Source organism: Microtetraspora niveoalba, assembly GCF_001570405.1.
Taxonomy (GTDB): domain Bacteria; phylum Actinomycetota; class Actinomycetes; order Streptosporangiales; family Streptosporangiaceae; genus Microtetraspora; species Microtetraspora niveoalba.
The window spans coordinates 1-54534 of record NZ_BBYM01000031.1; the positions used below are offsets into that span (position 1 = coordinate 1).

The following is a 54534-nucleotide window of genomic DNA, read 5'->3' on the forward strand; positions in this document are numbered from 1 at the left end:
TAGGGCCTGTTTCTTGGATCACGTGCGGAGCCAGATCACCAGAGCTGCCACGGTGACGGTGCCGAGGTAGATGTAAGCGCGCTTGTCGTAGCGGGTGGCAACAGCTCGAAAGTTCTTCAGCCGGTTGATCGCCCGCTCGACAACGTTGCGCTTCTTGTAGCGCTCCTTGTCAAACCCGGTAGGCCGTCCACCGGCCGAGCCGCGCCTGCGACGGTTGGCCCGTTGGTCACGAGGCTCAGGAATGGTATGCCGAATCTTGCGTCGCCGCAGGTAGGAGCGGTTCTTGCGCGAGCTGTAGGCCTTGTCCGCGCTGACACTGTCCGGCCGGCTACGAGGACGTCCAGGCCCGATCCTAGGCACCGAGATCTTCTCCATCACGGCCTGGAACTGCGGGCTGTCGCCATGCTGTCCAGGGGTGAGAACCACAGACAGCGGTCGGCAACGCCCGTCGGCGGACAGGTGGATCTTCGTGGTGAAGCCTCCGCGTGAACGCCCTAGACATTCACCTGCTTGACCACCTCCGCCAGGCGGGCGGACAGGCTCTGCAGCACCAGATCGCACCGCTTTGTCCCAGCTCGTCCCCCCTTTAACGGAGAAGCCATAGGCGGAGGCGCGTTCCGTGCTCCGGCCGCGTGCTGGTGCGCTCGAGCCGTCGTGGAGTCGACCGACACCTCCCAGTCGATCCCGCCCTCAGCGTCCTGGGCGGCCTGCACCTGCGCGAGCAGACGTTCCCAGGTGCCGTCGGCAGACCAGCGGCGATGCCGTTTGTACACCGTGAGCCATGGCCCGAAGCGTTCCGGCAGGTCTCGCCACGGCAGCCCGGTCCGGGCCCGGTACAACACCCCGTTGATGACCATGCGGTGCTCACTCCACCGGCCACCGCGTGTTCCCGCGGGTGGGAGCAATGGCTTCAGCCGCTCCCACTCCGCGTTGGTTAAATCTCCTCGGCCTCCCATGCCGACCAGGGTGGGGGCGACACCCTGATCACATCAGGAGATCCGGGAAACAGGACCTAGTGGTGGTTCCACTTGCGGATGCCCGGCTCGCCGGTATCGCGGGTGGAGCGGATATGCCCGTGCGTGTAGGAGCCATAGGGCGGGGAGGTGAGCATCAGCGCCGCCATTCCGGCCAGGCCCGGCAGGAGGCGGGATGCGTTCCGGGAGTCCCCGATCACGACCTGCGCTGTCCCGGGGGCGCCGTTCCAGCGGGCGTGAGCGACGTTCTCGGCGGCGAGTTTGGCCCACTGGGGCTCGTACTCGATGCCGGCCGCGTGCCGGCCGTGGTGGATCGCCTCGACCAGAGTGGTGCCGATCCCGCACATCGGGTCGATCACCAGCTCGCCCGGCCGTGTGTAGGTGGAGATCACCTTCGCGGCGATGGCGGGCAGCATCTTGCCCGGATGCTTCATCGACTCGGGCAGGTAGCGGCCCCGTCGCTGAGTCCGGGAGGGTTGCTGCCCCGTGGCCCACACCGATCCGATCGGTTCCCTCATCACCGCTCCTCTCCTCCTTCGTTCGGGTACGGCTCGGCCGAGACCGGTGGCCGGGCGGGTTTGGTGAAGATCAGCACGTCCGCGTGCGCCCGCAGCACCGTTGGAACGTGCGGCGGGCCAGCCTTCGCCCGCGTGGCAGCGACGGTGGCCGGAAGGAGGGACAAGACGATCCGCTTCCGGCGGACCGGGCCGTGTATAGCGACGATGTGCTGCAGATAGACCAGCCCTGCACGGCGCGCCTCACGTATGAGGCCGGGCACCGGGTCATACGGACGGCCTTCCATCAGGTGCAGGCCAGTGACGACGACCAGGTGGCCGCCGCAGGTGAGCAGCGCGGCGGGCTCGGTCAGGATGCTCTCGTGGAGAGGCACTCCGGCAGCAGTCGCGTTCGGCGGTTCGCAGGTCCGCCGGAGGACGACGAGGGCTGCTTCGCCGCGCCGGTGGGCAAGCGCCGGATAGATGGCCTCGGCTCGGGCGACGCGAACCTCCGCCCTGCGCACCGGGCCTTCGTCGCGGCCGGTGGTTGCCCGTGTCCACGTGACACCCGCCTCGCGGGGGTCGCTGATGACAGCCGTGGCGCGGCGGCCGAGGATCATCGCGTTGGCCACCAGCGTGTGGTCGGCGGGGTGGATGTCGACGACCAGATCACCGGGGCGGGTGCAGGTCGTGATGAGCTGGCGGGCCAGTCGTCCGGTGACCGGCATGCAGCAGCCGCTGCGGCAGACGGCGGGTGATTGGCCCTCCGGTGCGGTGAGCCAGACGCTGAGCGGCAGATGCCGCGGCTGGCAGGAGTGAGCGGAGAAGTCCTGGAAGGAGTGCGGCGAGGTCGTCACGATGGTGTGGCCCGGTCACCCCGGCCACCTGATCCCTGTCACTTACTCAAATACCTGCGGCGAGATGCCGGTTGGGACAGCCTCCACGCGAATGCGCGTGAGGGTCCGTACTATTGCCGCGTCTCGACGCCGCATGACGGCGGGCCCGCTGCGGCTACGAGCGCCCCATACGCGGTGTCCGTGAGCGGCGGGGACGTGGGCCCATGACGGCGTTTCAGGGACCGGTCGGGGTTCGGAAGGGGCGCGACGGTACGGAGGTGTCGGGGGCTGCCCGTACCGTCGCGCCCGGCCTGTCCACGCGCGGAGCGTCACACGCGCCATCAGGCCCACATAGCGGTCCCCGCCCACCCCAGAGAGGGGACCGCTCTCCCGTGCCGCCATCAGGGACCGCATCAAGCGGCACGGAGCTTTTCGATCATTGCTAGTGGAGATGCCAGCTGATGCCGCCCGGCGGGCCGGTGATGTCCCGCCACTCCTCGTCGGAGACCGGCGGGATACCCATCAGCTGGGTCGCCACGTCCATCCCGCCCCGGGTAAGGCGGCCATCGCTGATCAGTCCTTGTGGGTGGCGCTGCTCCCGGCGGGCTATCTCTGCCGTCACCTCCAACGCTCGGGCGACCGTCTCGCGCATCCCGCGCAGTTCCTCGCCGGAGAGCTCTTGCCGGCTACTGAAGTCGGGCATGGGGAACACGCTCACGCTGCACCTCCCGCACAAGGTGACGAAAGCGGCACGAGATGGGTTGACATGGGTTGTCCGCCTATGCGGAACCAGACGGCATTGCCTGCCTCGTCATCGTGATGGACTCCCCAGGCGTCGGCCATGACGTTCACCATCCACAGGCCTCGCCCGCTGCCGTCTTCCGGGCATGCCTCACGGATGACGGGAACGCTGGCGGCCGACCCGTCATCGATGACCTCGCAGTGCGCGACGCCGTCCCCGGCCGCCAGGAAGACCGTGACCAGCCCGCCCGCCTTGCGGCCGGAGTCTGAATGCACGATGGAGTTCGTAACCAGTTCGCTGAGCAGGAGAACGGCGTCTTCCCGGACCTCGTCCGCGACATGTCCGGCCAGCAGGCCATCGGCCCATGCTCTGGCAGCGCCGACGGATACGGCCTTTCCGGCGAAGTCGGCTTGGCCAAGAGCGCATAGGTTCCGATCGCGCGAGACGGCCGCATATGCAGTCCGGCGGCGCTCTCGCGCAGGTCTCAGTTTCTGCGTTTTCATTGATTCACCGCCGCTTTGACCTTTGTGGCGGCATTCTCATCGAGTGCCCACGCCCATTCGCCTCGCCGCCATAGACGCGACCATGAAGGCCTCCAGGTGAACACCCACCCGTGCGGCCGGCGAATCATCTCGACACGCAGGGGCCTGCCGCTCGGTCGCATAACGTCCAGGGCAGGGAATTCACTCGGAAGCAGCACAAGCGAGGTAGCGCCCCCAAGACTCCGCAGGTCCCAGGCCAGTCGCACCAGATGGATGAGCTGCTCCTGCGCGTGCGGCGCCACTCTCAAAGCCACGTGATCACCTCCCTATGACATGTCCCAAACGGTTTCGATCACGGCCTGTGCAAGGACAGGCAGGCGGGGAAGTTTGTCCGCTGATTGTCATTGCTCAGTCGTGGGACGAAGATCTGGGTTTAGATTGCCCTCAGTTCCGGTGGCCGTGTAGACATATTCCGTCGACAATTGGGCGACGGAAACTCCCGCGCGTTGTAGGGATGTGTCATAGCCCTGGAGCAAAGCGTCATGGTTCCGCCAGGAGATACCAAGGAGAACAATGGCGAACGATCTTGACCCGCGGCTGACGCCGGTTCAGCGTTTCGGCCGTGAGCTCGCACGGGCCCGCAAGGAGGCGGGTCTATCTCAGGAGCGGCTCGGCACACGCCTGGGCGTCTCTGGATCGCTCGTGGGACACATCGAGATCGGCAACCGGACCCCCAAACCGGACCTTGCAGCCCGATGCGATGAGGTGTTCGGAACGGGTGACTTCTTCGCCCGGCTCTGCAAGAACATCACCTCCCCGTCGGCGCCCCACTGGTTCCTCAGATGGTCAGAGGAGATCGAGCCCCGGGCACGGGTACTACGGAGCTGGGACCCGCTACTGATCCCCGGACTACTCCAGACCGAGGACTACGCAAGGGCCGTCTTCCGTGGTGGCCTGGCAGCTTCGGAACAGGAGATCGAAGAGCAGGTAGATGCCCGCATGACTCGCCAGATCATCCTCGATCGCGAGAATCCCCCCATCTTGTGGGTCCTGCTGGACGAGTGGAGCCTGCTACGCCCTATCGGCAGCCCGAAAGTCATGTATGAGCAACTCGACCATCTGACCGACGTAGCGGCTCGGCAGAACGTAAAGGTCCAGATCGTTCCGCATGACGCGCCCTGCACCGTCAGGCTGATGTCGGGGTTCGCACTCGCCGAACTGCCGGATGCGCCGACCACGGCGTCCATAGAGTCAGCAGGAGCAGGTGAGGTGTCCGCCGAGCATGAATTGGTGAGCCTCATGTGGGACACCTATGACAGGATTCGTGCCGAAGCCCTTCGTCCCGGTCATTCACTGGAAATGATCAAGGAAGTAAGAGAGCAATGGAAGTCAAAGACGTGACCCATGTGGACCTCTCCACAGCCGCGTGGAAGAAGAGCTCCCGGAGCGGCTCCAGCGGCGGCAACTGTGTCGAGGTCGCCAGCAACCTTCCGGGCGTCATCGCGGTCCGTGACAGCAAGAACCCCGATGGCCCCAAGCTGCTCTTCACTCCTGCCGAGTGGCGAGCCTTCATCGGCGGCGTGAAGGATGGCGAGTTCGACGCCTAGCGGCCGACGACGTTTCTCGTACGGCTCCTCACCTCGCGGCGCTGACTGACGTTGCCAGCATCTGATGTCAGGGCCAGAACGGCTGCGCGCGGGTGGCGGCTGAGACCAGCGGGGCCGCGTCGATCTCGGTGAATGTCAACGGGACGTCGAAGGCTGGCCACTCCACGACGAACTCGAACGGCTCAGGCGGCGGCAGTGGCCATAGCCACAGATGCCAGCTCCGGCACACAAACCCGCGGCCGCCCGGCTCGCTCTTTCCGTGCAAGGACAGGAGAACCGGGCTATCCGGTTGAGATGGAGGCCACTCCGGCGTCTGGCGCATCCCGTCGAAGATGGTCGCCTTGCTTCCATCCGAGAAGCGGACCCCGAAACGCTCGATCTCCTCAGGGAGGGGACGGTCGGGCCCGAGATGGAAGTGGCTGCCCATCAGTAGTTCACGCTGGCTCCACCAGGTCTCATCGTCCACGCCTTCGCTGCGGCGTGCCCCCATCGTGACCTCGAAGTCAACACCTTCGGGAAAGACAGTGGCGCTGGTGAGCACCAGAACCAGAGTCTCACCGCGGAACAGCACCCGCTCGATGGGCACCAGGGCGCCGAGCACGTCTTTCCGAGGGCCGCTCCACGCGGGCGGCACCGTTTCCTCGCCTTCGAATTCCATACGGCGAGGCGGCGGGACATCGAAGAACCCCATGCGCCTCACGCTACGTCACGTCTTCAGCACGAACATCTTCGCCGCTTCGCCCATAAGCCGGCCCAGGGGAGCCCCGACCGCAAGCCGGGACAGAGAAGCGATTACGAGGTGACGAAAGCTTGACCCGAATCGCTCAGTGACTTCGATTGTCGCTGGTCAGCGCGTTTTTGGGACGTCATTGGGAGATGAGGCGGCACACTCCATGACGCTGTCTTTTCCTGTTTCCCCAGCTCAGATCATGTTCCGGACGATGGCGGTCTCTTTGCTGGGTGTTTGCGGTGCTCGGTGTCCGTACCGAAGGTGTCCCGTTCATGTACGGGGCCGGTGGGAGACCGGCGGTGTCCGAACCGATCACCATTCGGGGGCCACCATGACAAGCATCGACACCATCGGCACCGTCACCACCCGCGACGACCACCAGGGCTCCGGTACCGAACCGCACCGTCCCGGAACCACACCCCGTACCACCGCCACCGCCTCCCGCCTCCCGCTGGACGTCGCGGAGAACGCATTCCGGCTGCTGATGGAAGGACCTCAGCCGCTCTCCGTCAACGGCGCCAAGCTGTGCTTCGGCCTTCCCAAGCGGGAGATCCCGCTGGATGAACTGCGGACGATCCTGCTTCACCCGCTCTGCGCGCGGACCATCCGGGACGAGGTCTGGCGGCACCTCATCAGCCAGTCCCGAACGCATCGCGGCGCGTGGACCGTCACCGCTGTCGCGCTCGCACTGCCAATGCTGCGCCGCCTGGTCAGGACCATGGCAGAGCAGGTCACCGTCGAACGGGAGGACCTCGAAGCCGAGGTACTCACCTGCTACCTGGAGGCCCTGGAGCGGGTGAACCTGACCTGGACGCAGCCGCTGCTGCGGCTGTTCCGGCTGACCCGGTTCGCGGTCCTTCGCGCTCATGCCGTCGAGCCGCCCCACCTGCTGGCAGACCCTGACCCGGTCGGGGACAGGAGCCTGTCCTACCCGGCCGGGCACCCGGATCTGCTCCTGATGGATGCGGTCCGTCAGGAGATCATCACGGCGGAGGCGGCCGAGGTGATCGGGATGACTCGGCTGGAGGGCGTCCCGCTGTCGGTCTACTGCCGCCGCCGCGGCCTGCTCTACTGCGCGGTGCTCAAGCGCCGCCAGCGGGCCGAGGCCCGGCTGGCCAAGGCCCTCATCGACGGCGAGCTGTCGGCGGCAAGCCTCTGATCAATTTTCCGTCGGGTCATGTCCCAACAGGGGCGTTGAGCCAAGTCTTTCAACAGGTGCAAGGGCAGTACGGGCGCTTCCTTCCCAGCTTGCCGAGCCGCACTCCGGCCACCGGTCCCTGTCACCCACCGGCATCGGCAAACCCACAGCCCATTCGAAGGAGGACGCCCACCCGGCCACGGCAAGCCGAAGGCGCCCGTACTCCTGCCCCATCGTCTCCACCGCATCACGGGCAATGACTCGGGAGGCACCCAGTGAGATCCAACCCCGGCACCACCCGCCAGGTTCTCACCAACGTCGGTACCGTCGCGGCCGGTGCAGCGCTCGGCTTCATCATCGGAACCGGTATCACGTGGTTGATCAGCGACCCCAGCACCGCCACCGCGTCCACCGCGCTGGCTGCGCCGTCGTCGCTGAATCAGGTGATCGACAATCTGCGCAACGTCATCGTCGGTCTGCTCGTCGCCCTCGCCACGCTGTTCCTGACGATCGGCGGGGTCCGCTACATCCTCGCCGGCGGCGACCCGAGCGAGGTCGAGGCGGCCAAGAAGACCCTGCGCTACGCCGGCCTTGGGTACGGCATCGCGACGCTGGCGCCGCTGCTGGTCAGCATCCTCAAGGGCATCGTCGGAGGCTGACGGTGACCCCCCGTCAACACCCGCGCCGTCACCTCACCGCAAGTGCCGCAAGCGGCCTGGCCGCAGCACTCATTCTCCTTGGCGCCGTGCTCGCCTTCCTGGTCCCTGCGGCATCCGCAACTCCTGCGGCCCCACATCCGGCGCCTTCACCGTCTCCGCAGGTGAGCTGGATCGCCCCGCCCTCCCCGGCCCCGGCTGGGAAGGGAGCGGGGAAGGGTGAGTGCGGCTGGATGGACGTCGGCTGCAAGGTGAACAAGGCTGTCAACGGCTGGTTCACCGACCTGGTGAAGGACGCGATCAACCCGGCCTTCGCCATGGTCGGGCGGACCCTGCTCTCCTCACCGCCGCCGTCGCTGCTGTCCCGGGTGCGGGAGCTGACCGGCCAGGTGATGGTCGTCTCCAACGCCCTGCTCGTGCTGTTCGTCCTCGCGGGCGGCATCATCGTCATGGCCTACGGCAGCACGCAGACCTCCACCACCGTCAAGGAGGTCGCCCCGCGGCTGGTGCTGGCGACGATCCTGTCCAACGGGTCGCTGACCGTCTGCGAGTACGCCGTCCAGCTCGCCAACGGCCTGGCCAGCAGCCTGGTCGGGGAAGGCGTGGACGCGCAGCGGGCCGGGGACCTGCTGGCCGGCAAGGTCGCCGCCATCCTCACCGATCCGGTCAATGCCGCGCTTTATCTGGTGCTGCTCGCCGGAGGCAGCGTGCTGATGGGCCTGATCCTGGCCTTCATCGCCATCATCCGCATCACCCTGCTGCTGTTCCTGATCATCTGCGCTCCGCTCGCGCTGCTGTGTCACGCGCTGCCCCAGACCGAAGGCATCGCCCGGCTGTGGTGGCGCGGCTTCACAGGGGTGCTGCTGATGCAGGTTCTGCAGGCCCTGGTGCTCTTGTTGGCCTTCAAGGTCCACCTCACCGACTCACGCGACCTGTTCACCCCCGCTGCTTCGACGGCCGGGCAGTCGTCTGCTGCCGGGGGCGCGTTGGACGTGCTGATCCTGATCGGCCTGCTGTATGTGCTGATCAAGATCCCAGGCTGGGTGGCGCGGAGCGTCTGGCAGCAGGCCAAACCGCAACTGCTGATGCGGATGGTCAAGGCCGTCGTCGTCTACAAGACCCTCGGCGCGCTCGGCGGCGCGTTCCGCAAAACCCGAACGGCCCCCTCCTCCGGTCAGAAAGTCGCCGCCCATCACCAGGGCGCAGCTTCCCGCATCGCGCGGCCCAGCCCGGCAAGCAAAGCCACCTCTCGCTCCGGCCCCTCTACGTCATCGACGGGTGTCACCACCTCTACCTCGGGAGTCAGTCACGCGATGAACCCGCCCACCCGCCCCAGCCCATCCACCTCCTCCTCAGCGGGGAGTTCCCGCCCTCCGCAGCAGCTCCCGCTACCACTCCAGGTCACCCCCACACCGTCCCCCCGTACGGCGCGCCGCGCTCGCCAGGGGCAGCAGCTCGCGCTGCCGTTCCCGGTGACCCGCGTACCGCGCCCACCCGCACCCGCTCCCACGCCGCCGGTGAAGGCGACATGGATCCGGCCCCGGCCGCGTCCTCGGCAGTGGCGAAGGTGGCCGCCGGGCCCTCGTCGTCCTCCCGCTCGATCAGGATGGCCCGGTTGGCGTCGAGGGAATGCATGTCGGCGATGCGGTGGTCCGCACCGTCTGTCCGGTACTGCCAGCTGCGTCCGGTGTAGCGGTTCGCGCGGGTGTCGAACTCGTGGATGCAGCGCCGGAACCGGTTGCCGTCGCCGGCCGGATAGAGGTAGCGCCCGTCCGGGGAGGAGGCGGGCGCCTCGAAACCGCGGCTGCTCTCCACCGTTGGCGTCTCCCCACTCGCCAGTTCCGGACTCTGGGGCGCTTTGAGCACGGGATGCGAGACCGGAGCCTGCAGCAGCCTGCCGGTGCCGTCGACGTGCAGGAGGAACGGGCCGAACTCATCCCCGATCCACATCGACCCGTCGGGGACCCGGGTCACCGACTCGACGTCGAAGTCGCCGCCGGTGAGCAGCCGCTCCGTGGTGTTCTCGTTGACGATCGAGAAGGGACTCCGGTTTAGTAACTGGCCGATTTTCCAGGAAGCTCGTGCTGCGTCGCGACCAGTTCGGCGTACTTGCCGCTCATGGCCATCAGCTCCTCGTGCGTGCCACGCTCGACGATGCGCCCGCTGTCGACGACGAGGATGAGGTCGGCGTCCCTGACCGTGCTCAGCCGATGGGCGATGACGATCCTGGTCTGGACGAGGTGGCTCAGGTTCGCCTCGATGACCGACTCGGTAGCGCTGTCAAGGTTGCTGGTGGCCTCGTCCAGCAGCAGCACCTTGGGGCGGCCCAGGAGGGCGCGGGCCAGTGCCAGGCGCTGGCGCTGCCCGCCGGACAGGCCACCGCCGTCAGTCAGCATCGTCTCGTACCCCATCGGCATGGCCATGATCTCGTCGTGCAGCGCGGCCACGCGCGCCGCCGCCATCACGCGCTCCAGCGGCGCACCGGGGTCGTTCAGCCCGATGTTCTCCCTGATCGAGCCGTTGAACAGGGACGGGTCCTGGGTGACCACGCCGAACTGGCGGCGCAGCGTACGCAGACTCAGCTCCCCTGCCGGCACCCCGTCGTAGCGGATCTCGCCCAGCACCGGCGCGTGCAACGCCAGCAGCAGTCTGGCCAGCGTGGTCTTGCCCGACCCGGACGCACCCACCAGTGCTACCTTCTGGCCCGGGCGGATGACGACCGACACGTCCCGCACCGTCCACGGGGCGCGGGGGTCGTGTCTGAAGCTCACGCCGCGCACCTCGATCGCGCCGCGCAGGCGCAGCACCTCGATGCCCTCGCTCGGCTCCGGCTCGGAGGCCAGGATGTCCGACAGCCGGTCGAAGTGCGCGCCCGCCTGCTGCAAGCTCTGCAGCCCGGTCATAAGTGAGCCGAGCGGGGTGAGCGCGGCCAGCGCGATGGCGTTGAGCGCGATCAGCGCACCCACCGTGAGCTGCCCGTCGAGCACCCGCCAGGCACCCAACCACAGCAGCCCGAGCGGCGCCGCCACCCGGATCCCCGACAACGCCGACTCCAGCAGCCCTCGGGCCAGCCCCATCCGCACGTCCGCGTCGAGTTGCCGGCTGAAGTGGGCCGACCACTTCTCCACCGCGCGCTGCTCGGCGCCGGACGCCTTCAACGTCTCGATGCCGGAGATCGCCTGGATGAGGCTGGTCTGCGACGCCGACAGCGCTGCCAGCTCCTGCCTGGTGAGCGTGGCGATGCGGTTGGTGGTGCCCAGCATGAGGAGGGTCTGCAGCACGGCCACACCGGTTAGCGCCAGCCCGAAGACGGGGTCCCAGAAGTAGACGACCACGAGGTAGCCGACGGCCAGCGGCCCGTCCAGCAGCGCGGCCACGATCTGGCCGGTGAGGATGGCGCCGAGGGTGGACACGCTGGCCGCACGGGTGACCAGGTCGCCCGTGCCGCGCCGGGTGAAGTACCGATACGGCAGCGTCACGAGATGGCTCACCACGCCCTCGGTGAGCTGCTGGTCGGCGCGGACCCGCACGGCCACCAGCAGCGCGCTGCGGAGGTAGCCGATGACGAACTGGGCCGCGCCGGCCAGCAGCACGGAGCCGCCCAGCAGAGTGAGCACCTCCACGCCGTACGCGGGGACGATCCTGTCCAGCAGGAGCTGGGAGAACATCGGCAGGGCCAGCCCGAGCAGCTGCAGCAGCAGCGAGGCGGCCACGATCTGCGCGAGCATGCCCTTACGCCGCCGAAGCAGCGTGCGTACGAACTCCCTGCGCCAGGCGCTCGCGATCGAGGTCGTGCCGCGCTGGAAGCCCTCGCCCGGCTCGAACACCAGAAGCACGCCGGTGAACCCGGCGCCGAACTCCTCGGCGGTCAGCCTGCGGCGACCGGCAGCCGGGTCCACGACGTCCACGCGGTCCGGCGACCAGCGTTCCACCACCAGGAAGTGGTTGAACTCCCAGTGCGCCACGGCCGGGAGCGGCACGCGGGCAAGGTCCTCGGGGGCCAGGGAGAACGCGCGGGCCTTGAGGCCGTGCTCGCGCGCGCCGTCCAGGAGCGCCCTGGCGCTCAGGCCGTCCCTGCCGATTTGGAGGCGTTCGGTGACCTGGTGCAGCGTCGTGCGCCGGCCATGGTTGCACAGCACCATGGCCAGGCAGGCGGCACCGCACTCGGTGTCGGTGTTCTGCAGGATGACGGGCATGCGGCGAATCATCCGGCCGCTCCCGCGCGCAGCGCCAGCACGGTCAAGACGGTGCCTGCCGCCAGAATCGCCGCCACGACCAGCCACAGCACGAGGAACGACGGGCCGCTGATCACCGGCGACAGGAGTCGGACCGGGCGGGGTGCGGCGTGCTCGCGCAGGGCCTCCTCCCGATAGATCCTCGGTCGCTCCTGCTGTTGCGCCGGCGCCACCCGGGGGCGCCGGACCGGGAGGGTGGCGTCGTTCGGATCGCCGGCCGTGATCTTCGACATGGTCCTCTCTCTGGTGGCCGAATCTGAGAACCGGTCGCTGACGAACGCTAGGGCTGTGCGGTTGGAAGGGACTTGTGAGTGGCTGAGGTCGCCGTCTTGCGGTCCGCACGGCGTGACGGCATCCTCGGTCGGCTTGCCGGCCTGGGGTCCGCGCGAGTCAGGACCCGCTTCCCACCCACATTGCAGCCGCCTGCAAGACGGCCCTCGCACGATCCAGTTCAGTGAGCAGGGAGGCGTTCCACGACGATGCACATCGACGATCCGAGCGAGGCAGCCGAACCGGCTCCATCGGAGCCTCCCGAGGACGTCTTTCTGCTCTGTTCTGTTCACGAACGCGGACGGGCGAACGTCCGCGACACGATGAGGAGTTGAGAATGACCATTCGAATCGATGATCTGGAAAACGGCGCCGAGCTGCCTGACGACGTGCTGGACGCGGTCATCGGCGGTCGCGACATGATTGGTCCGAGCCCGAAGGTCTGCACCTCGATCAACAACGGTCAGCCGGACACCTGCTGGGACCTCAGCTAACGATCGAGCGGAGCGGCGCTCCGCGGAGCGCCGCTCTCCTTCTAGGAGCATCCGGTGATCCTGATACTCAGCAGCAAGGACGACATTGGCGTCAACCTCGTCCTGCCCAAGCTCGTCGAGCGTGGCGTCGAGGTGTACTGGTGGGACCCCGGCGACTATCCCGCCACCGCCCGGATCACCTCCCGCCTGGTCGGCGGTGCCTGGCGGCACACGCTGATCACGGACGACGCCGAGATCGACTCGTCGGCCGTCAGCACCGTCTGGGTGCGCCGCCCGCAGCCGCCGGAGGCGGCGCCCGCCGTGGCCGACCCCGGACACCGTGAGCATGTGGCGAAGCTCGGCCGGATCTTCATCGACGGCTGGAGCGACACCTACGACGCCCGGTGGTTCCCCGCCGACCTGAACACGCTGCGGCGTACCCAGAACAAGCTGGTCAACCTCGCGGCCGGCGCCCGGATGGGCTTCACCGTACCGGCGACGACCATGACCAACGATCCCGAGGAACTGGCCGACGGCTGGACGGCGACGGGCGGCCGGTTGATCGCCAAGGAGGTCGAGTTGGTGCCCTACGAACTCCACGGGGAGGAGCACGGCTTCTACACCACCTCGGTGACCCGGCGGCACCTCACCAGCCGCCACCGCCTGGCGCACGCGCCGGTGATCCTCCAGCCGAAGATCGAAAAGGCGGTCGAGCTGCGCATCACCGTCGTCGGCGACCGGGTGTTCGCCGTCGCGATGGACTCCCAGGCGTCGCGGATGACCCGGGACGATTTCCGCCACTACGAAGGCACCTTCATCAGCTACGCCATCCACGACCTGCCGAAGGACGTGGAACGGCGCTGTGTCGAACTGGTCAGATCGTTGGGCCTGGCCTTCGGCTGCCTCGACATGATCCTCACCCCGGAAGGCGAGTACGTGTACCTGGAGTTGAACCCCAACGGTCAGTGGGGATGGCTGGAGGAGTTCATCGACCTGCCCATCTCCGAGGCGATCGCCGACTGGCTGGCGGCCGGAGAGCGCCCGGCCGGTCAGGAGGTGCCCGCGTGACCGGCTACCCGCAGACGCTCGCCGGGGCGGTCGAACTGCTGCGTGGGCTGCCGCGCCACCGCGACGCCGTGCCCGAGGCGCGCAGGACCGTGGCGGCCTGGCGTGCCGCCGACCCCGGTTGCCGCGCCCAGCTCGTCGTGGACGAACGGCCGGGCACCCCGCAGGTCGACTACGACCTGCTCATCGACCACCCGGACGGCGGCACCGTCGCGCTCACCGCCTCCGCCGAGGACGGCGTGCCGTGGGCGGTCGACCACTCCACGCACTGGGCCGCGAGCAAGGTGTTGCGCGTGGATGGCCGGGACCTGTCCGTACAGACGGCGCTGCTTTCGATGCGGGCCTACGGCGAGCGGGACAGGACCCTGCATGATGATCTGATCGACTACTGCATCCTTTCCTTGGAGACCCAGGAGGACGAGGAGCCGTCGGAGGACGAGCTGCAGCGGGCCTCCGACGACTTCCGGCGGCGGCGCGGGCTGCACAGCCGCGCCGACACGATGCGCTGGCTGGACCAGGTGGGTCTCACCCCGCAGGCGTACCAGAACCACCTGTTCACCCTGGCCAGGATGAACAGGTTCACAAGACGCATACAGGCCGAATCGGCCATGGCCTACTTCACCGACCACGCCGCGGACTTCGCCCGGGTGTCGGCCGTGTGGGCCATCGGGCCGGAAGCCGTCCTCGGTGAGCTGGCCGGCCAGAATGACGCCGTCGCGGCGCTGGGCGCGGCGGTGACCTGTCCTGGCGGAGACCTCACCGTCCATGTGGCCGACCGGGTGGCTGCCGAGCTGCCCGAGCCGTTGCGTGACGCCGCCGAGGGGGTGGCGGTCGGTCCGGTGCCCTACCGTGATGCCTTTCTCTTCGGTGTGGTACGTCGGCGCCGCCCCGCTCAGCCCGACAATGCCACGCTCGCCGCCGCGGGACGGGCCGCCTTCTCCGCCTTCATGGCGGAGCGGCGGGCCAAGGCGAAGATCGAGTGGTTCTGGCTCTGATCTCGGCTGCCTCGTTGACGGCGCCCCGGTTCGCTCCCGCTTCCTGGAGCGCACCAGGCCGAACTGCGCCGGGTTTCGTGGAGGCCGGCCTCCACGAAACCCGGCGCAGTTCAGGTCCGGTGGTGTGAAAGCGGACGGGTCGACCCCGTCCCCTTTTCGACAGCGCTCAGCGGCTACACGAGATGGTGACCGTGGCCAGGTAGAAGCCCAGTCCGTCGGGGAAGGCGTTCGAGCTGACCGTCCGGCATCGGGTGCTGCGGAACCCCGCGGCGACGGCCTGCGCGTTGGCGTCGGCCCGGGCCATCGTGATCGCTGCGGCCCGGTTGGTACCGACCCCGTCCCCCTGGAACTCCTGGGTCTCCTGGACGCCGACGACGGACTGGACGGCGGCCGAGGCCGGGGCGGTGGCACCGGCCAGTGCCACGATGGCCAGGACCACTCCGATCATGATTCTTCTGAGCGACATGTGCTGCCGTTCCCTTCTCTGAGGCGTCTCTCAAAAGGGAGGCGTTCCATGGCGTTCCACGGCGTTCCACGGGGATAGGCGGGCTCTTCGTCGTATCTGACGCGCGAGTACGTGTCCCCGCGACTTGCCGGAGAAACCGCCCTTGGCGAAGGCGCAACCGGTCAGCGCGCTGCAGAAAGGGCCGCTCACAGTGGAGCCCCACGACGACGAAGCTGTTGAAGTAGCCGCCGAGGCATCCGCGACGATCTTCTGACCGTTCCCCGGGTCGCCGGACACATCGCCTGCTCGGCCAGGCCGACGATCGCCCCGAACACCGACGGCCCGGTACGGGCGCGGCTGCGCCGCTACACGGTCGGAGCCCGCCACACCTCCTTCGGGCCGAGGACCTGGAAGCGACCTCGGCCTGCGCCTGCGGGGCCGGCTCAGAACGCCTGATCGGGACGCCTCGGCCGGTAGGGCCGGCTTCACGCTCTCCGGCGGCGACGTAAGCCGTAATCAAGGGTCCTGCAAGCAACGCTGCCTACGGTCGCGACAGCGGACACGGGGCCCGATCACGAAGGAGCCCGGAACAGGGTGCGGAGTCTGACGGGGAGCCCGACGCCATCGGAGCACGGCATCGGATCGTCGCTCCTGGCGGGGGAACGCGCACTGTACGGCGAGGGCGACCTGTGCACCGCCCGGCGCTGCTTCGACTCGGCCTACCGGGAAGCAGAGCGGTGCGATGACGGACCCGCGATGGCGCGTGCCGCTCTCGGGCTCGGCGGGCTGTGGGTGCACGAACATCGGACGGCCGCGGACGCGGCCGCCGTCCGGGCACGACAGCGCCACGCTCTGTCGATCATCGCCCCGGATTCCGTGCTGGCGCTCCGGCTGCGCACGCGGCTGGCCGCTGAGGAGGACTACCGTACCGGCGGGCATGCCGCGGTCCTCGCCATGGTCGAGGAGGCGAGGAGCCGGGGTGACTCCGTCGCCCTGGCGGAGGCCCTGAACTTGGCTCATCACTGCGTGCTCGGCCCCGGAGACGGAGCCCTGCGGCTCGAACTCGCCCAGGAGCTGATCGCCACCGCGTCCAGGACGGCTCGCCGCAGCGATCTGCTGATGGGGTTGCTGTGGCGAACCGTCGATCTGTTCCTGGACGCGGATCCGCACGCCGGTCGCGGCCTGGCCGAACTTCGCGGCCTGCTGGCAGATCGAGACCATCTGGCCGCCGGGTTCGTGGCCGACGCGATCGAGGTGATGCTCGCCATCCGGGGCGGCGGGTTCGGGCAGGCCGAAGCCCGGGCGGCCGCCTGTGCCGAGCGAGGCACGACGGCCGGCGACGTCGACGGGGCGGTGTGGCACGCCGGGCAGTTGGTCGCGATCCGCTGGTACCAGGGCCGTGTCGCCGAACTGCTTCCGATGTTGTCTGAGCTGGTGAACTCGCCCAAGCTCAGCGCCGTGGACAACTCCGGCTTCGCCGCACTGGCGGTCGCCGCGGCCTCGGCGGGAGATCGCCGTCAGGCGGTGGGCGCGCTGGCCAGATTGCGCGGCCCCGGCCTGGCGGGCCTGTCCAGATCCAGTAGCTGGCTGGTGGCGATGTACGGGGCCGTGGAGGCCGCCCACCTGGTCGGCGACGCGGAGATCTCGGCACAGGCGTACGCGTTGCTCCGCCCCTTCGCGCGCCTACCGGTCATGGTCAGCCTCGGGGCCGCCTGCTTCGGTTCGGTACACCATACGCTCGGGGTGGCCTCGCTGACCTGCGGCGACGCCGGGAACGCGGTGGCGCATCTGGGCGCGGCCATCCGCGACAACTCGGCGCTGGGGCACTGGCCGGCGGTGACTCTGTCGCGATGGCGTCTGGGCCAGGCACTGCGGCTGCGTGACGGGCCCCGGGACGAGGCGGCCCGGGAGGAACACGCCATCGCCGTACGTGATGCGGCGGAGCTCGGCGTGGTACTGCCTTCCGAGGCGGGGCGGCGTCCGGTGATCCACGCGGGCGGTTCCGGCGTTTCCGGCGGGGCGGCCCAGGTGGTGATCCAGCGCCGGGGCGGGCGGTGGCGGGTCGAGATGGGCACGCGGGCCGTGCTGGTGGGCCACTGCGTCGGCATGCGGCACCTGGCGGTGCTGCTCGCCAACCCCGGACACGAGGTTTCCGCCATCGACCTGGCCGCGGGCATGAAGGTGCTGACCGCCGGGGATGTCACCCCGGCCCAGCCGCTGCTGGACAACACGGCCAGGCAGGCGTACCGGGAGCGGTTGGTACGGCTGGCAGCCGAACTCGACGAACTCGGCCCGACCGGCGGGAGCGAACGCGCCTCCGCGTTGCGCGCCGAGCAGGATTGGCTGATCGCCGAACTCGGCCGGGCGACCGGTCTGGGGGGCCGGGCACGCGGATTCACCGGTGACCGGGAGCGGGCCCGGGTCTCCGTTGGGAAGGCGATCCGGCGCGCCCTCGATCGGATCAGCGAGGCGGACCCGGTCATCGGCGATGAGCTTCGTGCCACCGTACAGACCGGCGCCCGCTGCTGTTACCGTCCCTGACGGCGGCCTGTCGGCCGCCGTCACCCGTCAAGCGGACTGGAACGTGCACCCCTTGGCTTCGCCGGTGGACATGACGACGAACTGCGCGGATGCGATCGCCTTCTTTCCGAAGTCTTCCTTGACCGCGTTCGCCCCTTCCTCCATGGAGTCGAGCACGGAGGCGAAACCATCGCACTCAGCCTGAGTTGCCGGTTTCATGCCTGGGAAGTTCGACCTGCCCGTGGCGGTGGCAACCGTACGTGCGTTGGATCCGCTGCCGGTCGTGGTGATCTTGCACCCCCGCCACTCGCCTACGGTGCGAACGGTGTCCGCCGAGGTCAGGAACCGCTTGGCCGCGGCGGGATCCTTGCTGCCCTCCGCCCACTGATTGAGCAGATCGATCGAGTACGCCATGGCGTCGCACCGGGACTGGGTCAACGGCCCGGGGTCCTTGCCCAGCTTGCCGGTGGCGGTGGCTGTGGTGGCGGCCTGTGCGGCACCGCCGAAGGCCATCATCGTGGCCACCACGAGCGCGGTGGTCAGAACGCGTCTGTTCATCTGATTCACCTTCCGTTTCGAGTGCCCGGCGGCACTCACCTGGAAGGCGTTCCAATCCGTTCCACCGCGTTCCAGCGTCCCTCTGTCGCCGCCTCCCCTCCCGACTGAGCACCACAGCAGCTCACCGCATGTTTGCCCTTGGCCTTGGGGCAGGGTTCACACTCATCGCATGGCTATCTCGAAACCGGCCGACTCGGCCTGGACCGGCATGGTGCCGGTCGACGACACGGCGCTGGCCGTGACCGACACCGGCGGCCCCGGCCGTCCCGTCGTCTATCTGAACGGCGCCTACGCCGACCAGCGGCCCTGGCGGCCTGTGATCTCTGAACTCGGCAGCGGCTGGCGGCACATCACCTACGACGAGCGGGCCCGCGGCCGATCGAAGCGGTCGGCGGATTACTCCTTCGAGGCGTGCGTCCGTGATGTCGATGCCGTCCTTGCGGCGAGAGGTGTGGACCGGCCGCTGCTGGTCGGCTGGTCCTACGGCGCGGTGGTCGCGGTGCACTGGGCCGACCGGAATCCGGACCGCGTCCTGGGGGCGGTGTCCGTGGCCGGCGCTGTTCCGTACGGCTTGACCGGCGAGGATGGCCGTGAGCGCATCCGGCGCTTGTTCCGCCGGATGCGGTTGTTGATGCCGCTGGTGCGCACGCTGGGCCTGACCGCGCAGATGACCGCCGACCAGCACGCCGAGGTCAACATCGAGCTCAACGAGATCGCGGCCGCCCTCGCGACGGTCCTCGACCGCGTGACCTACCCGGTGCGGTACGTCCTGGCCACGGGTGCCGGCCTTGGCGGGAGCCAGGAGGAGATGGAGCAGGCACGCGCCTCACTCGATCCGGTGCTCGCCCGCAACCCGAACCTCCGGGTCAGCGCGAAGGTCGCGAGCAGCCACTCCCACATTCTGCGCAAGGACTTCCGGGCTGTGGCCGAGGCCGTACGCGAGACGGCAGCGGCCCATGACCGGGACGGTTCGTCGAGCCAATGACGGACGGGCTCACGGTAGGCCAGGCGGCGGCGTTCGTCGGCGCCACGGTGAAGACCATGGCCGAGGCGTTGATCTCGGCCGAGGCCGACAGCCTGTGCGGCGTGCGCGTCTAATCAATCGCATCGGCGAATGTCGAGCAGCGTGATCGCTGGACATGTCCGCTCCCCTGCATCCAGGCCGCTCATGACAAGCGCCGAATTGGCCTTCACACTGACGGCGTGGTCGCCCGAGAACAGGACGAACGCCTGGCCCATCATCTCCAGCAGGGCGGATGCGGGCACGTCACAACGAGCTTCGCTCAGGTCGCCCGCGTCATCGGCGAGGAGCTACCTGCCAGCGCCTGCAAGCGCTCAGCCTGGTGGGCCGGCGATCCCAAGCACGCGCAGGCCGTATGGCTCGACGTTGGCTAGAGGACCGCGCGCTCGGCGACGACGAGTATGGGCAGCTCATCAAGGGTGGCCTGGAGCGGCCGGCCGAGCAGTTGGGTGAGGCCACCTGACAGGCCCACCGGGGTTGACGGCGACGGTGCCGGCAGCCGGGGCCGTGGCATCGGACCGGCGTATGAGGGCGTAGGCGACGGCGACGACACCGAGTGCCGGGTCGTCCTGTACGAGCGGGCGACTGATGGTGCCGCAGTCAACCAGGTGGCCGGGGCCGAGGGACACCAGGCCGGGGTGGTGGAGTCTTCGTCGAGCTCTACCCTCCTGGGTTGAGCCGGAGATCCTACCCACGCCAGAGGCGGCAGCCGTACCCGACCGGCACCGTGAACAGGGTGAAACGTGCACTCATCATCACCGCCCTGGCCCTCACGCTGGCCGGATGCGGCTTCACCCCACCGCAGCGCCTGACCGTCCCGAAGCCGACGGGCCCGCATCCGGTGGGGACCGTTTCGGTCCACCTGGTCGACCGGTCCCGCCCGGATCCCTGGAACGGCTCCGGCCGGAAGCGGGAGCTGATGGTCAGCCTGTGGTACCCGGCCCGGGACGTGCGGGCCCACCCGGTCGCCCCCTGGATGCCGAAGGCGGCGGCGGATCGGTACTTGGAGATGAACGACCTGGAGCCGGGCTCGCTGCTACTGGACAGGACCGACGGCCACGAGGGCGCGCCCGTCGACGCGAGCCTGGGCAGGCTGCCGGTCGTCCTGTACTCGCCGGGCGCCAACGCCTCGCGCGCGTACGGGACCGGCGTCGTCGAGGAGCTGGCCAGCAAGGGGTACGCGGTGGTCACCGTCGATCACCCCTATGACGCGGCGGTGGTGGAGTTTCCCGGCGGCCGGGTGGAGACGGGCGGCGAGCTGACCGGCTTCGCCAAGGCGGTCGACGTCCGGGTGGCCGACGTGCGCTTCGTCCTGGACAGCCTGCCCTCCCTGGAGGAGAAGCTGCCCGGCCGTAACGGGAAGCCGCTCTTCGACCTCGCGCGGATCGGAATGTTCGGGCATTCGCTCGGCGGCGCGGCCACCTCCTCCGCCATGTACGCCGACCCGCGGATCAAGGCCGGGCTCGGCCTGGATGGCGCCGTCTTCGGCAAGGTCGCGCAGTCCAGCCTCGACCGGCCGTACATGGTGGTCGACACCGACGGGAAGGGCGGCATGGCGACCAATCCGACGCTGCGCACCTTCTGGGACGGCCTGCGCGGCTGGCGGCTCAACGTGACGCTCAAGGGGGCGGCGCACAACTCCTTCGGCGACGACGTCCTGCTCATCCCCATGTCGGCCGGGCCGCTGGGGCTGAGCAAGGAGCAGCTCCAGGAGGTCGTCGGCACGATCCCGGCCGAGCGCGCGCTGGCCTTCCAGCGCGCCTACCCGCTGGCCTTCTTCGAGCAGAACCTGCGCGGCCGTCCGCAGGCGTTGCTGCAGGGCCCGTCACCCGCCTTCCCCGAGGTCTCCTACCGCCGCTGATGGCCCCTGCCCGCCGGCCGTGACCACGCCGCCCTCGTAGGCGGCGATGACGAGCTGCGCCCGGTCGTGCGCGGCGAGCTTGGCCAGCAGGCTGCGGATATGGGTCTTGACCGTCGCCGGCCCGATGCCGAGCCGCTCGGCGATCTGCGGGTTGGTCAACCCTCGAGCCACCAGCGAGAGCACCTCCCGCTCCCGGCCGGACAACCGGGTCAGCCCCGCCGCCAGTCGGGCCGGGATTCCGGTGGGCTCGCGCCGGGCGAACTCCCCGATCAGCCGTGTGGTGACCGACGGGGCCAGCAGCGCCTGCCCCTCCCCCACGATGCGCAGCGCCTCCAGCAGGTCGCCCGGCCGGGTGTCCTTCAGCAGGAATCCGCTGGCTCCGGCCCGCAACGCCCCGTAGACGTACTCGTCGAGATCGAACGTGGTCAGCATCACCACCCGCGTCGCGGCGGTCATCGGGTCGGCCCGGATCAGCTCAGTGGCCTTGATCCCGTCGAGGCCGGGCATACGGACGTCCATGAGCACCAGGTCGGGCCGGAGGCCGCGGGCCAGTTCCACCGCCTGCTCCCCCGTCCCGGCCTCGCCGACGGCCTCCAGGTCGGGGGCGCTGTCGATCAGCCTGCGCAGCCCCGCGCGCAGCAACGCCTGGTCCTCGGCGACCAGCACCGTGAACGTGCTCACCTCTCATCCTCCCCGGAACCGCCTGGCAACAGCAGCCTCGCGCGAACGGCGAAGCCGCCTCCGGGCTCCGGTCCCGCCGAGAACGTTCCGCCGTACAGGGTCACCCGCTCTTCCAGCCCGGCCAGCCCGTGGCCCCCCTCACGCGGCGCAGCACCCCCGCGACCGTCGTCGACGACCTCGACCACCAGCTCGCGCTCCGCACGGGTGCCGACCACCACCCGACATCGGGCCGGGCCGGCGTGTTTGAGCACGTTGGTCAGCGACTCCTGCACGAGGCGATAGACGACGAGGGCCACCTCGTCGCCCAGCGCGGGGCCGGGCTCGACGTCGAGCTCCACCCGAACGTCGCCGGCCGGAATCGCCGCGACCAGCTCGCGCAGCGAGTCCAGCGTGTACGGCGGACCGTCCCGGTCCCCGGAGGCATCGCGCAGCAGACCGAGGAGGCGGCGCAGGTCCGCCAGCGCCTTCCGGCTGGTCTCCTCGATGATCGACAGGGCCTCACCCGCCTCCTCGGGGTGCGTGGCGGCGACGTGGTTGGCGATGCCGGCCCGCATGGAAATCAGGCTCATGCTGTGGGCGACGCTGTCGTGCACGTCACGAGCCATGCGCAGCCGTTCCGCCGCGGCCGCGGCCTGCGCCGACCGTGCGACGGCCTGCGCGGCGTACGCGCGCTGTTCCCGTACGGCAAGCCCGATCGTCCACGCCAGACCGAGCACCAGCCAGGCGAATCCGCACGCCGACGCCGCCTCGGCCCACGAGGGTGAGTCGATCGCGGCACCGGCGGCGGTCACGGCCAGCGCGGCCACCAGCGCCGCTACCGCCGTCCGGCGTGCTTCCAGCAGCGCCACCGCGTGCAGCGCGACCGCCAAGGGCACGAACGCCTCCTCCCACCGGACGAACGGCGCGAACACCGCCGCCACCAGGACCAGCGCGCAGACCGGGACCGGCCACCGGCGCCGCCCTGCCAGCGGCAGGCAGGCCAGCGCGATCATCGGCACGGCCGCATACGGCGACACTCCGGCGGACTCCGGCACCAGAACCGCCGGCACCGAGAACCCGGCGGCCAGGGCAACGGCCGCGAACGCGTCGACGGCGACCCAGTGTCCCGGTCGCAGCCTGCGCGCGATCAAGGGACGCCGTTCGGCCATGCGCCCACCCTAGATGGGGCAGACCGGCAGGCGCCGCGGCCGAGGCCGTGAGCAGGTAGGACGCGCAGGCGTGATGGAGATCATGCAGTCTCAGCCAACTGGGACTTCGTACCTCAGCCCCAGTCCAACAGGCTGCGATGGTGACCGCCGAGCAGAGTGCTGATGTCAGGCAGGCAGATCACGCGTAGCGCCTGTGTCCGCTGTAAGTGATCCCAGCGCTGCCAAGCCGGACTCGACCGCCGCAGATTCCTGATCGAGCAGACTCCGCGCCCTGGTGCCCCAGTCGGCGTCTATTCGGAAGCTGTCCCCCTCGAACCTGGGGAACACATGCAGGTGAAAGTGGAAGACCTCCTGAAATGCAGCCTTCCCGTCCGCGAGGAAAACGTTCACGCCTTCACAGCGCAAACCAGAACGCCGCAGAGCCCGGCCCATCCGGTGGCCGACCCTCCATACGTGCGCGCTCGTCTCCTCATCAAGGTCTTCCAGTCCGACGGCGTGGACGCGCGGAATCACGAGGAGGTGGCCCGGAGTGACAGCCCCTACGTCCATAATTACCACTACGCGATCGTCGGCGTAAGGAACACTCGCCTCAGCCTCGCCACGAAGGATCGCGCAGAAAACGCAATCTGAACGAGCAAGATCTCCCATGCTCAACATGGTGACAGCGACCGGCGTCTACAGCGAACACTTATAGCTCGCGCCAGCGATCACCTAAAGTCGAGATCGCGCCGTAACGCCGAGGCGACTGGTCAAGATGCCTACTGACGGCAACAGCGCCGAACAACGCCTGCACGCCAGAGCTCCAGCCCAGACGGCGTGCCCGTGGCGTGCCCGTTAGGGGGTGATCAAGGGGGACCCGTGGGGAACCACGTGTACTCATAGCACTTGCTCGCAGGTCGGCGTCTCCCCAGCTCAGCGACCAGATGCGTTAGAGACTTCCCAAGCTGACGTTGTCGCTGGAAGAGCGCCTGGTCTTATTCATCATCGTCGTCACTCGTGTATGCGTCGTATAGCTTGTGGCGGAGGAGATCGGTTCGGACGGTCAGGGCACCGAGAAGTTCCTCATCGCTCAGCCCGTCCGTGGTCCTGAAGGCCCATGAGGAGTGACCTTCCTCATCAAGGCACTTCACGAGAACTATCGCGCCCAGAGCGGTCCATCCTTGGGGAAGCGGGTAGACGTTGAGGCCATTCAGAGCCTGGCCTACGGGTACTTCCTTTTCCTCTGTCACGGAGCCTCCTGATGGCTGGTGGTGGCACGAATCGAAATGTGCTGCTCAAGCGCGTCGCAGCAAACATCGAAACCACCGATCCGGGGGCAGTCGACTTCACCGGCTCGCGGGCAGTAGTAGATGTCCGAACAGCCGCAGACGAAGAAACAGGAGTCGCTGGCGTTTTACGACTTCCCGGCCGAGCACTGGATCCATCTGCGCACGACGAATCCGATCGAGTCGATGTTCGCAACCGTCCGGCACGGCACCAAGGTAACCAAGGGGCCGGGCTCGCGGGCGGCCGGGTTGGCCATGGCGTTCAAGCTGATCGATTCGGCCCAGGCCCGCTGGCGCGCGGTCAACGCACCTCACCTGGTGGCACTCGTACGTGCCGGAGCCCACTTCGAACGCGGCGTACTCATCCAACGTGACGAGGTCAGCCGCGAGGGCCGGAGCGTTCGCCTCCTTGAAGAAGCAGCAATAGGTGTTGATACCTGGCGGATACACGGCTGAGCGCGGATGGATACCCGGCCAACACCAAGTGGAGGAAAACGGCCGCCAAGGTGGCCACGGCGCCGCGAGGGGCGGCGCGATTCCCCCATGTCACGGTGAAGGACTACTCCATGCGTGTGCTGATGTACGGTCTGCTCGGTCTTGCGGTGTTGACCGGGTGCGGGGCGAACGCCGTTCCCGTGGCCGGCGGCGGGAATGCCTCGATGGACAAGGCCCGCGAGCGGGAGAACGTCATCGCCACCTGCATGAAGCGGAAGGGTTTCTCCTACACCCCCTCGGTCAGCCGGCCCAAGCAGTCCGATGCGAACCCCGCCGACTACGCGGCGATGAAGGCGGACCGCAGCAAGAACGGCTTCGGCGTCTTCTCCGCTGTCGTCTATCCGAAGCCGTCGGAATCGCTGGCGCCGGACCCCAACCAGGCGACGATCGACAGCCTCTCCGGCGCCAAACGGGACGCCTACCTCAAGACCCTGAACGAGTGCCGGGTCACCGCCCTCCAGCAGGTGAACGGCCTGAAGGTCACCTCACTCGCGGACTATCAGGACCAGATGAGCACGGAGATCGAGAACATCGACAAGGAGCTCGACGGCGACCCCAAGCTGCTGGAGCTCGCCGCGTCCTTCGCCGAGTGCCTGAAGTCGAAAGGCGAGCGGGTGACCTCCGCGAAGCCGCTCGCGCTGAGCGTCCGCGGCATGGATGTGTGGGGCGAGCAGGCCGACCGGCTCGGCAAGGCGGGCACCGTCACGGCGGAGGCGGCCAGGCCGTACCTCGCCAAGGAGATCACGTCGGCGCTGGTCGACCTGGAGTGCGGCAAGGACTTCTACGCCGCCTTCATCCCCCTGCAAAAGCGGCTCACCAACGAGGCCAGGGTGAAGTACGGGTTCCAAGAGCAGTGATGCGTACCCGTCGCGGCAAGCTGCTGCTCGTGCTGGCCGTGGTCTTGGTGGTCGCGGGGACCGGCTGGGGAGTGGGCACCCTGCTGCGCTCCCCGGCCGACGAGGCGGCGGCGCGCAAGCCGCCCAAACCGTCGCTGGTCACCGTCGCGGTCGAGCGGCGCAAGCTGGTCGCCACCGTCGTGGTCAGCGGCACGCTGGAGTACGGCTCGCCGTATCCGGTGTCGCTGGCCGGGGTGGTGGGCGGCAGCGAATCCGCTCAGCGCGCCACCCGAGCTCCCCGGCGGGGCACCCTCGCGGAGGGCGCGGTGCTGATGGAGGTGAACGGGCGCCCGGTGTTCGTCTTCTCCGGCACGGTGCCGATGCACCGCAGCATTGTCCCCGGCGCCAAGGGGGCCGATGTCCAGCAGTTGCAGAAGGCGCTGCGCAGGCTCGGCTACCGCGCACCCGCGACCGGCGTGTTCGACCAGGCGACCATCGCCGCGGTGTCGCGCTTCTACGCCAAGCGGGGCTATGAGGCGCAGCAACCCACCTTGGAACTGCGGCAGAGCCGCGACGACCTGCTCCGGGCCGTGCGGACCGCACAGGAAGTGCTCGCGACCGAGCGTAAGGCCCTTGACCAGGGCAAGGATGTGCTCCCGCTGAAAGTCAGGCTCGCCAACGCCCGGCACGATCTGCGGGAGGCCGAACAGACGCTGAAGAGCGCGCGGGCGCAGGACCACACCACCGAGGACGAGGCCAAGGTCGAGGCCGCCGAAAGCACCGTACGGTCGGCCGAGGAGAACCTGCTGGCGGCCCAGCAGGAGCTCGCCCAGGCCATCGCGACGCCCACCCCCGCGCCCACCCTCAACCCCAGCCCCACCGCGGGTCCCACGGCCGGGCCGCCTACCGACACCCGCCTGCTCGAACTCCGGGTCACCAACGCCAGAGCCGATCTGGCCGCCGCCAGGTCGGCGCTGGAGCGCGTACTGGAAGAGGTCGAGAACGCGCGGGCCAAGCGGCTGACTGAGCTGACGAAGAACGTCCGGGTGGCTCGCGAGGCCGTCGTCACCGCCGAGCAGGCGCTCAGGCAGGCCAGGCAGCTCTCGCCCGTCAGGCTGAGGGTGGCCAACGCCCAGAGCGACCTGGCCGCGGCACGGGCGCTGCTGGCCGAGTTCTCCCGGACCTACGGCACCACCGTTCCGCCGGGAGAGGTCGTCTTCCTGCCCAAACTGCCCGCCCGACTGCACAAGCCGACCGTCAAGGCGGGCGATCTGGTGGACAAGTCGATCGCCACGGTGACCAGCTCCACCTTCGTGGTCTCAGGCTCGGTGGACGTGGCCGAGGCCGAGCGGCTGAAGACGGGTCTGAACGCGAGCATCGAAACCGAGGCCGGCACGATCGTCCCCGGCGCGGTGACCTCCCTCGGCGGGCGCGACGCGAAAGGCGCCGCGCCGGTGACCATCACTCCTGCCTCGATGAGGGGCCTCAAGAAGCTCGCCGGCGCACCCGTCACGGTTCGCGTCACCATCGGAGCCACCGATCAGGAGGTGCTCGTGGTCCCCGCCGCGGCGGTCGTCACCGCCGCGGACGGCAGGGCGCGGGTGCAGGTGGAGACCGCGCCCGACCAGACCAAGGAGGTCGAGGTGCGCACCGGCCTGTCCGCCGACGGAGCCGTGGAGGTGACCGGCGACCTCAAGCCGGGCGACATGGTGGTGATCAACGGTGCCTGAGCCGGTCATCCTGCTCGACGACCTGACCAAGGAGTTCCCCACCGATCCCCCCGTCAGAGCGCTCTCCGCCATCAACCTGAGAGTCGAGAGGTCGGACTATGTCGCCGTAGTCGGCCCCTCAGGGTCCGGCAAGTCCACCCTGCTCAACATGCTCGGCCTGCTCGACCGGCCGACCAGCGGCAGCTACCGGCTCGACGGCATCGAGACCACCATGCTGAAGGACAGCGCGCGGACCACGGTGCGCGGCAGCCGTATCGGCTTCGTCTTCCAGTCCTTCCACCTGCTGCCCCACCGCAGCGTGCTGGAGAACGTGATGCTGGCCGAGGTCTACGGCAGGGGGTCGCGCAAGGGGCGGCGCGAGCGCGCGCTGCGGGCTCTGGAGCGGGTACGGCTGTCACACCGGGTGGAGTTCCTGCCCGGCAGGATGTCCGGCGGCGAGCGGCAGCGCGCCGCCATCGCCCGCGCCCTGATGGGCGAGCCCGCGCTGCTGCTGTGCGACGAGCCCACCGGCAACCTCGACAGCAAGAACACCGACGCCGTGCTCGACCTGTTCGACGAACTGCGCGCCCAGGGCATGACCATCGTGGTCATCACCCACGAGAACGAGGTGAGCGAGCGCGCCGCGCGCCGGGTGCGCATCACCGACGGCACCTTGGCTGAGGAGTAGATGTGCACCCGCGCGACCTGCTGAACGAGGCCATGGCGGGCCTGCTGGCCCGCCCGGTGCGCTCGGTGCTGACCACGCTGGGCACCGTGCTGGGCATCACCACCCTCGTGGTCACCCTGGGCGTCGCCGCGACGGCGGGCAACCAGATCGTCGGCCGCTTCGACGAGCTGACCGCCACCTCCGTCACGGTCGAAGTCCCGGAGAACCCGTTCCCCCTGGTCGATTGGGCCGACGTCGGCCGGGTGACCCGACTGCGCGGGGTGGTCTCCGCCGCCGCCCTCGCCGAGTCGAACCAGAGCGCCAACCTCAGTGTCCGCTCCAACGACATGGTGGACCCCACCCGGGTCACCGACCAGACTCTTACGGTGGTCGCCAGCAGCCCCGGCCTGCCCGCCGCGGTCAAAGGCAGGATGGTCGAGGGCCGCTACTTCGACGCCGGGCACATCGCCCGTGGGGACAAGGTCGTCGTGCTGGGCCAGCACGCGGCCAAGATGCTGGGCATCACCCGGCTGGAACGGGCTCCGGCCGTCTTCATCGGCACCCAGGCGTACACCGTCATCGGCGTGCTCGGCGACCTGAAACGCGAAAAGAGCCTGGCGAGCGCCGTCATGCTGCCACCGGCCGTCGGCGGGCGCTACGGCCTGGGCACTGTGACCCGGGTCCTGGTCAACACCGGCCTCGGCGCCGCCGAACTGATCGCCAAGCAGGCGCCGGCCGCACTCAGCCCCGGCAACGAGGCCCTCCTCCAGGTCATCTCGCCGTCGAGCCCCACCAGAGCGCGCGATGCGGTGGAAGGCGACGTCAACGCCCTCTTCCTGATCCTCGGGCTGGTCTCCCTGGTCGTCGGCGCGGTCGGCATCGCCAATGTCACCCTGGTGACCGTGATGGAGCGCATCGCCGAGATCGGCTTGCGCCGCGCCCTGGGCGCCGCCCGCCGCCACGTCGCCGCGCAGTTCCTGCTGGAGTCCACCCTCACCGGTCTGACCGGCGGCATCGTCGGCGCTTCCGTGGGGATCGTCGTGGTCGTCGCGGTCTGCGCCGCCAAGCAGTGGACTCCGGTCCTGGACGTACGGCTGGCCGTCATGGCACCTGCCGCCGGCGCCGTCGTCGGGCTGCTCGCGGGCCTGTACCCGGCCCTGCGTGCCGCTCGCATGGAACCAGTCAACGCACTTCGGTAGATATGGTGCATTTTCATGACATCCCTGCTGCTCGTCGAAGACGACGCGGTGATCCGCACGTCGGTCAGCCTGGCCCTGGAACGCTACGGCTATCGAACGACCACCGCCGCTGACGGGCTGAGCGGCCTGGAGGCGGCCCGGGCGGGCGGCCACGACCTCCTGCTGCTGGATGTGATGCTGCCCAACCTGGACGGCATCAGCTTGTGCCGCAGGATCCGGGAAACCAGTCAGGTGCCGATCCTGATGATGTCGGCCCGCGGTGACGGACTGGACATCGTCGCGGGGCTGGAGGGCGGCGCCGACGACTACGTGGTCAAACCAGTCGACCTGCCGGTGCTGGTGGCCAGGATCCGGTCACTGCTGCGCAGGGCCGCCTTCGCCCGGCCGGTTCCCGCCGAACCCACGGCGGGGCAGGCCGTCGCACTCGCCGTGCTGCACTTCGGCGAGCTGAGCATCGACACCGGCGCGCTGGAGGTACGGCGGGCCGGGCGACGCGTCGAACTGACCCCGACCGAGCTGCGGCTGCTGCTGGAGTTCGCCGCCCACCCCGGCATCGTGCTGGAACGCGCCACGCTGCTGCGCACCGTCTGGGACTACGGCTGGGACGGCGACAGCCGCGTCGTCGACCTCTGCGTGCAGCGGCTGCGCAAGAAGATCGGCACGGACCGGATCGAGACGGTGCGCGGGTTCGGCTACAAGTTGCGCCCGTCATGATGGTGGGCTCGCTGCGATGGAAGGTCGCGGCACTGATCACACTGGCCTGCTGCGCGGTCGTGGCCGTGGTCGGGATCCTGGTCCACCGCACGACTCTTGAGCGCACGATGTGGCAGGGTGAGGGGCGGGCGCTGGAGTCGGCCGCGATGGCTGCCAAGGAGTACCGCGCGGACACTCCCCCCGAGGGGCCTGACTCGTGGACCGAATGGATCAAGAATCCGGACGAGCTGCCCTCGCCCCTGCGCGAACGGCTGGCCATGGAGTCGCCCGCCACCTGGTATGACGACCGGAAGCCCGATCAGCCGTGGATGTGGGCGGCGCGATGGGTGGGCGAGGGGCTCGTGGCCACCTCCAAGATGGAAATGGGGTCGGACATGCTCCGGCTGCGTGCCCTCGACCGAGCCATGGTCCGGGCCGCGCTGACCGCACTCGCCGTGGTGGTGCCGGTCTCGGTGTGTCTGGCCGAGCTGGCGAACCGGCGGCTGCGGCGGGTCGCCCGCACCGCCCGCAGGATCGCGAACGGCGACCTGGACGCCCGCATCGCCCCGCCCCCGCACCGGGGCGGCGGCTTGGCGCGCTGGGGCGGGCGTGACGAGATCGCCGACATCTCCGCCGCCGTGGACTCCATGGCGGCGAGCCTGCAGCACCGGCTGCTGGCCGAGCAGCGGTTCACCGCCGATGTCGCCCATGACCTGCGTACCCCGCTGATGGGCCTGGTCGCCGTGGTCGAACTGCTGGAGGAGGGCGAGACGACCGATCTGGTACGCGACCGGGTGCGGGTGCTGCGCTCGCTGGTGGAGGACCTGCTGGAGGTCTCCAGGCTGGACGCGGGCGCCGAGGTCGCCGAGCGGGTACGGGTGCCGCTGGCCGAGTTGGCCGAGGAGTCCGCGGCCCGGGTGGGGGTCGAGGTGCGGGTGCTGGCTTCGGGGGATCCGGTGGCCGAGACCGACCCGCGTCGCCTGGACCGGATCCTCGCCAACCTCCTGCTCAACGCCCACCGCCACGGTGCGCCCCCGGTGGAGATCATGGTCCGGGACCACGTGATCGAGGTCCGCGACCGGGGACCGGGCTTCCCTCCAGAGCTCCTTGCCGACGGCCCGAAACGCTTCCGCACGGGTGCCGCCGAACGCGGCCGCGGTCATGGCCTCGGGCTGACGATCGCGCTGGGGCAGGCCCATGTCATAGGCGCCGACCTGACCCTGGCCAACGCCCCCGGCGGCGCCGTCGCCGTCCTCCGCCTCCCCCGTCAGCCGTCGGGCTGATACACAGGTGATACCCGGCCAAGCGCGGGTGGAGACACGGCCACGGCCGGACGGACACGTGGGTAGCCCACCGTGTCCGGTATGCGACGTTGTTTGATGTTCCTCCTGCTGACGAGCACCCTGTCCGGCTGCGGAGCGGTGCCGCCCGTCTCCGGCGCCGTTTCCGGCATGCCTCTGCCGTGGCCACCCGAGGGCCAGGCGGCGGTCGAGGTGGAGGGCATAGGCAGCCCGGGCGTCAGCGGCGAGCCGAACCCGGTGCCCATCGCCAGCGTGACGAAGGTCATGACCGCCTACGTGATCCTGCGCCGCCACCCGCTCCGGCCGGGCGACGACGGCCCGCTGATCAACGTGGACCGCACAGCCGCCGACGAGTCCTACCTGCCGCAGGAGTCCACCGCCCCGGTCAGGGAGGGCCAGCGGGTACGGCTGCGCCGCATGCTGGAGTTGATGATGGTGCCGTCGGGAAACAACGTGGCCCGCCTCCTGGCCCGCTGGGACGCGGGTTCCCAGGAGCGCTTCGTCGAACGGATGAACGCCACCGCCCACCGTCTAGGTATGTCCAACACCAGGTACACGGGTGCCAGCGGCAACGAGGACAGCACCGTCAGCATCGCGGCCGACCAGCTCAAGCTGGCCAAGGAGGCGATGCGCGACCCGGTCTTCCGCGAGGTGGTGGCGCAGGCGGACACCGCCGTCCCCGGCGACGCGAGAAAGCTGCCCAACACCAACACACTGCTGAACAGGCACGGCGTCATCGGCATCAAGACCGGCTCCGGCACCGCCGCGGGCGGCAACCTGATGTGGGCCTCCCGCGTGCGGGGCCGCCTGGTGCTCGGGGTGATCCTCGGCCAGGCGGCGGGCACCAACCCGGTCGCCGCCAAGGCGGCGGCGCTGGAGGCGGGCGGGAGGATGAGCGCGGCGGTCGAGCAGTGGCTGCTCAGGCAAGCAGCTCCAGTGTCAGAGCCCGGCTCCACCTGGACCTCGACCCGCTGAGGCGGCCTGCCACGCTCACCGGTGAGAGTGGTGTACCCGACTCGTGTTCGATGAGGTCCCCGAACGGCACACGGCGGGTGGACGGCGCTCGCCACGATGGGGAGCGGTCCGAAGCGCCTCGGCGGCGGCCCGCAGCAGGCGGCGACTCTCAGGATGACGTTCCGTAGCGGGTGGCGATCGCGGCGGCGCGGTCGCGCAGGGAGTCGCGCAACCACTGCGGGGCCAGGGCTTCCGCGTTCGTGGCGAGCTGCCACAGCGCCCATTCGGCGTGTCTCGGATCTTGGAAGGTCACCTCCAGCCGCAACCAGCCGTCCGAGTCGGATTCCTCGGCGAGGACGGCCAGCGCTGTGCTCACCAGGTCCTCCCGCCGGGCCGGGTCCACCCGTACCAGCACGGTGACTTGGTCGCCGCCGGCCCGGAACTGTGTGCTGCGTTCCTGCCAGGCCCGGTCCAGATCGACCCGGTCCGGTCGCTGCGCGGGTTCGGCGAGTTCCTTGGCGGCCAGGATCCGGGACAGCCGGTAGGTGCGGTCCGCGCCAGACCTCGTGGCCAGCAAATAGCCCCGGTCGCGTACGGTGACCAGGCCGATCGGGTCAACCGTGCGCCACTTCGGGGTCTGGTCCACAGCCGCGTAGTGGATCTGCAGCTTGTGTCCGGCGAACACGGCGCGCAGGACCTTGGCCACTATGGCGTCAGGCACCTCCTCATCGACCAGTCGACGCGAGAGGAGGTCGGTCTCCGGGTCGATGAGCAATCGCTCGGACGCGCTGGCCGCGGTGTCCCGATAGCTTTCCGGTAGCGCGTCAACCACCTTGAGCATCGCCGAAGCGAGCGCCGAGCCGAGGCCGAACGCCTGCGCGCCGCGCCGCGATCCGGCGACCAGCAGGGCAAGAGCCTCGTCGTGGTTCAGTCCGGTGAGCTCGGTCCGGAACCCGGGCAACAACGCGAAACCGCCGTGCCGCCCGCGTTCGGCGTAGACCGGGACGCCGGCCGCGGACAGCGCCTCGATATCCCGCAGCACGGTGCGGGTGGATACCTCCAGCTCGCGGGCCAGCGCGGTTGCGGACAGCCGACCGTGCTGCCGCAGCAGCAACACCAGCGATACCAACCGGTCGGCGCGCATACGAAAAACGCTATCGGAATACATGACACAGGATGTCGTGATTTGTTTGCGAGGCTCATCGACGCGACCGAAAAGACGGCGGCACCGAGCCGATCGACGTACGTAACGTCGACGAATCGAATGGAGCTGATGTGGCAATGGAGCGAACGGCGGTCAACCCGTGGGCGTGGTCGGCGGAGCTGGGGTACAACCAGGGTGAGATCGTCTCCGGGCACACGCGGACCCTGTACTGCGCCGGGCAGGCCGCGATGAGCGGCGACGGCAAGCCCCAGCATAGTGATGACATGGCGGCGCAGTTGGCGCTGAGCCTCGACAACCTGGAGGCCGTGCTCGGCGAGGCCGGCATGTCCCTCGCGAACCTCGTCCGGCTCAACGTCTACACCACCGACGTCGATCGGCTCTTCGAGCACTACGGCGTGCTGGCGTCGCGGTTGGGCGCAGCCGGGGTGGCACCGTCCACCACGATGCTCGGGGTGACACGGCTGGCGATTCCCGACCTGATGGTCGAGCTTGAGGGGACCGCCGTCGCGTGATGCGACCTCGCCGCCTCCGGCAGGGCTGCCGGAGGCGGCACTCCGGCCCGCCGGAACGGGGGCTTGACGGCGGCGCCGTTGCCGGTCACCGGCGTGGTGGGACTCCGGGTCCCGGTCGTCGGCTATGCGGTCGCGCCGCGGCTGCCGGCGGAGGCCATGCCGAGCCAGGTGTGCGGATTGCCTTCCCAGCACCAGCCGAGTTTGGGGGCGTTCTGGCTGATCCAGAGCGCTGGGACGCGGCGGTCGCCGGAGCGGGAGCCGCCGAGGGAGAAGCACTTGTTCTTGACCAGGATCTCCGGGAATTGGGTGATCATCGCGATGCCCTCCTCGATGGTGAGCAGGGTGCGCCCACGGGCGGTGATGGTGTCCATGGCGTCGCGGGGTACGGCCCCGCAGAACTCCTCGCCGCGTTCGATGTCCAGCAGCAGGTAGACCCGCTGGTCCGGAAGCTCGGTCTCCTTGGTGGCGACGAACCGTTCCAGGGAGCCGGGCTCGAAGGAATGGTCGACGAAACCCGGTTTGGCCTTTCTGTGCAGGGTCGTGCGCGGCATCATCTGCTCGATCGGGACGACCTGACGGGGGACCACGAGCACGAACGGAAGCCGGCCGGTGTCGGGCTCGCAGGTGATGCTCCCCGTCTTCGCGGCAAGGTCGCGCAGAGGTGCGACCAGAGACCGGAACTGCTCAGGCGCCAGGCCTCCCATCGCCGGATATTCCAGTTCGATCAGGTTGTGGACCTGGCGGTCGAATTCTGCGCCTGCGTCGATTGTTGTCATGGGATCCTTCCGGCGATCCGGTGGTTGGAGGCGTGAACCACTGCTCGCTGTCGGGGCCGGGGGTGATGGCGTGCGGGCGGGTCAGCGCTGTTAGGGGGCGGCCCATTCGACGAACTGGACGATCACTCCGTTGGGGTCGGTCACCTGGAACAGGCGCTCACCCCAGGGCTCCTCGCGCAGCGGCATGGTGATCTGGGCCCCGGCGTCGCGCAGCCGCTTTTCCTGCTCGGCCAGGCCGTCGGCGAGGGTGAAGGCGAGGATCAGGCCGCCGGCACGCTGGTCGCGCTGCTCGGGCGGCAGCACTGGGATGCCGCGGGCGAGCAGGACGATGTCGACCGCGTCGTCGCGTGACAGGGAGGCGAAGCCGTCGGCGGCCTGCTGGACGGTGTAGCCCAGGTAGGTGGTGAAGAACCCTTGGGAGGCGGTGACGTCGTCGACGGTCAGCGAGACGGTGGAGGCGGTGAACTGCACGGGGTCTCCTCGGGGTGCGGTGGGGGGCGGGTCAGTAGCCGCGGCGGCGGGGGACGAGGCGGACGCCCCGGGCCGGCTGCCGCGCACGGACGCTGTGGTCGGACGGCGGACGACGTAGTTCCGCGCCGCGCAGCGGGGGCGGCTCGGGCTGCTGCGACTGGGGCACAGGAGCGAACGCGACCACGTTCGCGGCGGGGTCGTGGGTGCGCTTGCGCATGGGTGTCCCTCTTTCGGACTCGGCATTCCATCGTCGCAAACTTGCGACGGAGGTAAATTTAGCCCAAGGCTTCCAGGGGTGTCAACATAAAGATGCTACGAGGGTAAGATTGCGCCATGGCTACCCAGACTCCCGCCCCGGCCGCCGGGCTGCGCGAGACCAAGAAGCACGAGACCCGGCAGCTCATCTCCGACCACGCGACCCGGCTGTTCATTGCCCAGGGCTTCGAGCAGACGACCATCGCCGAGATCGCCGCCGCCGCCCGCGTCGCCAAAAAGACGGTCACCAACTACTTCCCGCGCAAGGAAGACCTGGCCCTGGATCACCAGGAGGAGTTCGCCGCCTCCCTGGCCGCCGCCGTCGCCGCCCGACACCAGGGGGAATCAGCGCTGACCGCACTGCGCCGCGCGTTCGCCGACGCCGTGGCCGCCCAGGACCCGGTCGCCGGATTCTCCGGCCAGGAGTTCGCTCGCATGATCGCCGACAGCCCCACTCTGACCGCCTGCCTGCGCGGCCTGCACGATCAGCGTGAACACCACCTCGCCCAGGCGCTCGCCGACGCCACCGGTGCTCGGTCCGACGACATCACCGTCCAGACCGCCGCCGCCCTGCTGGGCACCGTCCACCGCGTGCTGTTCCACCGCATCCAGACCCTCACCCTCGCCGGACACCCCGACGACCAGATCACCCACACCATTGCCGCCGAAGCCACCCAAGCCTTCGACCTGCTGGAGCCCGCCCTGCGCGACTACGCCGCGGCCTGATGCGAGTCATCGGGCGGTGCCATCCTCCGCTGATCACACGAGGGGCATCGACGTTCTCAGACGCCTCCCCGTCCTCCGCGGTGCGGTGCGTCAGGCCGGCTGACCGGATCGCGGTGTCTGGACGCGATCGCGCTCGACAGCGTCGGGTGGATCGTGAAGCCGTGCTCCAGACCCGTGATCCGCAGCAGGTCGACCATTCGGGGACTCGGTGCGACGAGCCGGAGCGTGATGCCGAACTGCCTGGTGCGGTTCCGGATACCGACCAGTACGGCCAGTCCGGAGGCGTCGCAGAAGGACACTCCGGACAGATCGAGGATGAGCACATCCTCGGACCATTGGAGCGCATTGCGTAGGCGCATCCGCAGCGCCGGACTCGTGGCGATATCGATCTCGCCGTGAATTCCGATGACGGTGTGAGCGGGCCGGCACGCGGCCAGCAGGCGCGCGTGCGTACGGGCCCTGGAATGGGCGGTGGCGGTCATGAGGTCTCCCGATGACGAGAAGCCGAAGATGGGCGTGCCAGTGACCTACGGTGTGGTGGAGCCCCGCTGTGATCGAGTGCGTCCGGGGCTGCTGACGCCTTTGCGGCGCCGGGAGCCACCAGCGACGGACTGATGTGGCCGGCAATTGTTGTGGTCGGTTCGACCAGGTGGGAGTCGATGTCCCGCGAGCGGTTCACCTCGAGAAGGCGGCCCCGGGCCGGAGAATCGCGCGGGATGTCGTCCCAGGCGCCGGGGTCGAGGTCCCTCAGAGGGTCACCTCGCCCAGTCGCCGGTCCACGGCCGCGACGAGAGGAGGCGGTTCCGCGGCGGCGTGCCGCGAGCTCGGCCACCACATGCCGCCCATGATGCGGCGGCCGTCGGGAACGGAATCGCGATTCGGCAGCACGACGCATGAGTCCGTGATCGCGACGGTGGAGAACAGCGTGGGCGGTTGGACGCGGTACAGGAGTTTCGGCATCATGATCGACCGGTCTATCTCGGTCTTCGGACCGTGTTTTCTATCGCCTCGGGCGACGCCGACCCTGATGCCAACGCACGAAAAGTCCTCGGTGTCTCCAAGCTATCCGTCGAAGTGGCCGCAGATCGGCCCGAGACCGGCAACACGGCGGAGATCTTCACATACTCTCCGGACAACGCCGACGAGCACGATCGTCCCACTCGGAGGATCAGCCCCGCGTCCCCCGCACACCGTTTCCCAGGACGTGGACCGCGGCCGGCACCACCGCGCAGATCGCGCGACCGCGCCGACGGCGACCGTGGACCGGCTCCGGCACGATCCGCCGTCGCCCGGGTCCGGCCGGAACCGGGCGGGCTGGGCGAAGACGGCATCCGGCAGCCGGTAGCCCCATCTGTGCTGTCACGTGCGGAATCGTTAGGCTTGCTCGGCGTGCTGTCGGGCTGGCTGTGGTGGGTTGTGCCGCTCATCGTGACCGTGGCGCTGTACGGCCTGGCCCTGCGGCAGACGGCAGGGGTGGCGGCCGGGGGCGTCGTGGTCACGGTGTCGCTGACCGCGGGGACGTCGAGCGTCCTCGGGGAGTCACCCAGGTCCGTCACCGGCGTGACACTGCTGGCCGCCGGACTCGCCGCGGTCACCTGGGCCCTGGGCAGGGCGCGGCGGCGCGCCCGGGCGACACGCCGGGCCGCGGCCGTCTTCCGCGCGGCCGCACCCGATGTGCCGGGCGTGGCCGCCGAGGCCGAGCGGCACCGGCTCGCCGCCGAACTTCACGACACCGCCGCCCACAGACTCACCGGCATCGCGGTCGGCGCCGCCTCCGCCTTGCGTCTCGCCGACCCGGCTCTCGTGGCGGAGGCAGCCCGGTATGCCGCTGAGACCGGCCGCCTCGCCACCCGGGAACTGGAGCGGCTGACCACCACCGGTACCGGCTCGGCCGATCTCGCCGACGTGGACACGTTGGCCGCCACGTGGCCGGAGCCGCGTCTCACCTACGTCAGAACAGCTCGGAGCGCCCCGCCCGAGATCGCCGCCCTCGCGTGCCGGGTGGTTCGCGAGGCGCTGACCAACGCCCTGCGGTACGCGCCGGGAGGCGCCGTGCGGGTCGGCGTCGACCGCGAACCCGGCCGCCTGGTCGTCACGATCGTCAACGACCCCGGCGAGCCGGTCGTGGACAACGCGGACGCGGCACGTGGGCTGGGTGGTGGATACGGGCTCGCCGGGCTCAGGACGGCGGTGGCCGCCTGCGGAGGGTTCCTGTCCGCGGGGCCGGACGATCGGGGTTGGGCCGTGCGCGCCGAACTCCCGCTCACCCCTGACGAGGGCCCGGCATCGACGCCGTACGAATGGCGTGGCCGGCAGGCGTCCGACGCCGCGCTTGCGATCCTCGCGGTGGCGCTGTCCATCGGAACGAGCCTGTTGACGACCGACACGCCCGAGAGCCTCCCCGGAGAGGCCGCCCTGCTGGTGCCGCTCTTCTTCGCGCACGCCCTGCCGCTCGGCCTGCGCAGGCGGGCGCCGCTTTTCAGCCTGACGGCGGCGTTGTCGGTCTATCCGGTCCTGCTCGCCGCCGGACTCGCCGGCTGGACGAAGCAGCCCGCAGGGGACGTGTTCCTGTGGTGCCTGTGGGTTGAGCTGGCGCTGCTCTACGCGCTGGGCGCGTACGGCTCTCGCGCACGCCGGCGGTGGGGGGCCGTCGCCACGGCGGCTGTGGGGGCGACGGGCGGCCTTGCCCTGGCGTGCGGGCCGGGGATCGTGGGAGACCGGGCGGCCGCGTGGGCGGTGCTGGCCGTGGGCGTCGCGGTCCCGTCGTCGGTGGCGTGGGCGCTCGGCCTGATGGTGGGGGCAAGGCGTGCGCGGCGCCATGCGGCCGTGGCTTGGGAGCGGGACCTGCTCGGCCGCGAGACGGCGACGGTCGTGCTGGCGGAGCGGAGCCGGCTGGCGGCGGGCCTGCGCCGTACGGCCCTGCGACATGCCAGGGCCATCGTGGTCGCGGCGGACGCGGGGCGGCTGGACACCGTGCTGGCCGAGGCGAGGGCCGGGCTGGCCGCGCTCAGGGAGTCGCTCAGCGAGCTGCGCCGCCAAAGCGGCGACGAGCCGCCCCCGACCATCGCCGGAATCGCCCTGCTCGCCGTGCGGCACCAGGGCACCGTCCGGTACGCCGGAGCCCGCCGCGAAGCGTCCCCCAGCGTGGAGGTCGCCGCGTTCAGGGTGGCCGAGTTGCTCCTGCGCGGCTGTACAGGGGATGGGCGGGAGATCACGGTGGCCTGCCGCGCCGACGGCGTCGCGGTCTCCGGGCCTTCCGCCGTGAGCGGGGACCGGCGGGTTCGCGCGCTGGCCGACGCGGCGGGAGGTAGCTTTTCGGACGCCGGGGACGGGATGGTGACGGTGTGGCTTCCGGAGGTGCTCCCTTGATCAGGGTGACGGTCGCCGACGACCAGGCGGTGGTGCGGGCGGGCATCGCGGCGGTCCTGGACGCCGAACCCGATCTGAGCGTCGTGGGCCAGGCCGCGGATGGGGAGGCCGCCGTGGCGCTGGCTGTGTCGCTGCGGCCCGATGTGGCCCTCATGGACATCCGGATGCCGGGCCTGGACGGGTTGCGGGCGACCGCCCGGATCGGAGCGGAAGCGCCGGGCACCCGGGTGGTGGTGCTGACGACGTTCGGCCTCGACGAGTACGTGTTCTCGGCACTGAGGGCCGGCGCCGGCGGATTCCTGCTCAAGGACGCCGAGCCGGAGCGGGTCGCCGAAGCGGTCCGGGTGGTGGCCTCGGGGGACGCCCTCCTCGATCCGGGGGTCACGCGTCGCCTCGTCGATCGGTTCGCGTCCGAGCCGGAACCTCGTGACGCCGCCGTCCTCGGCACGCTCACCCGGCGCGAGACCGAGGTGCTGACGCACGTCGCCCGCGGTCTCACCAACGCCGAGATCGGCGAGGTTCTCCGGATCAGCCCCTCGACCGTCAAGGACCACGTCGCGATGATCCTCGCCAAGCTCGGCGTCCGCGACCGCCTCCAGGCGACCATCACGGCGTACGAGACCGGCCTGATCCGCCCGGGCAGCCGCTGACCCCCGCCGCACGGCGGGGGTGACGACGGTTCCGCGGGAGGAGGTCGACGCGGGTTCGGCTTCCTAGCGTGGCTCGCATGAGATCCAACCTGTTGTCCGGCGGCGCGTTGTCGCTCGCCGGAGTGATCGCGGCGGCCGTGGCCGGGACGGCGGCCTTCGTCGGGACGGCCGCCGCCGTCCCGGCCGTGATGGTGTTCTCCGCGGCCGGCCTCGTCGCGGCGGCGGGAACCGCCTGGGTGTTCGGGCGGGCCGCGACGAGGCGGCTCGGCCGCCCGCGGGCGCTGTGGCCGTACGTCGCCGGCGTCGTGCTCGTGACGGCCGGGCTCGCGGCCCTCACGGTGATGCGCCCCTTCCCCGTGCCGCCAGTGGCCGCGGCCCCGCCCGGGGTCTCCCACTGGGACCTGCCCACGGGCTCCCGCATCGCGTACGTGAAGATCCCCGCGTCCGGGCGGGCCCGGCCGACGCCGGTGATCTTCCTGCACGGCGGGCCGGGGACGCCGGGAGAGGGTGTCCCCGAGGGGGGACGGGAGCTGGCCGCGGCCGGTTTCGACGTCTACGCCTATGACCAGGTCGGCGCCGGCCGCTCCACCCGGCTGGCCGACGTGACCGGCTACACCGTCGCCCGGCACGTCGCCGACCTGGAGGCGATCCGCCGCGCGATACACGCCGAGAAGGTCGTCCTCGTGGGCAGGTCATGGGGCGGGACCCTGTCGGCGGCCTACATGGCCGCCCATCCCGGCCACGTCGCCAAAGCCGTGCTCACCTCACCGGGCGCGATCTGGGAACCGGCCTTCCCCGGCGGACCGGGCGGTCCCTGGGACCGTCTCCCCCCGGCCCAGGCCGAACGCGCCGACGAGCTGACCTCCGATCCCCGATTCCTCCTCCAGGCGCTCCTGCTCCAGCTCAACCCGGCCGCCGCGCACGCACTCGTGCCCGACGCCGAAGCCGACGCGTACTTCCGCGAGCTGCTGGTCACAGCCAAGGACGCCACCGGATGCCCGGGGAGCCCTGCCGCCCCCGTCCACGACAACCCGTCCGGCTTCTACTCCAACCAGATGACGTCCGCCGACGCCGGCACCGTCCCCGACCCGCGTCCGACGCTGCGGACCGTCCATGTGCCCACGCTCATCGTGCGCGGCGAGTGCGACTACCTGAAGTGGGCGGTCACCTACGAGTACCGGCGCACGCTTCCCGAGTCGACCCTCGTCTACGTGCGCGGCGCGGGGCATTCGATCGCCAACGGCCGTCCTGACCTCTACCGCGACCTGCTCATGACGTTCCTTCTCGACCGCCCGCTGCCCCTCCCGCCGGTCACGTCGGCGGACAAGCCCACCTGACTCGCGCGCTCCGGTGCTATGGCTGGGCCAGTTGCCAGAGCGCCGCTGAGGACCACAGGATCGCGATGAGGGTGACCAGGGTGCCGCCGGCGAGCGGCAACGCCCAGCCGGGTAGGCGCCGGCTGCGGACGATGAGTACCTTCGCCGCGAACGCGCCGTAGAAGAAGCAGCCTGCGAGGGAGTGCAGGGCGACCCGGGCGGTGTCCGTCTGCACTCCGTAGGCGGTGATGCAGTGGTAGGCGATGGGGAGGGAGAGCACGAACAGCACGGCTCCGCCGATGCGGTGGGCGAGGTGTACCGGGCGGGGGGCGGCACCGGCCCCGGGGAGCCGTTGGTAGATCCACAGCGCGAGTATGAGCTGGTAGAAGGCCAGCCCCAGCAGGGCGGTGCCTACTTGCGCCTTCAGGAGGTTCGCGTCGTCGCCGCGGCGTCCGAGCAGGCTGCTGGCGAAGTCCGGGGTGTGTATCCGGCCGAAGGCGTACAACGCCGCCGTCACGGCCAAGGCGAGCCCGGCGGCTGTCGCGAGCCGCAGCCGGGCCGGGTGAGGTGACATCCTCGGCGGGTCTTCCACGTCCGTCCGTTCCCTCCCGTGATCCCGACCGCCGGTGCCGTCGCGACAGCCCGCTCGACGTTGTACGCATGGCGGCTACCGTCCGTGGCCCAGGGCTCGCGCGACGGTGGCGTTCGCGACCGCGACGGTGGCGCCGGCGGGGCTGGCGCTGCCCGGGGTCTTTCCGGTCGGCGAGCTCGGGACGGCTGGGGCGAGCTTCGACTGGCGGAGCGCGTAGCGGGCGATGGCGGCGCCGAGTTCGTTGCCGGACTTATGGTCGAGCCGGGTGTGCACGCCGCCCCAGACGCGGCTGAGCCCCGCTTCGGTCGCGGTGGCGTTCAGGCTGGTATAGGGCTTGGTGTACGGCCGGGGGCTGCCGGTGGCGGCCGGTGAGGTGAGGGTGAAGGTGTTGCGGTCGCCGTAGAAGCCGGCGAGTACCGTGGCGGCGGCCGTACTGATGTCGCTGTGCATGCCCGGGTAGGACGGGTCGGGAGGGGTGACGACAAGCGGCGTCCATGCCGGGTCTCGTTTGACGCGCGGGTTGCCGGCGGCGAGGCGGATGGCGGTGATCGGCCGCCAGAACCGGTATGTGTACTTGGCGTCGTAGATGGCGATGGTGGCATCGGCGACGGTGAGGTTGAGCAGGGCGAACATGTCCGCCGACTGATCGAGGTCGCTGTGGCGCGCGAGGGCGACCTGCTGGGCGATGTCGTACCAGTAGTTCTGGGCGGGGCCGCTCCAGAGCTTGGCGAGCGTGGTCTGTTCCGCCGTGCGCGTGGTGATGCGGGCGGCGCCGATGGCCTTGACCTCGTTGATGGCGTCCGCGTAAGCCGAGCTGGCGAGCGGCGGAGGGGCGGTGGGACGGAACTGGTGGCCGGTACGGAGCAGGAACGGGGTGACTTTGCCCCAGTGGGTGAACTCCGGCGTTTTGAAGGCGGGCGGGGTCGACCGGTAGTCGCCGGGTTTGCCGGTCGTGGAGTAGGGCGGCGGGGTGGCGTCGGAGCCGTCGTGCGCGCGCAGGGCGATGATGGCACGGGCCGCCTGAGCGCCGACCTTGATGCCCTCCTGCTTGGCGCGGCCTTCGGGAATCCCGGCGAGATCGGAGGACAGCCGCCGGTCCAGGTCGGCCTTGTGCGCCGGGTACAGGGCGGTGAGGGTGTCGTGCGCGGCCGCCGCGGCCGCGGCGGGGCGTGAGGCGTCCCGCGGTGCGGTGAGGCTGGGGCCGTAGAGGGGACGAGCGCGGCTGATCGCGTTGACCGCGTCATAGACGGCCGCGCTCATGATGGCGAAGTTGCGCGTGGGGTGGACGGTGGTCGGCTCTGCGTGCGGACTGCGCACGATGTCGAGCAGCGTCCGGTTCCACTCGATCACCACGTTGCCCTGGGCCGGCCGTGCGACAACATGCGCGGTCGCGAGCGGGGCGGCATGCGCGGCGGGTGCTGCGTGCTCGGCTCCGAGTGTCAGGAAGGCCACCGCGAGCGCGAGCACAGGCCGCCGCTGGGTTCTGCCAGGCTCTGGAAGCGCGCAAATTCTCACGATCCTCCTCCTGTCGGGTAGCGGAGGTTGAGGAAGGATGACAGGCCGCTTCAGCGTCCCTGCGCCGAGCAGCGCCCCCGTTTCAGGGACCACAACCCAGTCGGGCTTTCCGCCCGGTTCGTAGAGCTCGCGTCGTCAGGAATTGCCCGGTGCATCGCTGGTCCGGTAGCGGAAGCCGCTCCGGTCATGGCGGAAAGCACCGCAGCGAGAGGACACGATCGAAAGCTGTGATCTCGTTGTTCTCTTCATGGAGAACGGCGCCCCTTCGTCAATATTGCTCGCCGGTTCGAATATTCAACGCAAGAATCTCTTTTGAGCGAAGACATTTCCCGACAGGGTGCTGCGGCGAGAATTTTCTGCCCATCGACCACCGCAGGGCACTCACCACGACCTGCGGTTCCGGGTAATCAAATACCGTGTTTTACCACAATAGCCGACAGTAAGTGCGCGTAAACATTGCCGAGACAAAGCCCTATGCAAGCTGGACCATCCACTCCGCAGCGCCGGTAAGCCTAAACCCGATGCGAAGTGTCGAGAAGATGACTCAGAGAGACCTGACCGACGCTCAGTGGGCGCCGGTCGAGCCGAACGGCATCTCAGCGCGTGTGGAGAGGGCTTTGCGGCGCGCGATGGAACTCGACGTCGGTGAAGCGCCCTTCATGGAAGCTGAGGCGTACCCCATCGCCGTGCGCGAACGGCGTCCCCCAAGAACCGTGTGGAGCGTCCGGCAAGCAGGCGACCAACGCCAGTTCGATCGCCCCTCCATGTCCGATCAGGAGCCCCGAGCCACCTTCCGCGACACCGCTGACCGTCTCCGCCCAGATCGCACGATGGGCCTCGGCCACGGCCGCCGCAGCCCGGCCCTGCCGGATGATTTCCCTTAACTGCCGGTAGGGCTCGGCCCAGCCCCATTGCGCATGCCGGGGGATCTCACCGTCCACGTACCCTGACGGCATTTCAATGGTGTCATCGACGCCGAAACCCATGGCGATGGCGGTTTCGATGGCACGGGGGGATGAACTGGTCACCACCCTGTCATAGGGACCGACTCGCGAGCCGATGAACCGAGCGAGAGCGACGCCATCCGCCGACAGATGCGAGCCGCGACCACGTGTGGCCCCCTTCTTCGTCAGACTGTGCCGGCGCACGTCCAGCCAACGCACGTGATGTCCTCCCTATCAGGCCTCTTGGCAAGGGCGCGGAGACGTGCAGAGGAGCCAGAATCATCACGCGCCTTGCTGCAACCGACGATTTCGAGGCGACCGCAGGTTCGCAGGCTAACTGGATCCAGGCGCCTCCGGCTCCGGGTTGATCACCTTGGACCGCCCGATCGGCCCGGTCCACCTTCGGGCGAGCGAGCTGACTCCGGAGCACCATGATCTCGGTGTTGGGCAGGCCGCCGCGGTCGCGGCTTCCACCGGGCGGAACCGCGTGGCCCGCCAGGTCGGCGGCAAGGTCGCCGCGAAGGTGACGACCAGCGCTGCCGCCACGATCACGAGATAGATCCACAGCGGCACGGCGGGCACCACTCGGCCCAACTTGGCCACGCTGTACGGGAACAGCGTGGCCGCGGAGGCCACCGAGCCGAGGACGATGCTGACACCGCGCCTGCCGGAAACTCCTCCATGCGGTTCAAGCGGTACGCGAGTACGCGTGGAGGACATCCGGTGAGTGAAATGTCTCGTACTTTGGGCTGATTGTGAGTGGTGGGGGCTCTCGTACCATGACTTCGTGCACGGCCTCATTCGCTCCGTGTGGTACGAGCCCCGTTCCCCCGACGCACCACGGCGGGTGTGGCGAGACTGGGTGCTCGTGGGGGTGTTGCTGCCGGTCGCGCTGCTCGAAGGAGTGGTGCGGCCGGACATGCCCTCACGGGTCATTTCGGTGAGCCTCGCGGTCGGGCTGGTGCCCACCTTGTTGTGGCGCCGCACCCGGCCGCTGCTGATGGTCGTCATCGCGTTCGGCGTGTCGGGTGTGGCCCAGGTACTGGCGGGTGGCGACTCCCCCGAGTCCAACACCATGATCTATCTGCTTCTCCTGCCCTATGCGCTGTTCCGGTGGGGGTCCGGGCGAGAGGCGATCATCGGCCTGATGATCATTCTCGTCAAAGCCACGTTCTCCGTGGTCGTGGACTATCCCGGTCCCGCCGACACCGCCGCCGCCTTCGCCGTCGTGTTCTCGGTGATCGCCGTGGGAGCGGCGTTCCGGTACCGCACGAGGGCGCGGATGCGGGAGCTTGACCAGGTCAAACTGCTCGAACGCGAGCAACTGGCCCGAGATCTGCATGACACCGTCGCCCATCACGTCTCGGCGATGGCGATCCGGGCGCAGGCAGGGTTGGCGACGGCGGCGTCGCGGCCGGACGCCGCCACGGAGGCGTTGCAGGTGATCGAGGCCGAGGCGGCCCAGGCGCTCGCCGAGATGCGCGCCATGGTTCACGTCCTCCGCCGGAACGCGCCCGCGGACCTGGCGCCCGGGCGGAGCATCGCCGATCTCTCCCAGCTCGAAAGCCCGGGACAGTCCGGCCCGTCCGTCCAGGTGGAGATCGAGGGTGACACCGCCGGCCTCTCCCCTTCCGTCGAGGCCGCGATCTACCGCCTCGCCCAGGAGTCGGTCACCAACGCCCGGCGCCACGCGCGGCACGCCACCCGCGTCCTGGTTCGGATCAGCGCCGACGACACGTCGGTCCGTCTGTACGTGAGCGATGACGGCGATCCCGTTCGCCCCGCGGAGACACCCGGCTACGGGATCACCGGCATGATCGAACGGGCTGATCTCCTCGGGGGGACCTGTGCGGCGGGCCCCAATCCCGACCGGGGATGGAGTGTCACCGCCGTGCTACCGCGTACCGGAGTGGCCAGGTGAGCATCCGGGTGCTGGTCGCCGACGACCAGGAGATCGTCCGTACCGGACTGGCGATGATCCTCGACGCGCAGCCGGGGATCGAGGTGGTCGGCGAGGCCGCCGACGGGCGGCGAGCGGTCGACCTCGCCCGGCGGCTTCGGCCGGATGTGTGCCTTTTCGACATCCGGATGCCCGTGCTCAACGGCATCGAGGCCACCCGGATGCTCGCCGGGCCCACCGTCGACGACCCCCTCGCCGTCGTGGTCATCACCACCTTCGACCTCGACGAGTACGTCTACGCGGCGCTGCGCGCGGGAGCGCGGGGGTTCCTGCTGAAGAACGCCGGCGCCGAGTTGCTCTCCCAGGCCGTTCACGCCGCGGCGGCCGGTGACGCCCTCATCGCTCCGAGCGTCACCGCCCGCCTGCTCACCGCCTTCGCGCACGCCGGGCCCGCCGCGCCGTCGGTCCGTCCCTTCGAGGCGCTCACCGAGCGTGAGGAGCAGATTCTCGCCACGGTGGCCCGAGGGCGTACCAACAGTGAGATCGCCGACGAACTTCACATCTCGCTCAGCACCGTCAAGACCCATATCGCCAGCCTGATGGCCAAACTCGGCGCCCGGAACCGGGTGGAGATCGCCATGTGGGCGTACGAGACCCATCGGGTCAGGAACTAGCGTCTGCGGATGATCCACTCGGCCACGGCGAGGTTGATGATCCATCCGGCGGCCACGAGCAGGGCTCTGGGGGTCTCACCGAGGGGGCCGACGAGGAGCATCCAGGGGAGCTGGGTGAACGCCTGGGTGCCCGCGGCCACGCCGATCGCGTAGGCGCGAATCATCCAGGCGCGGTGGCGGCGGACATCTCTCCGCCGGATGGCGGCGAAGCCGAGCACGAGGGAGGCCGCCATCGCCGTGCCGAACACGAGCCGGAACACCGCGAGGAGATCGCCGTCGCCTTCCGGGCGAGGATAGAACACGGTCATCCACAGGCCGGAGAGTGCGGCGACAAGTCCGCACACGACGAGAATCCGTCCCGCCATGCGGTGCCAGCCCGGCCTCCGGCGACGGAACGTCTTCGCGAACTGGAAGGCGCCCACGATGCCGTAGAGCGACGCTCCGATGATGTGCGACACCACGGGTGGCGGTGTCGCGAAGAATCGCGCGTTGGCGGGGGTGACCGCCGCGCCACCTGCCAATTCCCCCAAGCGCAGCGCGCCGGCGACCACCGGAATCACGCTGAGCATGATCAGGCCGGTGGGCCCCATCCATCCGGGGACTTTGGCGTCCCGTCCGCCGGGCTGTACCTTCCGGGGCTTGGCGCCCCTCACGCTGCTTTCGGTCATGAGGGGATCGTGACTTCTTCGCCCGTGTCTGCTCATCGCACGAACGGCCCGATTCAGGTCAGCCGATCATCCAGCGATCAGGCGTACTTTCGGCCGATTCGGTGGCCGGCCGGGTTTTTTAGCCTTTCGACTACCTCCGCACCCGCATCGACTGCATAAGGAGATGGCGATGAAGGCGTTCGTCTCACGCTCGTACGGGCCGCCCGATGTCCTGACGCTCACCGAGATCCCCGTTCCCGTTCCTCGCGACGACGAGGTCCTGGTCCGGGTGCGTGCCGGCTCCGTCAATCCGTACGACTGGCACAACATGCGCGGCGAGCCGTACCTGGCCCGCCTGATGCCCGGCGGCCTCGCGCTCCGCACCCCCAAGATCACCATTCTGGGCGCCGACATCTCCGGCCGGGTCGAATCCGTCGGCGGAAACGTCACGGAATTCCGTCCCGGCGACGACGTCTTCGCCGTCGTCAGCGGTGGCGGCTTCGCCGAATATGTCTGCGTCCGCGAATCCGACCTCGCCCCGAAGCCGGAGAACCTCTCGTACGAGGAGGCCGCCGCGGTTCCCATGGCCGCCAACACCGCCCTCCTCGCCCTGCGTGACGAGGGGCATGTCCTGCCCGGCCAGCGTGTCCTCATCAACGGCGCGTCCGGTGGGGTCGGCACGTTCGCCGTGCAACTCGCCCGCGCCCTCGGCGCCGAGGTCACCGGCGTCTGCAGCGCCCGGAACGTGGACCTGGTCCACTCCCTTGGCGCGGCCAAGGTCATCGACTACACCACCCAGGACTTCACCCGCGAGACCCAGCGCTACGACCTTTTCCTGGACATCGCCGGAAGCCGACCGGTCTCCGTCTCCCGCCGCACCCTGCGCCCCAAGGGGGCCTACGTGGTGGTCGGCGGCCGGCCCGGTCGCTGGATACAGCCCATGGGCCATGTGCTCTCCGCCCTGGCGGTATCCCGCTTCGCAGGCCAGCGGATATCGGTGGCGGACGCCCTCAAGTGCCCCAGCCCCAAGCAGAACCTGCAGACGTTGAGCGCATTCCTGGACGACAAACGAGTGGTCCCGGTCATCGACCGCCACTACCCCTTCGAAGAGATCCCCAGGGCGATCGGCTACCTGGAGGAGGGCCACGCCCCCGGCAAGGTCGTCATCTCCGTCTGAGCGGCGCCCTCACCTCCTTCGAGCCCGGCGTGCCCTTGCGCCAGGCGGGAGGCGATGTCGCGCAGGCTCATCACCTGCTCGCGCAGGTGCGCGGCCAGCGAAAGCACGGCCTCATCGAGGGTGCGGAAATACGACACAAGGTGTCGGGTTTCGCGTTGAGTATGGGTTCCCCGGCAGCGTCGATGACGGACGCGGACCGGGCTCACGGACAGACAAGGACCTCAATGCGCGAAACACCAGAAGAGCTCAAAGAGCTCCAGGCCCTCCTCGAAGCCTCCCTCTCCCGCTCCACCTCGCACCTCCGCTCGATCGTCACCGGGAACACCGTGACCGCGGAGCAACTCACCCGGATCCTGACCGGCATGTGCACTCTCGCCCTGTCCACCGTGACGGCGAAGGGCGAGCCGCGGATCAGCGGTGCGGACGGGCATTTCCTGCACGGAAAGTGGTACTTCGGCACGGCGCGCGGCGCCGCCAAGGCCCGCCATCTCGCCGCCCGCCCCGCCGCCAGCGCCGCGCACATGCGCGGGGAGGACCTGGGCGTGTTCACGCACGGCACGGTGGAGATCCTCAACCCCCTGGACGGCGAGCCGGCCCCGGACTGGCCGGACCTGCTCGCCTACTTCAAGGACTTCTACGGCGACGACGCCTTCGACTGGGACAACGACGTGGTCTACTACCGGCTGCATCCACGCTGGATGACCGTCTACGCCCCTGATATCGCGAAGCTCACTGCGACGTCCCCGTCCTGACCCCCGCGGTTCCTGGACGACTGACGGTGACGTGTCCGCATGTGTGAGCACGTCTGGGACGACGACGTGAGTGAGGTTGTGATGGGAAACAGCCCGGGGTGGCTGGACGCGGCCGCCCTCAGCTGGGTGACCACCTTGGGTGGCCCTCACGTCCTCGTCCCCGAATCGGCGTGCCGGCACTGGCAGGGCGCACCGTGTTCCTCGTCCGCTTCACCTGATCACTCGTACCCTGCCGCGCCGGCGTTCGGCGAGGCGGCCCCACATCGACGCGGCGGCGATGGAGACGACGAGCAACACGCCGCTTCCGACGATGTCGAGCACGTAGTGGTTCCCCGTGACGAGCACGTTCGCCGCCATGGCGAGCGGGAACAGCCACGACAGCAGCGCCGATCGCGGGTGGGAGTCCCTGAGCGCGGACCACACGGCATACGCGCACCACGCCGACCACCCCACGTGCAGACTGGGCATGGCCGAGTAGAGATTCTGGCCGTTCCCGGCCCCTCGTGAGGCGTGACTCCCCAGGATGTCGTATCCGGCGACGATGTCGACGACACCCGGCAGGGCGAACCGCGGGGGTGACATGGGCAGCGCCCAGAAGACCGGCAGAACGAGGGCGATCATCGCGAGCAGGGTCCGGCGGACCTTGATGTAGATATCGGCGTGCCGGACGAAAATCCACAGCAGCACACCGACGAGCACGACGTAGTACAAGCGGTAGTAGTACACCGCCGGCTGGATCAGGGCCGGATGTTCGGTGAGCCACTCGTTCGCCGTCCGCTCGATGTCCAGGTGGAGGGCGCGTTCCACGGACTGCAGGGCAAGAGCGTTTGCGGTGGCGGACACGACGTCCTTGCCGGCGAGGCCGTGAAAGTGCGTGAAAAGCAGGAACCCGAGCAGCAGAACGATCACTTCGACGAGCACGGCGGGACGCCCACGCACTTCTCCGACGAGCGCGCCCGATCGGGCATGCTCGATCAGGCGCGATAATCGGCCGGCGGCAACCTCGCGCCGCCGGTTTCCGCGGTCCGGCGGTGGGTTCATGCGGTCACCATAGCTGCCCATGATTTATCGGCGGGCGTTCAATTCATTCGACTGCTCACGCGTCGCGGCGTCGCATCAGCACCGCGCCAGAGATCACGGCTGCCGCCACCCAGGCGAGGTAGACGGCGAACCCGCTCCACGGGCCCAGGGAGTCGTTGCCCTGGCCGGACACGACCAGCGAGCCGGCGTTCGTGGTGAAGTATGCGGCCACGGTCCTGCCCCACGCGCCCGGGAGCTGGTTCGCCACCGTGGGCAGCACCAGGATCAGCGCGATGACCGCCACGATCGCGCCCGGCGTGTGCCTGATCAGCGTGCCCAGTCCCAGCCCGAACAGCCCGCACGCGGTCAGGTAGAGACCGGAGCCGATCGACGCCCGCGCCACCTCGCCCATCTCGATCGACGGCGGCCGGGAGATCGCCACGCCGATGCCGATCGCGCCGGCCGCCGCGACCGCGCAGACGACCATCGAGACCGCGACGAACGCCATGATCTTGCCGGTGAGCAGGCTCATGCGCTTGGGCACGGCCATGAGCGAGGTGCGGATGCCCCCGGTGCGGTACTCGCTGGAGATCACCAGAACGCCCAGGGTGGCCATGGACAGCGACGCCAACATGCCGCCGCTCAGGCTCGACTTGATCGCCTGGTCGCCCGGGATCGGCCCGTCGGCCGTGCTGTTGGCTGCGGCGCTGAGGAGGGCGGAGAAGCCCAGCATCAGTACGGCGGTGACGGTCAGCGTCCACACCGTGGAGCGGACCGAACGGATCTTGGTCCATTCGGACCTGAGGATGTCGATCATGATGTGAACTCCAGGCTGTCCTTGGTGAGCTCCATGTAGGCCGCTTCCAGCGAGGGCCGCACGCACGTCAGCTCCTCCAGCGGGATCCCGGCCCGCGCGGTGATCGTGCCTATCTCGAGCGTGCTCATCGCGGTCACCCGCAGGTGGTCGGGATGCCGCTCGCTCACCTTGATCAGCTCGGCCACCTCGGCCAGCCGGGGCGAGCGCACCCGTACGTACCCCTGCGAGCTGCGCGCGATGAACTCGGTCACGCTCGTGTCGGCGATGAGGCTGCCCTTGCCGATCACGATCAGGTGGTCGGCGGTCAGGGCCATCTCGCTCATGAGGTGGCTGGAGACGAACACCGTCCGCCCTTCGGCCGCGAGCGTGCGCATGAGCGTGCGGATCCACAGGATGCCGTCCGGGTCGAGCCCGTTGACGGGCTCGTCGAAGAGCAGGATCTCCGGCTCGCCGAGCAGCGCCGCGGCGATGCCCAGCCGCTGTGACATGCCGAGGGAGAAGCCGCCGACCCGCCGCTTGGCCACCTCGCGCAGGCCCACCGTCTCCAGCACCTCGTTCACCCGGCTCGCGGGGATGCCGTTGCTCTGGGCGATGGCCAGCAGGTGGTCGTACGCGCTGCGCCCGCCGTGCACGGCCTTGGCGTCCAGCAGCGCGCCGACCTTGCGCAGGGGGTGCGACAGCTCGTGGTACGGCCGCCCGTCCACGAGCACCGACCCGCCCGAGGGCCGGTCGAGCCCGAGGATCATGCGCATGGTCGTGGACTTTCCGGCCCCGTTGGGCCCCAGGAACCCGGTCACCCGACCGGGCTCGACGTCGAACGACAGATCGGCTACCGCGGTGGTGCCGCCGTAGCGTTTGCTCAGGTTCCTTGCTCGGATCGCGGTCATGATCCAACGGTGTCGTCAAGGACGGCCGTTTTCGTCATGCCTGGGAACAGTTCTCCGGCGAGGACTCTGGGAGCCTGGTCCTACTCTCCCGGTCGGATCAATCCCGCTTCGTACGCGACGATCACGGCCTGCGCCCGATCTCTGACGCCTATCTTGGCGAACAGGCTCGTCACGTGGTTCTTGACCGTCGAGGGAGAGACGGAGAGGTCGGCGGCGATCTCCGGGTTCGAGCGGCCACGGGCGATCAGGACGAGGATCTCCCGCTCCCGGCCGGTCAGCCCGGAAAGCTCCGCGGGCACCGCCTTCGGGCGCGCGGCGCGGACGAACGTGCCGATGAGCCTGGTCAGCAGGCGCGGCGCGACGGCCGAATCACCGCGGTGCACCACGCGTACCCCCTCGATCAGCTCCTCGGGGGAGATGTCCTTGGGCAGGAAGCCGTCGGCACCCGCCCTGAGCGCCGCGACCACGTTCTCGTCCAGGTCGAACGTGCTCAGCGCGAGCACCCGCACCCCCGGCAGCTCCGCGGTGATCAGCTCGGTGGCGCGTACGCCGTCCAGGCCGGGCATGTGCAGGTCCATGAGCACCACATCCGGCCGGAGCTTCCTGCTCAGCTCCACCGCCTCCGCGCCGTCGGCGGCCTCGGCGACCACGCTCAGGTCGGGCTGGGCGTCCAGCATCAGCGTGAAGCCCTTGCGTACCAGCTCGTGATCGTCGGCCAGCAGAACTCTGATCATGGTTTCTCCAAGGGGATGCGGGCGTGCACCCGGAAACCGCCTTCCGGGCGCGGGCCCGTGGACAGCCGGCCGCCGCACAACGCCACCCGCTCGGCCATGCCGCCGAGCCCGAACCCCGGCGCGCCGGCCTCCTTCACCACGCCGTCGTCGATCACCTCGACCTCCACCGCGGCCGGCTCGTACGCCAGCCGCACGCTGGCCCTGGCGCCGACGGCGTGCTTGCGGGTGTTGGTCAGCGCCTCCTGCACGATGCGGTAGACGGCGTGGTCCACGGCGGCGGGCAGCTCGACGGGCTCGCCGGTCACCGTCAGGCCGGCGGGCAGTCCCGACGACCTGGCCTCCTTGATCAGTACGGGCAGCCGATCCGCGCTCACCCCCGTCGCGGCGTCCGGTCCTTCGTTGCCGTCGACCCTGAGCACGTCGAGCAGGTGGCGCATCTCCGACATCGCCTGGCGGGCGGTCTGCTCGGCGCTCTCCAGAGCGTTCTTGGTGACGGCCTGCCCGGGTGGGAGCGTGGCCCGCGCACCACCCACCAGGGCGTTGATCCCGGTGATGTGGTGGGCGACCACGTCGTGCAGTTCCCTGGCGATCCGCCGCCGCTCGGCGCGCACGGCGGCGTCGGCGGCCTCCTGCCTGCCGCGCTCGTTGAGCTCGGTCCTGAGCCGGACGAACTGGCCGATGCCCACGGGCACGAAGACGGTGAACAAGAACGTCGACCAGCCGCCCGCCACGGCGAGGAACTGCTCCGTAGGGAACAGCTCCGTACCGATCGCGTAGACGACGAAGACCGTCGCCGAGGTGATCAGTGTCGCGCGGCCGGTGGTGTAGCGGCCCAGGCTGTAGTACGCGATGATCGAGGGCGGGGTGGGGAAGAACAGCAACTGCGTCGTGATGCCCACGACGTCCAGCGCGGCCACCAGCCCGGCGGTCAGGGTCGGCCGGCCACGCCTCATGAGCAGGCACAGGGAACCCGCCACATGGAGTCCGGCGGTCAGCGTCGCCCGCGTCTCCCCTTGGAGGATCAAGGAGTTCACGCCGAGGAGCATCGGGACGGAGAGCACGATCACCAGCGTCGTGTCGAAGACCCGGGGGCGTCCGAAGAAACGCACGATCTTCATGAAGGTCCGTGCCACGCGCACGCTAAGACCTTAAGTCACGTTGGTTCGCCCCGAACCCGGCCGCGCGCAGACGAATGCCGTGATCGGCTACCCGTTCTCCCCCGCGATGCGCTTCGTGACGGCAGCACGGGCCGGGGCCCGTGATTCGTCAGACACGACCTAAGCCGCGCCGGCCACGTCGGCGGAGTCCAGTGGGATCGGTGAGAACATCGGCGGCTCCTCCTCCGGCGTCAGCGCCGTGGGGCCGTAGATCCACTCCGTGAAGGAGTAGTCGTAGGTGTCGCGCGCCCGCAGGAGCGTGTTGCGCTGGAGGCGGGCGACCCCGTCCAGGTGCCACAGCTCGCCCCAGGCGCGGGCCGTGGTCAGGACGCGCCGGCAGTGCTCGGGGCGGACGGCTTCGTAGGCCGCCAGGGCGCCCTGCCAGTCGATCGCGCCGTCCTCGGCGCGGCGTGCGGCGACGTGCTTGGC

At 69.5% G+C, this 54534-nt stretch carries 59 protein-coding genes and 3 pseudogenes (1 of these 62 only partly in view); 29 read left to right on the forward strand and 33 right to left on the reverse strand.

Annotated features, from left to right (window positions below; all coding sequences use genetic code 11):
- Positions 1 to 18: 18 nt before the first annotated feature.
- From AWQ70_RS38060 to AWQ70_RS38065, 5 genes and pseudogenes are all read right to left on the reverse strand, one after another.
- Positions 19 to 950 (reverse strand): annotated as a pseudogene (locus AWQ70_RS38060) (IS5 family transposase); the annotation flags it as partial.
- A gap of 62 nt (positions 951 to 1012) precedes the next feature.
- Positions 1013 to 1492 (reverse strand): TRM11 family SAM-dependent methyltransferase, encoded by a 480-nt coding sequence (locus tag AWQ70_RS27525; RefSeq protein ID WP_067181971.1) that lies wholly within the window; start codon positions 1490 to 1492, stop codon positions 1013 to 1015.
- Positions 1492 to 2196: a hypothetical protein gene (locus AWQ70_RS27530; RefSeq protein ID WP_218004681.1), complete on the reverse strand. Its 705-nt coding sequence runs from the start codon at positions 2194 to 2196 to the stop codon at positions 1492 to 1494. The genes AWQ70_RS27525 and AWQ70_RS27530 overlap by 1 nt, the downstream gene beginning before the upstream one ends.
- Before the next feature lie 550 nt (positions 2197 to 2746).
- Positions 2747 to 3022 carry a hypothetical protein gene (locus tag AWQ70_RS27535; protein ID WP_067181977.1) on the reverse strand — a complete coding sequence of 92 codons (276 nt, stop codon included), beginning with the start codon at positions 3020 to 3022 and terminating at the stop codon, positions 2747 to 2749.
- Positions 3019 to 3549 carry an ATP-binding protein gene (locus tag AWQ70_RS38065; protein ID WP_084517876.1) on the reverse strand — a complete coding sequence of 177 codons (531 nt, stop codon included), beginning with the start codon at positions 3547 to 3549 and terminating at the stop codon, positions 3019 to 3021. Before AWQ70_RS38065 ends, AWQ70_RS27535 begins: the two co-directional genes overlap by 4 nt.
- A 552-nt stretch (positions 3550 to 4101) precedes the next feature.
- On the opposite strand from AWQ70_RS38065, the gene AWQ70_RS27545 reads away from it, so the two are divergent.
- On the forward strand, positions 4102 to 4929 hold the full coding sequence (locus AWQ70_RS27545) for a helix-turn-helix domain-containing protein (protein ID WP_067181984.1): 828 nt from the start codon (positions 4102 to 4104) through the stop codon (positions 4927 to 4929).
- Positions 4911 to 5135: a DUF397 domain-containing protein gene (locus AWQ70_RS27550; RefSeq protein WP_245647176.1), complete on the forward strand. Its 225-nt coding sequence runs from the start codon at positions 4911 to 4913 to the stop codon at positions 5133 to 5135. The genes AWQ70_RS27545 and AWQ70_RS27550 overlap by 19 nt, the downstream gene beginning before the upstream one ends.
- A 67-nt stretch (positions 5136 to 5202) precedes the next feature.
- Here the strand turns inward: AWQ70_RS27550 and AWQ70_RS27555 are convergent, their stop codons facing one another.
- Positions 5203 to 5826, reverse strand: coding sequence for a hypothetical protein (locus AWQ70_RS27555; RefSeq protein WP_067181987.1), 624 nt, complete (start codon positions 5824 to 5826; stop codon positions 5203 to 5205).
- 370 nt (positions 5827 to 6196) lie between these two features.
- Between AWQ70_RS27555 and AWQ70_RS27560 the strand changes: the two genes are divergently transcribed.
- From AWQ70_RS27560 to AWQ70_RS42635, 3 genes and pseudogenes are all read left to right on the forward strand, one after another.
- The gene (locus tag AWQ70_RS27560; protein WP_067181990.1) at positions 6197 to 7024 is read left to right on the forward strand and encodes a hypothetical protein; all 828 of its coding nucleotides are present in this window, start codon (positions 6197 to 6199) and stop codon (positions 7022 to 7024) included.
- A gap of 254 nt (positions 7025 to 7278) precedes the next feature.
- The gene (locus AWQ70_RS27565; protein WP_067181994.1) at positions 7279 to 7662 is read left to right on the forward strand and encodes a pilin; all 384 of its coding nucleotides are present in this window, start codon (positions 7279 to 7281) and stop codon (positions 7660 to 7662) included.
- A gap of 314 nt (positions 7663 to 7976) precedes the next feature.
- A pseudogene (locus AWQ70_RS42635) lies at positions 7977 to 8933 on the forward strand (TrbL/VirB6 family protein); the annotation flags it as partial.
- 127 nt (positions 8934 to 9060) lie between these two features.
- On the opposite strand, the gene AWQ70_RS42475 reads toward AWQ70_RS42635, so the two are convergent.
- The 3 genes from AWQ70_RS42475 to AWQ70_RS27590 form a co-directional block, all read right to left on the reverse strand.
- Complete coding sequence (locus AWQ70_RS42475; RefSeq protein ID WP_373282389.1) at positions 9061 to 9609, reverse strand: esterase-like activity of phytase family protein; 549 nt, start codon at positions 9607 to 9609, stop codon at positions 9061 to 9063.
- Between the two features lie 101 nt (positions 9610 to 9710).
- The gene (locus AWQ70_RS27585; protein WP_245647178.1) at positions 9711 to 11855 is read right to left on the reverse strand and encodes a peptidase domain-containing ABC transporter; all 2145 of its coding nucleotides are present in this window, start codon (positions 11853 to 11855) and stop codon (positions 9711 to 9713) included.
- 8 nt (positions 11856 to 11863) lie between these two features.
- Positions 11864 to 12127 (reverse strand): hypothetical protein, encoded by a 264-nt coding sequence (locus AWQ70_RS27590; protein ID WP_067182010.1) that lies wholly within the window; start codon positions 12125 to 12127, stop codon positions 11864 to 11866.
- A 374-nt stretch (positions 12128 to 12501) separates the two neighbouring features.
- Here AWQ70_RS27590 and AWQ70_RS39325 point away from each other — a divergent pair, with 374 nt between their 5' ends.
- From AWQ70_RS39325 to AWQ70_RS27600, 3 genes are read left to right on the forward strand one after another with little or no spacing between them, the layout of a single operon-like run.
- Positions 12502 to 12657, forward strand: a complete 156-nt coding sequence (locus AWQ70_RS39325) for a hypothetical protein (protein ID WP_157530478.1) — start codon at positions 12502 to 12504, stop codon at positions 12655 to 12657.
- Between the two features lie 54 nt (positions 12658 to 12711).
- The gene (locus AWQ70_RS27595; protein ID WP_067182012.1) at positions 12712 to 13704 is read left to right on the forward strand and encodes an MvdC/MvdD family ATP grasp protein; all 993 of its coding nucleotides are present in this window, start codon (positions 12712 to 12714) and stop codon (positions 13702 to 13704) included.
- On the forward strand, positions 13701 to 14696 hold the full coding sequence (locus tag AWQ70_RS27600) for a TIGR04500 family putative peptide maturation system protein (RefSeq protein WP_067182016.1): 996 nt from the start codon (positions 13701 to 13703) through the stop codon (positions 14694 to 14696). The genes AWQ70_RS27595 and AWQ70_RS27600 overlap by 4 nt, the downstream gene beginning before the upstream one ends.
- Positions 14697 to 14862: 166 nt before the next feature.
- Here AWQ70_RS27600 and AWQ70_RS27605 read toward each other — a convergent pair whose 3' ends face one another.
- On the reverse strand, positions 14863 to 15162 hold the full coding sequence (locus tag AWQ70_RS27605; protein WP_157530480.1) for a hypothetical protein: 300 nt from the start codon (positions 15160 to 15162) through the stop codon (positions 14863 to 14865).
- 573 nt (positions 15163 to 15735) lie between these two features.
- Between AWQ70_RS27605 and AWQ70_RS27610 the strand changes: the two genes are divergently transcribed.
- Positions 15736 to 17682, forward strand: coding sequence for an ATP-binding protein (locus AWQ70_RS27610; RefSeq protein ID WP_245647179.1), 1947 nt, complete (start codon positions 15736 to 15738; stop codon positions 17680 to 17682).
- A 27-nt stretch (positions 17683 to 17709) separates the two neighbouring features.
- On the opposite strand, the gene AWQ70_RS27615 is transcribed toward AWQ70_RS27610, so the two are convergent.
- Complete coding sequence (locus tag AWQ70_RS27615; protein WP_067182020.1) at positions 17710 to 18219, reverse strand: hypothetical protein; 510 nt, start codon at positions 18217 to 18219, stop codon at positions 17710 to 17712.
- 169 nt (positions 18220 to 18388) lie between these two features.
- On the opposite strand from AWQ70_RS27615, the gene AWQ70_RS27620 reads away from it, so the two are divergent.
- Positions 18389 to 19204 (forward strand): alpha/beta fold hydrolase, encoded by an 816-nt coding sequence (locus AWQ70_RS27620; RefSeq protein WP_067182021.1) that lies wholly within the window; start codon positions 18389 to 18391, stop codon positions 19202 to 19204.
- Between the two features lie 113 nt (positions 19205 to 19317).
- On the opposite strand, the gene AWQ70_RS39330 is transcribed toward AWQ70_RS27620, so the two are convergent.
- Positions 19318 to 19485, reverse strand: a complete 168-nt coding sequence (locus tag AWQ70_RS39330; protein WP_157530482.1) for a hypothetical protein — start codon at positions 19483 to 19485, stop codon at positions 19318 to 19320.
- Between AWQ70_RS39330 and AWQ70_RS42575 the strand changes: the two genes are divergently transcribed.
- Both AWQ70_RS42575 and AWQ70_RS27625 read left to right on the forward strand, forming a co-directional pair.
- Complete coding sequence (locus tag AWQ70_RS42575; RefSeq protein WP_444543148.1) at positions 19423 to 19614, forward strand: DUF7662 domain-containing protein; 192 nt, start codon at positions 19423 to 19425, stop codon at positions 19612 to 19614. The genes AWQ70_RS39330 and AWQ70_RS42575 overlap by 63 nt on opposite strands.
- Before the next feature lie 362 nt (positions 19615 to 19976).
- Positions 19977 to 21101, forward strand: a complete 1125-nt coding sequence (locus AWQ70_RS27625) for an alpha/beta hydrolase family protein (protein ID WP_218004682.1) — start codon at positions 19977 to 19979, stop codon at positions 21099 to 21101.
- Here AWQ70_RS27625 and AWQ70_RS27630 read toward each other — a convergent pair.
- From AWQ70_RS27630 to AWQ70_RS27645, 4 genes are all read right to left on the reverse strand, one after another.
- Complete coding sequence (locus AWQ70_RS27630) at positions 21066 to 21782, reverse strand: response regulator (protein ID WP_067182025.1); 717 nt, start codon at positions 21780 to 21782, stop codon at positions 21066 to 21068. The genes AWQ70_RS27625 and AWQ70_RS27630 overlap by 36 nt on opposite strands.
- Positions 21779 to 22930 (reverse strand): sensor histidine kinase, encoded by a 1152-nt coding sequence (locus AWQ70_RS27635; protein ID WP_067182029.1) that lies wholly within the window; start codon positions 22928 to 22930, stop codon positions 21779 to 21781. The genes AWQ70_RS27630 and AWQ70_RS27635 overlap by 4 nt, the downstream gene beginning before the upstream one ends.
- A gap of 165 nt (positions 22931 to 23095) precedes the next feature.
- The gene (locus AWQ70_RS27640; protein ID WP_306303420.1) at positions 23096 to 23587 is read right to left on the reverse strand and encodes an HIT family protein; all 492 of its coding nucleotides are present in this window, start codon (positions 23585 to 23587) and stop codon (positions 23096 to 23098) included.
- A 317-nt stretch (positions 23588 to 23904) separates the two neighbouring features.
- Positions 23905 to 24159 (reverse strand): hypothetical protein, encoded by a 255-nt coding sequence (locus AWQ70_RS27645; protein ID WP_067182035.1) that lies wholly within the window; start codon positions 24157 to 24159, stop codon positions 23905 to 23907.
- Positions 24160 to 24306: 147 nt separating this feature from the next.
- On the opposite strand from AWQ70_RS27645, the pseudogene AWQ70_RS27650 reads away from it, so the two are divergent.
- The 8 genes and pseudogenes from AWQ70_RS27650 to AWQ70_RS42125 all read left to right on the forward strand — a co-directional run.
- Positions 24307 to 24651 (forward strand): annotated as a pseudogene (locus AWQ70_RS27650) (transposase); the annotation flags it as partial.
- Positions 24652 to 24761: 110 nt separating this feature from the next.
- The gene (locus AWQ70_RS27655) at positions 24762 to 25547 is read left to right on the forward strand and encodes a hypothetical protein (RefSeq protein ID WP_157530484.1); all 786 of its coding nucleotides are present in this window, start codon (positions 24762 to 24764) and stop codon (positions 25545 to 25547) included.
- Positions 25547 to 27256, forward strand: a complete 1710-nt coding sequence (locus AWQ70_RS27660) for a peptidoglycan-binding protein (RefSeq protein WP_067182043.1) — start codon at positions 25547 to 25549, stop codon at positions 27254 to 27256. The genes AWQ70_RS27655 and AWQ70_RS27660 overlap by 1 nt, the downstream gene beginning before the upstream one ends.
- Positions 27249 to 27923 (forward strand): ABC transporter ATP-binding protein, encoded by a 675-nt coding sequence (locus tag AWQ70_RS27665; protein WP_067182047.1) that lies wholly within the window; start codon positions 27249 to 27251, stop codon positions 27921 to 27923. The genes AWQ70_RS27660 and AWQ70_RS27665 overlap by 8 nt, the downstream gene beginning before the upstream one ends.
- Positions 27924 to 27925: 2 nt before the next feature.
- The gene (locus AWQ70_RS27670) at positions 27926 to 29101 is read left to right on the forward strand and encodes an ABC transporter permease (RefSeq protein ID WP_067182050.1); all 1176 of its coding nucleotides are present in this window, start codon (positions 27926 to 27928) and stop codon (positions 29099 to 29101) included.
- Between the two features lie 15 nt (positions 29102 to 29116).
- Entirely contained in the window at positions 29117 to 29815 is a 699-nt protein-coding gene (gene cseB / locus AWQ70_RS27675; protein ID WP_067182052.1) for a two-component system response regulator CseB, read from the forward strand.
- A complete protein-coding gene (locus AWQ70_RS27680; protein WP_067182055.1) occupies positions 29812 to 31077 on the forward strand; it encodes a sensor histidine kinase in 1266 nt (421 codons plus the stop codon). The genes cseB and AWQ70_RS27680 overlap by 4 nt, the downstream gene beginning before the upstream one ends.
- Before the next feature lie 81 nt (positions 31078 to 31158).
- Positions 31159 to 32070, forward strand: coding sequence for a D-alanyl-D-alanine carboxypeptidase family protein (locus tag AWQ70_RS42125; protein ID WP_084517882.1), 912 nt, complete (start codon positions 31159 to 31161; stop codon positions 32068 to 32070).
- 148 nt (positions 32071 to 32218) lie between these two features.
- Here the strand turns inward: AWQ70_RS42125 and AWQ70_RS27690 are convergent, their stop codons facing one another.
- Positions 32219 to 33193, reverse strand: coding sequence for a helix-turn-helix transcriptional regulator (locus tag AWQ70_RS27690; RefSeq protein ID WP_067182061.1), 975 nt, complete (start codon positions 33191 to 33193; stop codon positions 32219 to 32221).
- Positions 33194 to 33330: 137 nt separating this feature from the next.
- Between AWQ70_RS27690 and AWQ70_RS27695 the strand changes: the two genes are divergently transcribed.
- On the forward strand, positions 33331 to 33726 hold the full coding sequence (locus AWQ70_RS27695) for a RidA family protein (protein ID WP_067182064.1): 396 nt from the start codon (positions 33331 to 33333) through the stop codon (positions 33724 to 33726).
- Positions 33727 to 33848: 122 nt separating this feature from the next.
- On the opposite strand, the gene AWQ70_RS27700 is transcribed toward AWQ70_RS27695, so the two are convergent.
- From AWQ70_RS27700 to AWQ70_RS27710, 3 genes are all read right to left on the reverse strand, one after another.
- Positions 33849 to 34502, reverse strand: a complete 654-nt coding sequence (locus AWQ70_RS27700) for a DUF5701 family protein (RefSeq protein WP_067182068.1) — start codon at positions 34500 to 34502, stop codon at positions 33849 to 33851.
- A gap of 90 nt (positions 34503 to 34592) precedes the next feature.
- Positions 34593 to 34973 (reverse strand): VOC family protein, encoded by a 381-nt coding sequence (locus AWQ70_RS27705; protein WP_067182071.1) that lies wholly within the window; start codon positions 34971 to 34973, stop codon positions 34593 to 34595.
- Between the two features lie 31 nt (positions 34974 to 35004).
- Positions 35005 to 35190: a hypothetical protein gene (locus AWQ70_RS27710; protein WP_067182074.1), complete on the reverse strand. Its 186-nt coding sequence runs from the start codon at positions 35188 to 35190 to the stop codon at positions 35005 to 35007.
- Positions 35191 to 35306: 116 nt separating this feature from the next.
- Here AWQ70_RS27710 and AWQ70_RS27715 point away from each other — a divergent pair, with 116 nt between their 5' ends.
- Entirely contained in the window at positions 35307 to 35954 is a 648-nt protein-coding gene (locus AWQ70_RS27715; RefSeq protein WP_067182077.1) for a TetR/AcrR family transcriptional regulator, read from the forward strand.
- 56 nt (positions 35955 to 36010) lie between these two features.
- Here the strand turns inward: AWQ70_RS27715 and AWQ70_RS27720 are convergent, their stop codons facing one another.
- The gene (locus tag AWQ70_RS27720; RefSeq protein WP_084517883.1) at positions 36011 to 36436 is read right to left on the reverse strand and encodes an STAS domain-containing protein; all 426 of its coding nucleotides are present in this window, start codon (positions 36434 to 36436) and stop codon (positions 36011 to 36013) included.
- A 265-nt stretch (positions 36437 to 36701) separates the two neighbouring features.
- The gene (locus tag AWQ70_RS27725; protein WP_067182080.1) at positions 36702 to 36917 is read right to left on the reverse strand and encodes a DUF5994 family protein; all 216 of its coding nucleotides are present in this window, start codon (positions 36915 to 36917) and stop codon (positions 36702 to 36704) included.
- Positions 36918 to 37343: 426 nt separating this feature from the next.
- Here AWQ70_RS27725 and AWQ70_RS27730 point away from each other — a divergent pair, with 426 nt between their 5' ends.
- From AWQ70_RS27730 to AWQ70_RS27740, 3 genes are all read left to right on the forward strand, one after another.
- Positions 37344 to 39323: a sensor histidine kinase gene (locus AWQ70_RS27730; protein ID WP_169808759.1), complete on the forward strand. Its 1980-nt coding sequence runs from the start codon at positions 37344 to 37346 to the stop codon at positions 39321 to 39323.
- Positions 39320 to 39973 (forward strand): response regulator, encoded by a 654-nt coding sequence (locus tag AWQ70_RS27735; protein WP_067182085.1) that lies wholly within the window; start codon positions 39320 to 39322, stop codon positions 39971 to 39973. Before AWQ70_RS27730 ends, AWQ70_RS27735 begins: the two co-directional genes overlap by 4 nt.
- 77 nt (positions 39974 to 40050) lie before the next feature.
- On the forward strand, positions 40051 to 41310 hold the full coding sequence (locus tag AWQ70_RS27740; protein WP_067182087.1) for an alpha/beta hydrolase: 1260 nt from the start codon (positions 40051 to 40053) through the stop codon (positions 41308 to 41310).
- Positions 41311 to 41326: 16 nt separating this feature from the next.
- Here the strand turns inward: AWQ70_RS27740 and AWQ70_RS27745 are convergent, their stop codons facing one another.
- The 4 genes from AWQ70_RS27745 to AWQ70_RS39335 all read right to left on the reverse strand — a co-directional run bounded on the left by AWQ70_RS27745 (position 41327) and on the right by AWQ70_RS39335 (position 44976).
- Positions 41327 to 41863, reverse strand: a complete 537-nt coding sequence (locus AWQ70_RS27745; RefSeq protein ID WP_067182089.1) for a DUF6529 family protein — start codon at positions 41861 to 41863, stop codon at positions 41327 to 41329.
- Between the two features lie 93 nt (positions 41864 to 41956).
- Positions 41957 to 43348 (reverse strand): vanadium-dependent haloperoxidase, encoded by a 1392-nt coding sequence (locus AWQ70_RS27750; RefSeq protein ID WP_067182091.1) that lies wholly within the window; start codon positions 43346 to 43348, stop codon positions 41957 to 41959.
- A gap of 644 nt (positions 43349 to 43992) precedes the next feature.
- Positions 43993 to 44559 (reverse strand): histidine phosphatase family protein, encoded by a 567-nt coding sequence (locus AWQ70_RS27755; RefSeq protein ID WP_157530486.1) that lies wholly within the window; start codon positions 44557 to 44559, stop codon positions 43993 to 43995.
- 114 nt (positions 44560 to 44673) lie between these two features.
- Positions 44674 to 44976 (reverse strand): hypothetical protein, encoded by a 303-nt coding sequence (locus AWQ70_RS39335; RefSeq protein ID WP_157530488.1) that lies wholly within the window; start codon positions 44974 to 44976, stop codon positions 44674 to 44676.
- 151 nt (positions 44977 to 45127) lie between these two features.
- Between AWQ70_RS39335 and AWQ70_RS27765 the strand changes: the two genes are divergently transcribed.
- Together AWQ70_RS27765 and AWQ70_RS27770 are read left to right on the forward strand one after the other, a co-directional pair.
- The gene (locus AWQ70_RS27765) at positions 45128 to 46261 is read left to right on the forward strand and encodes a sensor histidine kinase (RefSeq protein WP_067182099.1); all 1134 of its coding nucleotides are present in this window, start codon (positions 45128 to 45130) and stop codon (positions 46259 to 46261) included.
- Positions 46258 to 46914, forward strand: a complete 657-nt coding sequence (locus tag AWQ70_RS27770) for a response regulator (protein WP_067182102.1) — start codon at positions 46258 to 46260, stop codon at positions 46912 to 46914. The genes AWQ70_RS27765 and AWQ70_RS27770 overlap by 4 nt, the downstream gene beginning before the upstream one ends.
- Here AWQ70_RS27770 and AWQ70_RS27775 read toward each other — a convergent pair.
- Positions 46911 to 47582: a DUF2306 domain-containing protein gene (locus AWQ70_RS27775; RefSeq protein ID WP_084517886.1), complete on the reverse strand. Its 672-nt coding sequence runs from the start codon at positions 47580 to 47582 to the stop codon at positions 46911 to 46913. The two genes, AWQ70_RS27770 and AWQ70_RS27775, sit on opposite strands and share 4 nt — an antisense overlap.
- 169 nt (positions 47583 to 47751) lie before the next feature.
- Here AWQ70_RS27775 and AWQ70_RS27780 point away from each other — a divergent pair, with 169 nt between their 5' ends.
- Positions 47752 to 48738: an NAD(P)-dependent alcohol dehydrogenase gene (locus AWQ70_RS27780; protein ID WP_067182105.1), complete on the forward strand. Its 987-nt coding sequence runs from the start codon at positions 47752 to 47754 to the stop codon at positions 48736 to 48738.
- Positions 48739 to 48962: 224 nt separating this feature from the next.
- Positions 48963 to 49490: a pyridoxamine 5'-phosphate oxidase family protein gene (locus AWQ70_RS27790; RefSeq protein WP_067182110.1), complete on the forward strand. Its 528-nt coding sequence runs from the start codon at positions 48963 to 48965 to the stop codon at positions 49488 to 49490.
- Positions 49491 to 49700: 210 nt separating this feature from the next.
- Here the strand turns inward: AWQ70_RS27790 and AWQ70_RS27795 are convergent, their stop codons facing one another.
- The 6 genes from AWQ70_RS27795 to AWQ70_RS27820 form a co-directional block, all read right to left on the reverse strand.
- Positions 49701 to 50531, reverse strand: a complete 831-nt coding sequence (locus AWQ70_RS27795) for a phosphatase PAP2 family protein (RefSeq protein ID WP_084517896.1) — start codon at positions 50529 to 50531, stop codon at positions 49701 to 49703.
- A gap of 55 nt (positions 50532 to 50586) precedes the next feature.
- Positions 50587 to 51327 (reverse strand): ABC transporter permease, encoded by a 741-nt coding sequence (locus AWQ70_RS27800; RefSeq protein WP_084517887.1) that lies wholly within the window; start codon positions 51325 to 51327, stop codon positions 50587 to 50589.
- A complete protein-coding gene (locus AWQ70_RS27805; RefSeq protein ID WP_067182120.1) occupies positions 51324 to 52214 on the reverse strand; it encodes an ABC transporter ATP-binding protein in 891 nt (296 codons plus the stop codon). Before AWQ70_RS27805 ends, AWQ70_RS27800 begins: the two co-directional genes overlap by 4 nt.
- A gap of 80 nt (positions 52215 to 52294) precedes the next feature.
- Positions 52295 to 52948 carry a response regulator gene (locus AWQ70_RS27810; protein WP_067182122.1) on the reverse strand — a complete coding sequence of 218 codons (654 nt, stop codon included), beginning with the start codon at positions 52946 to 52948 and terminating at the stop codon, positions 52295 to 52297.
- The gene (locus AWQ70_RS27815; protein WP_067182125.1) at positions 52945 to 54087 is read right to left on the reverse strand and encodes a sensor histidine kinase; all 1143 of its coding nucleotides are present in this window, start codon (positions 54085 to 54087) and stop codon (positions 52945 to 52947) included. Before AWQ70_RS27815 ends, AWQ70_RS27810 begins: the two co-directional genes overlap by 4 nt.
- A 138-nt stretch (positions 54088 to 54225) precedes the next feature.
- Positions 54226 to 54534, reverse strand: partial view of an FAD-dependent oxidoreductase gene (locus tag AWQ70_RS27820; protein ID WP_067182252.1) — the 3' end only. Its footprint extends 960 nt past the window's final position; the window shows 309 of its 1269 coding nt (coding positions 961-1269); its start codon lies off the right edge, out of view; the stop codon is at positions 54226 to 54228.

Bases quoted from the DNA above. Each gene is read 5' to 3' on its own strand.
- AWQ70_RS27545 (WP_067181984.1), top strand. From the start codon at position 4,102: ATGGCGAACGATCTTGACCCGCGGCTGACGCCGGTTCAGCGTTTCGGC.
- AWQ70_RS27810 (WP_067182122.1), bottom strand. From the start codon at position 52,948: ATGATCAGAGTTCTGCTGGCCGACGATCACGAGCTGGTACGCAAGGGC.
- AWQ70_RS27585 (WP_245647178.1), bottom strand. From the start codon at position 11,855: ATGCCCGTCATCCTGCAGAACACCGACACCGAGTGCGGTGCCGCCTGC.
- AWQ70_RS27690 (WP_067182061.1), bottom strand. From the start codon at position 33,193: ATGCGCGCCGACCGGTTGGTATCGCTGGTGTTGCTGCTGCGGCAGCAC.
- AWQ70_RS27680 (WP_067182055.1), top strand. From the start codon at position 29,812: ATGATGGTGGGCTCGCTGCGATGGAAGGTCGCGGCACTGATCACACTG.
- AWQ70_RS38065 (WP_084517876.1), bottom strand. From the start codon at position 3,549: ATGAAAACGCAGAAACTGAGACCTGCGCGAGAGCGCCGCCGGACTGCA.
- AWQ70_RS27780 (WP_067182105.1), top strand. From the start codon at position 47,752: ATGAAGGCGTTCGTCTCACGCTCGTACGGGCCGCCCGATGTCCTGACG.
- AWQ70_RS27800 (WP_084517887.1), bottom strand. From the start codon at position 51,327: ATGATCGACATCCTCAGGTCCGAATGGACCAAGATCCGTTCGGTCCGC.
- AWQ70_RS27795 (WP_084517896.1), bottom strand. From the start codon at position 50,531: ATGAACCCACCGCCGGACCGCGGAAACCGGCGGCGCGAGGTTGCCGCC.
- AWQ70_RS27550 (WP_245647176.1), top strand. From the start codon at position 4,911: ATGGAAGTCAAAGACGTGACCCATGTGGACCTCTCCACAGCCGCGTGG.
- AWQ70_RS27525 (WP_067181971.1), bottom strand. From the start codon at position 1,492: ATGAGGGAACCGATCGGATCGGTGTGGGCCACGGGGCAGCAACCCTCC.
- AWQ70_RS42125 (WP_084517882.1), top strand. From the start codon at position 31,159: ATGCGACGTTGTTTGATGTTCCTCCTGCTGACGAGCACCCTGTCCGGC.
- AWQ70_RS27725 (WP_067182080.1), bottom strand. From the start codon at position 36,917: ATGATGCCGAAACTCCTGTACCGCGTCCAACCGCCCACGCTGTTCTCC.
- AWQ70_RS27805 (WP_067182120.1), bottom strand. From the start codon at position 52,214: ATGACCGCGATCCGAGCAAGGAACCTGAGCAAACGCTACGGCGGCACC.
- AWQ70_RS27555 (WP_067181987.1), bottom strand. From the start codon at position 5,826: ATGGGGTTCTTCGATGTCCCGCCGCCTCGCCGTATGGAATTCGAAGGC.
- AWQ70_RS27620 (WP_067182021.1), top strand. From the start codon at position 18,389: ATGGCTATCTCGAAACCGGCCGACTCGGCCTGGACCGGCATGGTGCCG.
- AWQ70_RS27660 (WP_067182043.1), top strand. From the start codon at position 25,547: ATGCGTACCCGTCGCGGCAAGCTGCTGCTCGTGCTGGCCGTGGTCTTG.
- AWQ70_RS27615 (WP_067182020.1), bottom strand. From the start codon at position 18,219: ATGAACAGACGCGTTCTGACCACCGCGCTCGTGGTGGCCACGATGATG.
- AWQ70_RS42475 (WP_373282389.1), bottom strand. From the start codon at position 9,609: ATGTGGATCGGGGATGAGTTCGGCCCGTTCCTCCTGCACGTCGACGGC.
- cseB (WP_067182052.1), top strand. From the start codon at position 29,117: ATGACATCCCTGCTGCTCGTCGAAGACGACGCGGTGATCCGCACGTCG.
- AWQ70_RS27715 (WP_067182077.1), top strand. From the start codon at position 35,307: ATGGCTACCCAGACTCCCGCCCCGGCCGCCGGGCTGCGCGAGACCAAG.
- AWQ70_RS27530 (WP_218004681.1), bottom strand. From the start codon at position 2,196: ATGCCGGTCACCGGACGACTGGCCCGCCAGCTCATCACGACCTGCACC.
- AWQ70_RS27745 (WP_067182089.1), bottom strand. From the start codon at position 41,863: ATGTCACCTCACCCGGCCCGGCTGCGGCTCGCGACAGCCGCCGGGCTC.
- AWQ70_RS27700 (WP_067182068.1), bottom strand. From the start codon at position 34,502: ATGACAACAATCGACGCAGGCGCAGAATTCGACCGCCAGGTCCACAAC.
- AWQ70_RS27655 (WP_157530484.1), top strand. From the start codon at position 24,762: ATGCGTGTGCTGATGTACGGTCTGCTCGGTCTTGCGGTGTTGACCGGG.
- AWQ70_RS39325 (WP_157530478.1), top strand. From the start codon at position 12,502: ATGACCATTCGAATCGATGATCTGGAAAACGGCGCCGAGCTGCCTGAC.
- AWQ70_RS27720 (WP_084517883.1), bottom strand. From the start codon at position 36,436: ATGACCGCCACCGCCCATTCCAGGGCCCGTACGCACGCGCGCCTGCTG.
- AWQ70_RS27695 (WP_067182064.1), top strand. From the start codon at position 33,331: ATGGAGCGAACGGCGGTCAACCCGTGGGCGTGGTCGGCGGAGCTGGGG.
- AWQ70_RS27740 (WP_067182087.1), top strand. From the start codon at position 40,051: ATGAGATCCAACCTGTTGTCCGGCGGCGCGTTGTCGCTCGCCGGAGTG.
- AWQ70_RS27560 (WP_067181990.1), top strand. From the start codon at position 6,197: ATGACAAGCATCGACACCATCGGCACCGTCACCACCCGCGACGACCAC.
- AWQ70_RS27605 (WP_157530480.1), bottom strand. From the start codon at position 15,162: ATGTCGCTCAGAAGAATCATGATCGGAGTGGTCCTGGCCATCGTGGCA.
- AWQ70_RS27635 (WP_067182029.1), bottom strand. From the start codon at position 22,930: ATGGCCGAACGGCGTCCCTTGATCGCGCGCAGGCTGCGACCGGGACAC.
- AWQ70_RS27710 (WP_067182074.1), bottom strand. From the start codon at position 35,190: ATGCGCAAGCGCACCCACGACCCCGCCGCGAACGTGGTCGCGTTCGCT.
- AWQ70_RS27590 (WP_067182010.1), bottom strand. From the start codon at position 12,127: ATGTCGAAGATCACGGCCGGCGATCCGAACGACGCCACCCTCCCGGTC.
- AWQ70_RS27790 (WP_067182110.1), top strand. From the start codon at position 48,963: ATGCGCGAAACACCAGAAGAGCTCAAAGAGCTCCAGGCCCTCCTCGAA.
- AWQ70_RS27640 (WP_306303420.1), bottom strand. From the start codon at position 23,587: ATGTTGAGCATGGGAGATCTTGCTCGTTCAGATTGCGTTTTCTGCGCG.
- AWQ70_RS27775 (WP_084517886.1), bottom strand. From the start codon at position 47,582: ATGACCGAAAGCAGCGTGAGGGGCGCCAAGCCCCGGAAGGTACAGCCC.